This window comes from Enterobacter kobei (assembly GCF_001729765.1).
Lineage (GTDB): Bacteria > Pseudomonadota > Gammaproteobacteria > Enterobacterales > Enterobacteriaceae > Enterobacter > Enterobacter kobei.
Window position 1 is genome coordinate 4,814,777 of record NZ_CP017181.1, and the last position, 57,671, is coordinate 4,872,447.

51 protein-coding genes, 1 tRNA gene and 3 rRNA genes (2 of these 55 running past the window's edge) are annotated in these 57,671 nt (G+C 53.2%); 33 read left to right on the top strand and 22 right to left on the bottom strand.

Going from position 1 to position 57,671, the window contains the following annotated elements; translation table 11 throughout:
- Both hemN and yihI read right to left on the bottom strand, forming a co-directional pair.
- Positions 1 to 246: the 5' portion of an oxygen-independent coproporphyrinogen III oxidase gene (gene hemN / locus BFV64_RS23305; protein ID WP_032635196.1), read on the bottom strand. It extends 1,128 nt beyond the left edge of the window; only the first 246 of its 1,374 coding nucleotides appear in the window; its start codon is at positions 244 to 246; the stop codon falls past the left edge of the window.
- A 188-nt stretch (positions 247 to 434) separates the two neighbouring features.
- Positions 435 to 950 (bottom strand): Der GTPase-activating protein YihI, encoded by a 516-nt coding sequence (gene yihI, locus BFV64_RS23310; protein ID WP_014885763.1) that lies wholly within the window; start codon positions 948 to 950, stop codon positions 435 to 437.
- Between the two features lie 577 nt (positions 951 to 1,527).
- Between yihI and yihA the strand changes: the two genes are divergently transcribed.
- On the top strand, positions 1,528 to 2,157 hold the full coding sequence (yihA, locus tag BFV64_RS23315; protein WP_014885764.1) for a ribosome biogenesis GTP-binding protein YihA/YsxC: 630 nt from the start codon (positions 1,528 to 1,530) through the stop codon (positions 2,155 to 2,157).
- Between the two features lie 98 nt (positions 2,158 to 2,255).
- Here yihA and spfP read toward each other — a convergent pair whose 3' ends face one another.
- Positions 2,256 to 2,303 (bottom strand): small protein SpfP, encoded by a 48-nt coding sequence (gene spfP / locus BFV64_RS26195; protein ID WP_071892919.1) that lies wholly within the window; start codon positions 2,301 to 2,303, stop codon positions 2,256 to 2,258.
- A gap of 166 nt (positions 2,304 to 2,469) precedes the next feature.
- Positions 2,470 to 5,262 carry a DNA polymerase I gene (gene polA, locus BFV64_RS23320; protein ID WP_014885765.1) on the bottom strand — a complete coding sequence of 931 codons (2,793 nt, stop codon included), beginning with the start codon at positions 5,260 to 5,262 and terminating at the stop codon, positions 2,470 to 2,472.
- A 440-nt stretch (positions 5,263 to 5,702) separates the two neighbouring features.
- On the opposite strand from polA, the gene BFV64_RS23325 reads away from it, so the two are divergent.
- A complete protein-coding gene (locus BFV64_RS23325; RefSeq protein ID WP_045134854.1) occupies positions 5,703 to 6,611 on the top strand; it encodes a 1-acylglycerol-3-phosphate O-acyltransferase, YihG family in 909 nt (302 codons plus the stop codon).
- A 23-nt stretch (positions 6,612 to 6,634) separates the two neighbouring features.
- On the opposite strand, the gene dsbA is transcribed toward BFV64_RS23325, so the two are convergent.
- From dsbA to BFV64_RS23340, 3 genes are all read right to left on the bottom strand, one after another.
- Complete coding sequence (dsbA, locus tag BFV64_RS23330; protein WP_069602455.1) at positions 6,635 to 7,258, bottom strand: thiol:disulfide interchange protein DsbA; 624 nt, start codon at positions 7,256 to 7,258, stop codon at positions 6,635 to 6,637.
- 27 nt (positions 7,259 to 7,285) lie between these two features.
- Positions 7,286 to 8,272, bottom strand: a complete 987-nt coding sequence (locus tag BFV64_RS23335; RefSeq protein ID WP_014885769.1) for a serine/threonine protein kinase — start codon at positions 8,270 to 8,272, stop codon at positions 7,286 to 7,288.
- 75 nt (positions 8,273 to 8,347) lie between these two features.
- Positions 8,348 to 8,617: a YihD family protein gene (locus tag BFV64_RS23340; RefSeq protein WP_003861904.1), complete on the bottom strand. Its 270-nt coding sequence runs from the start codon at positions 8,615 to 8,617 to the stop codon at positions 8,348 to 8,350.
- A gap of 68 nt (positions 8,618 to 8,685) precedes the next feature.
- Here BFV64_RS23340 and mobA point away from each other — a divergent pair, with 68 nt between their 5' ends.
- Both mobA and mobB read left to right on the top strand, forming a co-directional pair.
- On the top strand, positions 8,686 to 9,270 hold the full coding sequence (gene mobA, locus BFV64_RS23345) for a molybdenum cofactor guanylyltransferase MobA (protein ID WP_023331643.1): 585 nt from the start codon (positions 8,686 to 8,688) through the stop codon (positions 9,268 to 9,270).
- Positions 9,267 to 9,770, top strand: a complete 504-nt coding sequence (gene mobB, locus BFV64_RS23350; protein WP_069602456.1) for a molybdopterin-guanine dinucleotide biosynthesis protein MobB — start codon at positions 9,267 to 9,269, stop codon at positions 9,768 to 9,770. Before mobA ends, mobB begins: the two co-directional genes overlap by 4 nt.
- A 76-nt stretch (positions 9,771 to 9,846) precedes the next feature.
- Here the strand turns inward: mobB and rrf are convergent.
- The 4 genes from rrf to BFV64_RS23370 all read right to left on the bottom strand — a co-directional run bounded on the left by rrf (position 9,847) and on the right by BFV64_RS23370 (position 14,825).
- Positions 9,847 to 9,962, bottom strand: a 5S ribosomal RNA gene (rrf, locus tag BFV64_RS23355).
- Positions 9,963 to 10,026: 64 nt separating this feature from the next.
- A 23S ribosomal RNA gene (locus BFV64_RS23360) occupies positions 10,027 to 12,932 on the bottom strand.
- Between the two features lie 192 nt (positions 12,933 to 13,124).
- Positions 13,125 to 13,200 (bottom strand) — tRNA-Glu (locus BFV64_RS23365).
- 85 nt (positions 13,201 to 13,285) lie between these two features.
- Positions 13,286 to 14,825: ribosomal RNA gene (locus BFV64_RS23370) — 16S ribosomal RNA — on the bottom strand.
- The 16S, 23S and 5S rRNA genes sit together here with 1 tRNA gene alongside, the layout of an rRNA operon.
- A 452-nt stretch (positions 14,826 to 15,277) precedes the next feature.
- Between BFV64_RS23370 and BFV64_RS23380 the strand changes: the two genes are divergently transcribed.
- Both BFV64_RS23380 and mdtD read left to right on the top strand, forming a co-directional pair.
- Positions 15,278 to 15,985, top strand: coding sequence for a FadR/GntR family transcriptional regulator (locus tag BFV64_RS23380; RefSeq protein WP_014881867.1), 708 nt, complete (start codon positions 15,278 to 15,280; stop codon positions 15,983 to 15,985).
- Entirely contained in the window at positions 15,982 to 17,415 is a 1,434-nt protein-coding gene (mdtD, locus tag BFV64_RS23385; RefSeq protein WP_069602457.1) for a multidrug transporter subunit MdtD, read from the top strand. The genes BFV64_RS23380 and mdtD overlap by 4 nt, the downstream gene beginning before the upstream one ends.
- On the opposite strand, the gene rbsR is transcribed toward mdtD, so the two are convergent.
- The 7 genes from rbsR to kup all read right to left on the bottom strand — a co-directional run bounded on the left by rbsR (position 17,381) and on the right by kup (position 25,328).
- A complete protein-coding gene (gene rbsR, locus BFV64_RS23390) occupies positions 17,381 to 18,373 on the bottom strand; it encodes a ribose operon transcriptional repressor RbsR (protein WP_014881869.1) in 993 nt (330 codons plus the stop codon). The genes mdtD and rbsR overlap by 35 nt on opposite strands.
- A gap of 3 nt (positions 18,374 to 18,376) precedes the next feature.
- Positions 18,377 to 19,306, bottom strand: coding sequence for a ribokinase (gene rbsK, locus BFV64_RS23395; protein WP_045134511.1), 930 nt, complete (start codon positions 19,304 to 19,306; stop codon positions 18,377 to 18,379).
- Positions 19,307 to 19,412: 106 nt separating this feature from the next.
- On the bottom strand, positions 19,413 to 20,303 hold the full coding sequence (gene rbsB / locus BFV64_RS23400) for a ribose ABC transporter substrate-binding protein RbsB (RefSeq protein WP_014881871.1): 891 nt from the start codon (positions 20,301 to 20,303) through the stop codon (positions 19,413 to 19,415).
- A 27-nt stretch (positions 20,304 to 20,330) separates the two neighbouring features.
- Positions 20,331 to 21,296, bottom strand: coding sequence for a ribose ABC transporter permease (gene rbsC / locus BFV64_RS23405; RefSeq protein ID WP_014881872.1), 966 nt, complete (start codon positions 21,294 to 21,296; stop codon positions 20,331 to 20,333).
- Between the two features lie 4 nt (positions 21,297 to 21,300).
- The gene (gene rbsA, locus BFV64_RS23410; RefSeq protein WP_023336493.1) at positions 21,301 to 22,806 is read right to left on the bottom strand and encodes a ribose ABC transporter ATP-binding protein RbsA; all 1,506 of its coding nucleotides are present in this window, start codon (positions 22,804 to 22,806) and stop codon (positions 21,301 to 21,303) included.
- A 7-nt stretch (positions 22,807 to 22,813) separates the two neighbouring features.
- Positions 22,814 to 23,233, bottom strand: coding sequence for a D-ribose pyranase (rbsD, locus tag BFV64_RS23415; protein WP_014881874.1), 420 nt, complete (start codon positions 23,231 to 23,233; stop codon positions 22,814 to 22,816).
- Positions 23,234 to 23,459: 226 nt separating this feature from the next.
- Positions 23,460 to 25,328 carry a low affinity potassium transporter Kup gene (gene kup / locus BFV64_RS23420; RefSeq protein ID WP_014881875.1) on the bottom strand — a complete coding sequence of 623 codons (1,869 nt, stop codon included), beginning with the start codon at positions 25,326 to 25,328 and terminating at the stop codon, positions 23,460 to 23,462.
- A 222-nt stretch (positions 25,329 to 25,550) separates the two neighbouring features.
- Here kup and ravA point away from each other — a divergent pair, with 222 nt between their 5' ends.
- Both ravA and viaA read left to right on the top strand, forming a co-directional pair.
- Positions 25,551 to 27,047 (top strand): ATPase RavA, encoded by a 1,497-nt coding sequence (ravA, locus tag BFV64_RS23425; protein WP_023331650.1) that lies wholly within the window; start codon positions 25,551 to 25,553, stop codon positions 27,045 to 27,047.
- Positions 27,041 to 28,492, top strand: coding sequence for an ATPase RavA stimulator ViaA (viaA, locus tag BFV64_RS23430; protein WP_023331651.1), 1,452 nt, complete (start codon positions 27,041 to 27,043; stop codon positions 28,490 to 28,492). The genes ravA and viaA overlap by 7 nt, the downstream gene beginning before the upstream one ends.
- On the opposite strand, the gene asnA is transcribed toward viaA, so the two are convergent.
- A complete protein-coding gene (gene asnA, locus BFV64_RS23435; RefSeq protein ID WP_023331652.1) occupies positions 28,493 to 29,485 on the bottom strand; it encodes an aspartate--ammonia ligase in 993 nt (330 codons plus the stop codon).
- A gap of 151 nt (positions 29,486 to 29,636) precedes the next feature.
- Between asnA and asnC the strand changes: the two genes are divergently transcribed.
- From asnC to phoU, 24 genes are all read left to right on the top strand, one after another.
- Entirely contained in the window at positions 29,637 to 30,095 is a 459-nt protein-coding gene (gene asnC / locus BFV64_RS23440; protein WP_014881879.1) for a transcriptional regulator AsnC, read from the top strand.
- A 90-nt stretch (positions 30,096 to 30,185) separates the two neighbouring features.
- Complete coding sequence (gene mioC, locus BFV64_RS23445; RefSeq protein WP_069602458.1) at positions 30,186 to 30,635, top strand: FMN-binding protein MioC; 450 nt, start codon at positions 30,186 to 30,188, stop codon at positions 30,633 to 30,635.
- Between the two features lie 374 nt (positions 30,636 to 31,009).
- Positions 31,010 to 32,899, top strand: a complete 1,890-nt coding sequence (gene mnmG / locus BFV64_RS23450) for a tRNA uridine-5-carboxymethylaminomethyl(34) synthesis enzyme MnmG (RefSeq protein ID WP_008500196.1) — start codon at positions 31,010 to 31,012, stop codon at positions 32,897 to 32,899.
- A 107-nt stretch (positions 32,900 to 33,006) separates the two neighbouring features.
- Entirely contained in the window at positions 33,007 to 33,633 is a 627-nt protein-coding gene (rsmG, locus tag BFV64_RS23455) for a 16S rRNA (guanine(527)-N(7))-methyltransferase RsmG (protein ID WP_069602459.1), read from the top strand.
- Positions 33,634 to 34,249: 616 nt separating this feature from the next.
- Entirely contained in the window at positions 34,250 to 34,630 is a 381-nt protein-coding gene (gene atpI / locus BFV64_RS23460) for a F0F1 ATP synthase subunit I (protein WP_008500194.1), read from the top strand.
- Between the two features lie 8 nt (positions 34,631 to 34,638).
- Entirely contained in the window at positions 34,639 to 35,454 is an 816-nt protein-coding gene (atpB, locus tag BFV64_RS23465; protein WP_014881883.1) for a F0F1 ATP synthase subunit A, read from the top strand.
- Between the two features lie 49 nt (positions 35,455 to 35,503).
- Positions 35,504 to 35,743 (top strand): F0F1 ATP synthase subunit C, encoded by a 240-nt coding sequence (atpE, locus tag BFV64_RS23470; RefSeq protein ID WP_000429386.1) that lies wholly within the window; start codon positions 35,504 to 35,506, stop codon positions 35,741 to 35,743.
- Positions 35,744 to 35,791: 48 nt separating this feature from the next.
- Complete coding sequence (gene atpF / locus BFV64_RS23475) at positions 35,792 to 36,262, top strand: F0F1 ATP synthase subunit B (protein ID WP_003862370.1); 471 nt, start codon at positions 35,792 to 35,794, stop codon at positions 36,260 to 36,262.
- Positions 36,263 to 36,276: 14 nt separating this feature from the next.
- The gene (gene atpH, locus BFV64_RS23480) at positions 36,277 to 36,810 is read left to right on the top strand and encodes a F0F1 ATP synthase subunit delta (RefSeq protein WP_008500192.1); all 534 of its coding nucleotides are present in this window, start codon (positions 36,277 to 36,279) and stop codon (positions 36,808 to 36,810) included.
- 12 nt (positions 36,811 to 36,822) lie between these two features.
- Positions 36,823 to 38,364 (top strand): F0F1 ATP synthase subunit alpha, encoded by a 1,542-nt coding sequence (atpA, locus tag BFV64_RS23485; RefSeq protein WP_003862367.1) that lies wholly within the window; start codon positions 36,823 to 36,825, stop codon positions 38,362 to 38,364.
- A 51-nt stretch (positions 38,365 to 38,415) separates the two neighbouring features.
- The gene (gene atpG / locus BFV64_RS23490) at positions 38,416 to 39,279 is read left to right on the top strand and encodes a F0F1 ATP synthase subunit gamma (RefSeq protein WP_014881884.1); all 864 of its coding nucleotides are present in this window, start codon (positions 38,416 to 38,418) and stop codon (positions 39,277 to 39,279) included.
- A gap of 31 nt (positions 39,280 to 39,310) precedes the next feature.
- A complete protein-coding gene (gene atpD, locus BFV64_RS23495; RefSeq protein WP_003862362.1) occupies positions 39,311 to 40,693 on the top strand; it encodes a F0F1 ATP synthase subunit beta in 1,383 nt (460 codons plus the stop codon).
- A 20-nt stretch (positions 40,694 to 40,713) separates the two neighbouring features.
- The gene (locus BFV64_RS23500; protein ID WP_006177560.1) at positions 40,714 to 41,133 is read left to right on the top strand and encodes a F0F1 ATP synthase subunit epsilon; all 420 of its coding nucleotides are present in this window, start codon (positions 40,714 to 40,716) and stop codon (positions 41,131 to 41,133) included.
- Positions 41,134 to 41,271: 138 nt separating this feature from the next.
- Positions 41,272 to 42,642, top strand: coding sequence for a bifunctional UDP-N-acetylglucosamine diphosphorylase/glucosamine-1-phosphate N-acetyltransferase GlmU (glmU, locus tag BFV64_RS23505; RefSeq protein ID WP_045134506.1), 1,371 nt, complete (start codon positions 41,272 to 41,274; stop codon positions 42,640 to 42,642).
- Between the two features lie 224 nt (positions 42,643 to 42,866).
- Positions 42,867 to 44,696, top strand: a complete 1,830-nt coding sequence (gene glmS, locus BFV64_RS23510; protein ID WP_045134505.1) for a glutamine--fructose-6-phosphate transaminase (isomerizing) — start codon at positions 42,867 to 42,869, stop codon at positions 44,694 to 44,696.
- A 330-nt stretch (positions 44,697 to 45,026) separates the two neighbouring features.
- Positions 45,027 to 45,548, top strand: coding sequence for a fimbrial protein (locus tag BFV64_RS23515; RefSeq protein WP_063667051.1), 522 nt, complete (start codon positions 45,027 to 45,029; stop codon positions 45,546 to 45,548).
- Positions 45,549 to 45,649: 101 nt separating this feature from the next.
- Positions 45,650 to 46,330: a fimbria/pilus periplasmic chaperone gene (locus BFV64_RS23520; protein ID WP_023336494.1), complete on the top strand. Its 681-nt coding sequence runs from the start codon at positions 45,650 to 45,652 to the stop codon at positions 46,328 to 46,330.
- A gap of 41 nt (positions 46,331 to 46,371) precedes the next feature.
- On the top strand, positions 46,372 to 48,849 hold the full coding sequence (locus BFV64_RS23525) for a fimbria/pilus outer membrane usher protein (protein ID WP_392389256.1): 2,478 nt from the start codon (positions 46,372 to 46,374) through the stop codon (positions 48,847 to 48,849).
- Between the two features lie 9 nt (positions 48,850 to 48,858).
- On the top strand, positions 48,859 to 49,914 hold the full coding sequence (locus tag BFV64_RS23530) for a fimbrial protein (protein ID WP_047027503.1): 1,056 nt from the start codon (positions 48,859 to 48,861) through the stop codon (positions 49,912 to 49,914).
- Between the two features lie 246 nt (positions 49,915 to 50,160).
- Positions 50,161 to 51,201, top strand: coding sequence for a phosphate ABC transporter substrate-binding protein PstS (gene pstS, locus BFV64_RS23535; protein ID WP_069602460.1), 1,041 nt, complete (start codon positions 50,161 to 50,163; stop codon positions 51,199 to 51,201).
- An 81-nt stretch (positions 51,202 to 51,282) separates the two neighbouring features.
- Positions 51,283 to 52,242, top strand: a complete 960-nt coding sequence (gene pstC / locus BFV64_RS23540) for a phosphate ABC transporter permease PstC (protein WP_014881892.1) — start codon at positions 51,283 to 51,285, stop codon at positions 52,240 to 52,242.
- Positions 52,242 to 53,132, top strand: a complete 891-nt coding sequence (gene pstA, locus BFV64_RS23545) for a phosphate ABC transporter permease PstA (protein ID WP_014881893.1) — start codon at positions 52,242 to 52,244, stop codon at positions 53,130 to 53,132. Before pstC ends, pstA begins: the two co-directional genes overlap by 1 nt.
- 47 nt (positions 53,133 to 53,179) lie before the next feature.
- Positions 53,180 to 53,953 (top strand): phosphate ABC transporter ATP-binding protein PstB, encoded by a 774-nt coding sequence (gene pstB / locus BFV64_RS23550; protein ID WP_010426574.1) that lies wholly within the window; start codon positions 53,180 to 53,182, stop codon positions 53,951 to 53,953.
- A gap of 13 nt (positions 53,954 to 53,966) precedes the next feature.
- Positions 53,967 to 54,692, top strand: coding sequence for a phosphate signaling complex protein PhoU (phoU, locus tag BFV64_RS23555; RefSeq protein ID WP_008500182.1), 726 nt, complete (start codon positions 53,967 to 53,969; stop codon positions 54,690 to 54,692).
- A gap of 82 nt (positions 54,693 to 54,774) precedes the next feature.
- Here the strand turns inward: phoU and yieH are convergent, their stop codons facing one another.
- A complete protein-coding gene (gene yieH / locus BFV64_RS23560) occupies positions 54,775 to 55,440 on the bottom strand; it encodes a 6-phosphogluconate phosphatase (protein ID WP_045134502.1) in 666 nt (221 codons plus the stop codon).
- A 165-nt stretch (positions 55,441 to 55,605) separates the two neighbouring features.
- Here yieH and adeP point away from each other — a divergent pair, with 165 nt between their 5' ends.
- Positions 55,606 to 56,943 (top strand): adenine permease AdeP, encoded by a 1,338-nt coding sequence (gene adeP, locus BFV64_RS23565; protein ID WP_137675653.1) that lies wholly within the window; start codon positions 55,606 to 55,608, stop codon positions 56,941 to 56,943.
- A gap of 91 nt (positions 56,944 to 57,034) precedes the next feature.
- Here adeP and BFV64_RS23570 read toward each other — a convergent pair whose 3' ends face one another.
- Both BFV64_RS23570 and BFV64_RS23575 read right to left on the bottom strand, forming a co-directional pair.
- Positions 57,035 to 57,601 (bottom strand): NADPH-dependent FMN reductase, encoded by a 567-nt coding sequence (locus BFV64_RS23570; protein ID WP_014881896.1) that lies wholly within the window; start codon positions 57,599 to 57,601, stop codon positions 57,035 to 57,037.
- Positions 57,602 to 57,637: 36 nt separating this feature from the next.
- Positions 57,638 to 57,671 carry the 3' end of a 4'-phosphopantetheinyl transferase family protein gene (locus BFV64_RS23575; RefSeq protein ID WP_045134500.1) on the bottom strand. It continues 713 nt past the right edge of the window, so 34 of the gene's 747 nt are visible here — the last part of the coding sequence; its start codon lies beyond the right edge, outside the window; its stop codon occupies positions 57,638 to 57,640.

Consider the following 57,671-nt stretch of genomic DNA (forward strand, 5'->3'; position numbering starts at 1 on the left):
GGCTTTATGCTGCTGACGGGTAACGATTTTATTGCAGCCGCAGAAGTAGCAGAGCTTGTGGCAGAACGGAATATGGACGTAGAGCGACAGCGGGCGCTCAGGATAGCGCGCAACAGCCTGCTGAAAATCCGCCTCGCCGAAGGCATCGGAGAACTCCAGCGCAGTGGGGTATGACGTATAACGCGGCCCGGAATAGTTATATTTCTGGATTAGGGCCAAATCCCAGTCGATAGTTGGTGCTGACATGCTCACTCCTTCCGTTGGTGTCGCGTTCGTATACGGCGGCCCGTTCTGGCCCCGTTGCGGGCCATCATTCGGGTGCGCAGCCACTTCTGTCGCCGCGACAACCGCCGTAGTTTAACGAATAACCACACCAGATAACATATAACCGGAAGGGTTATAAGCAGGACTATCGTACCTGCCGGGTGCAAATGTTAGTTTCCACCCTTCAGAAGACGCATCATATCTTCCTGCTTTTCATCTTCTTCTTCGTCGTCTTCGTCGTCATAAGACAGACCCAGCTTCTGCATCAGCTCATCAATGCGGTCCAGTTTGGCATCCACCCATGATTGCTCTTCAGCGGTCAGGGTTTCACCCTCTTCAAGACGTTCCAGCAGCGCGTCCAGGCGCTCATCGTTCTCCAGCAAATCCAGCTCAGCCTGCGGTGAAAGCATAGGTTTCTCGCTCTTTGGTTTGTGCTGCTTAGTGACCGGGGTGTCTGTCACGCCCAGTGGAATGGGAGTTTTACTGCCGATACGAGGATCTTTCTGCTGTTTGCCTTTTGCAGAAGCGCCCGCTGCACCACCGCCGTTCGCACGGCTTCCCGCAGCATGGCCACGATGTTTTTTATCGCGTTTGCGATCGCGCGCTTCCTGGTTCAGTTCTTCGCGCGTTTTGCGGCGTGCTTTCGCAGGGCGTTTAGCACCCGCTGCGGAGGTTGGTTTTTTCATGATGTTTTGTCTTTAAGTCGTTTTCTTCAGTATAGAATTGCGGCGAAATCTAGCAGAAAGCAAGCAAAGAAAAAAGGCGACAGAGCAATCTGTCGCCTTTTTTCCTGACTCACAACCCTTAGCGGGTCAGACATTCCATGTTTACCAACAACAAACCCTGTTTATCCCTTGGCTGATACCGTCCGTGTACGGTTCCCTTTCCTTTTAAAACGCCTCCAAGCGCCGGTCGTCCTGACTGTCCTGCGTCTTCGCCTCCTGGCGCTCCTGACCCTAATCCTTAAGTCGAATTCCTGTTGGCTTCCTCGCCCTGACGCATACTTTACCTTGTTCGCTTAAACTAACAAGCAACGAAACGGTGCAAAAAGAGATTTTCAGACAATTACCCGGAAATAAGCTTATGATTTAAAACAGTTTGACTTTTTTGACACCTGCGAATTCTCTTAAATCTCCCATAGCATGATGAGCCGATCTCTCACACAAGTGCGGGCTTTCCCCTGCAAGCTCTGTGTAATGAGAAAAGCCTTTTGTTGGCATTCGGGTATAATCCCCCCCAGATTACGATTTTGGAGACGACCACGTGACTACCTGGAACTACCAACAGACGCATTTTGTCACCAGTGCGCCCGATATTCGCCACCTGCCATCTGATACCGGTATTGAAGTGGCTTTTGCTGGCCGCTCCAATGCGGGGAAATCCAGCGCCCTGAATACGCTGACCAATCAGAAGAACCTGGCGCGCACCTCAAAAACGCCTGGCCGTACCCAGCTGATCAACCTCTTTGAAGTGGCTGAAGGCAAACGCCTGGTCGACTTGCCGGGATATGGTTATGCGCAGGTGCCTGAAGAGATGAAGATAAAATGGCAACGTGCGCTGGGCGAATACCTGGAAAAACGCATGTGCCTGAAAGGTCTGGTGGTGCTGATGGACATTCGCCATCCGCTGAAAGATCTCGATCAGCAGATGATCGACTGGGCCGTCGCAAGCGATATTGCCGTGCTGGTGCTGCTGACAAAAGCCGATAAGCTGGCAAGCGGTGCGCGTAAAGCGCAGGTGAATATGGTTCGCGAAGCGGTACTGGCCTTCAATGGCGATGTACAGGTGGAGCCTTTCTCTTCGCTGAAAAAACAGGGTGTAGACAAGCTGCGCCAGAAGCTTGATAGCTGGTTTAACGAGCTGGAACCCGCGACAGAAGCGGAAGAAGAGTAATACTGAGCGCGGCAATGCCCGCGCTTTTTTTTACCTGAACTTTTCTTTGCCACAATAAAAAACGCCCCAGTCATTACTGACTGGGGCGGCTAAAATATTCAGCCAAATCCGATTACGTGAAGTAAAAGGTCTGAAAGATAGAACATCTTACCTCTGTACCCTACGTCGATAACTCTACCCCTTTTTTTGCTGCAGAAAAAGCACTTTTTGTAGTTTTTTTTCATTCTTTACATAGGGAATTCTAATGATCGTCACAAAACGCACGTGGTTATGTTGCTAACTTACATAAAAAGCGCGTTATTCACAGAACCGTTAGTGAGCCTGATCCCAGTTTTCACCACTCCCCACTTCCACCAGCAACGGCACGTCAAGCGTCATGCTGCTTTCCATCAGTTCGTGGATCTTTTTCGACACGGTGTCGAGATCGTCTTTATGCACTTCAAACACCAGTTCATCGTGTACCTGCATGATCATTTTCACGCGCGGCTTCTCTTTCTCCAGCCAGGCATCCACGGCAATCATTGCACGCTTGATGATGTCTGCTGCAGTTCCCTGCATCGGGGCGTTGATCGCGGCACGTTCTGCGCCAGCGCGGCGCGCCGCGTTGCTGGATTTGATGTCCGGAAGATAAAGACGGCGGCCATCCAGGGTTTCAACGTAACCTTTCTCTTTCGCCTGAGCGCGAGTGCGTTCCATGTACTCCAGCACGCCCGGGTAACGTTCGAAGTAGAGATCCATGTACTTCTGCGACTCTTTACGCGGGATGTTGAGCTGGCGTGAAAGGCCGAAAGCGCTCATACCGTAGATCAGACCGAAGTTGATCGCTTTTGCGCTGCGGCGCTGCTCGTTTGTCACGCTGTCCAGCGGCAAACCGAACACTTCCGCTGCGGTCGCCCGGTGAATATCTTTCCCTTCCGCAAATGCCGTCAGCAGGCCTTTGTCACGGGACAGGTGCGCCATAATGCGCAACTCAATTTGCGAGTAGTCAGCCGAGACAATCAGGTAGTCATCAGGTGCAATAAAGGCCTGGCGAATGCGACGCCCCTCTTCATTACGCACCGGGATGTTCTGCAGGTTTGGATCGGTTGACGAGAGTCGACCGGTTGCCGCAACGGCCTGATGATATGACGTATGCACCCGGCCCGTTTTCGGGTTGATCATCAGCGGGAGCTTGTCGGTATAAGTAGACTTCAGCTTCGCGAGACCACGGTACTGCAGGATCACTTTTGGCAGCGGGTAATCCAGTGCCAGTTCTTCCAGCACCTCTTCAGAGGTGGATGGCGCACCGCCAGGGGTTTTCTTCAGCGGCTTGATGCCCTGTTTTTCAAACAGGATGGTTTGCAACTGTTTAGGTGAAGAGAGGTTAAACGGCTCGCCTGCAAGCTCATGGGCTTTCTGCTCAAGCTCGGTCAGACGCTGTGCCAACTCTCCGGAGTGGTTATGCAGCACCGTAGGGTCGATTTTTACGCCGTTGCGTTCAATACGCGACAACACGGGAACCAGCGGCATTTCGATATGCTGGAACACGTTGAGCGGACCTTCATGCTTCTGCAGTTTCGGCCACATTTTCAGATGCAGCTGCAGCGTAACGTCGGCATCTTCCGCCGCGTAGCGCCCTGCTTCTTCGAGAGCTATCTGGTTAAAGGTGAGCTGATTTTTTCCTTTACCGGCAATCTCTTCAAAGGTGATGGTTTTGTGCTTGAGCCAGCGGTCAGATAAGGAATCCATATCATGACGACCCGCGACGCTGTCCAGAATATAGGATTCGAGCATGGTGTCGAAGGCAATCCCGCGCAGTTCAATGCCGTAGTTTTGCAGAATACCGCGGTCATACTTGAGGTTTTGCCCGACCTTCAGCGCCTTTTCGTCTTCCAGAATCGGCTTCAGCAGCTCAAGCACGCGTTCGCGAGAGATCTGCTCTGGTGCATCCAGATAATCGTGCGCCACAGGCACATAGGCTGCCATACCCGGCTCTGTTGCAAAGGACAGACCCACCATGTTGGCAGAGATATTATCGAGGCTGTCAGTTTCGGTATCAAAGGCAAACACCGGTGCCTTTTTCAGTTTCTCGATCCAGGCGATCAGCTGCGACTCTTCAAGAATGGTTTCGTAGTTATCGAAGGAGAGGACTGTGGCTTCTTCTTCTGCCTGCTCTTCGGCATCAACGACAATCGTCTCTTTTGGCTTTGCAGCAGGTTTGGCCCCTTTCGCCTGCAGCCATTTACCCGCTTCCACGTCAGTGGTCCAGCGCTTGAATTCGTATTTCTTAAACAGGTTCAGCAATTCGTCAGCAGAAGGCTGTTGGACTTCCAGCTGCTCACAGCCCAGTTCCAGTTCGACATCGGTTTTAATTGTTGCCAGCTTATAAGAGAGATAAGCCACCTCTTTGTTCTCTTCCAGTTTGCCGGCCATGGTTTTTGCGCCACGGAAGGAGAGGCCTGCAATTTTGTCTGATTCGGCGTAAAGCGTATCCAACCCACCCAGACCCTGAAGCAACGCCTGCGCGGTTTTTTCACCGACGCCGGGCACACCAGGAATGTTATCCGAGGAGTCGCCCATCAAGGCAAGGAAGTCGATAATCAGTTCCGGCGGCACACCATACTTAGTGACCACCTCTTCTGGCCCCAGAATGGTATTGGTCATAGTGTTAATCAGGGTGATGCCTGGCGTCACCAACTGTGCCATATCTTTATCACCGGTGCTGATCAGTACCGGACGACCCATTTTTTCTGCTTCTCGCGCCAGCGTACCGATGACGTCGTCGGCTTCTACGCCAGAGACAGCCAGCAGCGGCAGGCCCATCGCTTTCACCATGGCGTGCAGCGGCTCAATTTGCGCACGTAGATCGTCAGGCATAGGCGGACGGTGGGATTTGTAATGCTCGAACAACTCATCGCGGAAGGTTTTGCCTTTCGCATCAAAAACGACTGCCGCATGGGTTGGCTGATACTGAAGGATCAGGCTGCGCAGCATATTCAGCACGCCGTACATTGCGCCGGTAGGTTCCCCTGCGCTATTGGTCAGAGGAGGAAACGCATGGTATGCCCGATACAGGTAAGATGAGCCATCGACGAGAATAAGTGGGTTTTCTGGGATCTGAACCATAATGTCCGTGCCTTTAATCAATTTATGCGTAAAGGATGCCACATAAGGATGAAAACATCAGTTATTCAGTCCCGATACAGAAAAAGATTTTGCGATCGTGAGGATCGCTCGCAAAAATCAAACTGTGGATAAGTTTGTGAATATTTTCACTTCAAATGAAAAGTAGACAGCCATTGCAGATCAATACTGATAATAAATCATTAAATATCATACTGTTAATTAAGCGCATCACATAAAAACAGCTTACTGATGGCAATTTAGTCTATGTGGATATAAGTCCTGATTAGTGCGCAATATTAGAGAAATCTTCTGCATCAGGGTAAAAGCGGTCAAATGACGGCGTGAAAGCGCCAATACTTTGTCGTTTTTCTGGTAAAATCAGCGCCCAGCGCCGACGTGTCGGCCGCGCTCTTACCGCTAACCACCTGAAAAAACTCATCATGTCGAGATTGCTCGCTGCAATAACCTTACTGTTAAGCATCATTTTAACTATTCTGGTGACGATCGCCTGTTCCGTGCCGATCATCATCGCCGGGATCATTAAACTGCTGCTGCCTGTGCCCTCGGTGTGGCGAGCCGTGTCAGCGTTTTGTAACTTCATGATGTACTGTTGGTGTGAAGGGCTGGCGATCCTGTTGTGTCTGAACCCGCATCTGAAGTGGGATGTCGAAGGACTGGATAACCTCAATAAAAAGAACTGGTATCTGCTGATTTGTAATCATCACAGCTGGGCCGACATCGTGGTGTTATGCGTGCTTTTCCGCAAACACATCCCGATGAATAAATACTTCCTCAAGCAACAACTTGCCTGGGTACCTTTTATTGGGCTGGCCTGCTGGGCGCTCGATATGCCGTTTATGAAACGCTATTCGCGCAGCTATTTGCTTCGTCATCCGGAGCATCGTGGTAAGGATGTAGAGACCACCCGCCGTTCCTGCGAAAAGTTTCGCGCGCATCCAACAACCATTGTGAACTTTGTGGAAGGCTCCCGGTTTACGGAAGAGAAACGTCAGCAAACACGCTCCCCGTATCAAAACCTGCTGCCGCCAAAGGCGGCGGGCATTGCGATGGCGCTTAATGTACTGGGTGCTCAGTTCGATAAGTTACTCAACGTCACGCTCTGCTACCCGAAGAACGATAACACCCCGTTCTTCGATATGCTCAGCGGCAAGCTGACACACATTGTTGTGCGGGTGAATTTAGTTCCCGTCGATGCCGAACTGCATGGCGACTACGTTAACGATAAAAATTTCAAACGTCGTTTCCAGCAGTGGCTTAATACACTCTGGAAAGAAAAAGACGAGCAGATAGACAGCATTAAATCTTCATACAAAAACGCCGGTCAGTGACCGGCGTTTTCATCTCTAAGAACTTACTTTTTCTCAACCAGGTATTTCACGGTGTCAGCATACTGCTGAACGAAAATATCCATGCTGCTGGTGTCCATGCCCTGCATGTTCAGCTGATATTTACCGTTAACGAACATCGCCGGAACGCCCTGAAGCTGCAGGTCAGACGCCGCTTTTTCCTGCTGAGCAACCAGAGATTTCACCACAAAGCTATTCCACGCGGCGTCATACTCTTCCCCTTTCACACCAGCATCAACGAACACTTTACGGATATCCGCTGTGGTCTGAACGCTCTGGGTTTTCTGCACGGCTTCAAACATTGGGGCGGTGATCTTATCTTCCACGCCCAGTGCCATCGCAACCGCCCACGCCTGAGTCAGGTCTTTACCCAATGGGCCCAGGAACTCAACGTGGTACTTGGTCATTTTGGTGCCTTCCGGCAGTTTTTTCTTCACGTTGTCAGAAACATGCAGCACTTCTTCGAACTGGTAGCAGTGCGGGCAGTAGAACGAGAAGAACTCGAGAACCTGTGGCTCGCCAGCAACCGGCTTCTCCAGCGTAGTGTACTGTTTGCCGTCGGTAAATTGTGCAGCAGAAGCGCTAAATGCCAGAATCATACCTGCCAGCGCCAGCCAAATTTTTTTCATGATTAACTCTCTCCTGGGTGTGTCCTATTAATACATCGGCGTTAATTGCAGCGGGGGTTCCTGAAGAACCTTAACCTGCTCAGTGAATGTAGATATCTGGCTGCGCCAGTAATCTTCCCCGGTAAGCCACGGGAAATTACGGGGAAATGCGGGATCGTCCCAACGCCTGATTAACCACGCGAGATAATATACAAAACGCATCGCACGTAAAGGTTCAATCAGGGCAATTTCGTCTGAATTAAACGGGCTAAATTCTTCATAGGCTTCAATAATGGTTTCAAGCTGCATGCGTTGCTCGGCTTTGTCGCCATTCATCAGCATCCACAGGTCCTGAACCGCGGGCCCCATGCGCGCATCATCAAGATCGACAAACAGCGGGCCATCGCGCCAGAGTATATTTCCGGCGTGACAATCGCCGTGCAGGCGCAGGACGGAAATATCATCGCGCCAGCAGGTTTTTACCGCAGCAATAAGTTTATCGGTGGCGCTGAGGAAATCAGCCTTTAGCCCAGTGGGGATCAGTGCAGAGGTTTCGAATACCTGGCGCGGCTCGATAAGATATTCCTGAATACCGATCGTCGGTCGGGCTGTGAATGCCGTTTTTCTTCCCGTCTGGTGAATGCGACCCAGATAGCGGGCAACCCACTCCATTTGATCGATATTATCCGCTTCAAACTGGCGGCCACCCAGGCTTGGGAATACAGCGTAATAAAAGCCTTCATGCGTCAGCAGCGTTTGGTTGTTGAATTTTATCGGTGCGGCAACCGGGACATCGTCATCCAGCAGATCGTGAGCAAACTGATGCTCTTCCTGAATTTGTTCTGCGGTCCAACGTTCAGGCCGGTAGAACTTCACGACAAAGCGCTGACGATCCTCATCCTGAAATTGATAGACACGGTTTTCGTAGCTATTTAAAGGCGTTAACCCCGAATCCACACGAATGCCCTGTTCAAACAGGGCATCCATAATGGTATCCGGGTGTAATGTCTGGAAAGTAAAAGCCTGGTCGTTCATCCGTTCATCCGGAAATTATACGAATGATTCAGGATATCATCTTGTGGCGATTTCGGTGGCTCCGCTTACAAGCTTTTACTCTTTAATTACGCCACGGGCGCGCAGCAGCGCCGTTTTAAAATCTTCCTCATAATCCTTCTGAATACCAGGAATAACAGCATCTTTGGCAGAATCGCGCATTTTGAGGTGGTAGATCAGGATGTCATCAGAAAGGTCTGCCAGTTCGCCGTCAAAACCTGACTCTTTTGCCAGTTTCTGCAAGAATTGCATCAGATTAAGCTCTGGCTCTTTTTGCCAGGCTGGCTGGAGGAGTTCAATAACTTCATTCAGACGTTTACATTTCATGGTGGTGCTCCTTTCATTTAGAGTGACACGTTAGCAGGGTCAATCCCACAATAAAAGAGGCGATATTCGTGAATCTTAGCCAGGAAATCATTGGGGTCGTTCTGGCAGGTGGCAGAGCAACGCGGATGGGAGGGAAAGATAAGGGGCTCCAGCTCCTGAATGGCAAACCCTTATGGCAATGTGTCGCTGATACGCTCGCCGGCCAGGTGACAACCCTGGCCATCAGCGCGAACAGGCATATCGACACGTATCAGCACAGCGGGTATGCCGTGTATCAGGATAATATTGAGGATTACCCGGGGCCGCTGGCCGGTATGCTCTCAGTGATGCAGCAGTCGAACAGTGAGTGGTTTCTGTTCTGTCCCTGCGATACCCCGTTTATTCCATCCTGTCTCGTTGAGCGTCTGGTTCAGCTTCGTGGCACAGCATCCGTGGTTTGGGTACATGACGGCGAGCGCGACCATCCTGCTATTGCCTTAATGCACCGCTCGCTAGTGTCTTCTCTGGAGGCGTATCTGGCGGCGGGAGAACGCAGAGTGATGGTGTTTATGCGCCAGTCTGGCGGCCATCCTGTTGATTTTAGCGATTTCAAATCGGCTTTTGTGAACGTGAATACGAGTGAAGATTTGCAGAGGATGCAGGAGAAGAGATGATCCCCGTTTTAGCTATTTCCGCTTGGAGCGGCACAGGGAAAACCACGCTGCTGAAGAAACTAATACCCGCACTGTGTGCGAAAGGTATTCGCCCCGGATTGATTAAGCATACGCACCATAACATGGATGTCGATAAACCGGGAAAAGACAGCTATGAGCTGCGTAAAGCGGGTGCCGCGCAGACAATCGTGGCAAGCAATCAGCGCTGGGCATTAATGATAGAAACGCCAGATGAGGCACCGCTGGATCTGGCTTATCTGGTCAGCCGGATGGATCATTCCAGCCTGGATCTGGTGCTGGTCGAGGGGTTTAAGCATGAGGCTGTACCTAAGATCCTGCTGTTCCGAAGCGATGCCGGGCACGATGTTAGCGAGTTAACGCTTGATGAGCATGTGATTGCGGTGGCCGGTGATGTTGTATTGCCGCTTGAGGTTCCGCAGTTGGATTTAAATGATGTGGATGGGATAGCGGAGTTTATTGTGACGTGGAGTGCGGTTTGATGCCCTCTTCCTGCGGGAGAGGAAAACCAAAAGCAAAAAACCCCGCACCTTACGGTACGGGGTTCTTCTATTTGATGCCTGGCAGTTCCCTACTCTCACATGGGGAGACCCCACACTACCATCGGCGCTACGGCGTTTCACTTCTGAGTTCGGCATGGGGTCAGGTGGGACCACCGCGCTAAAGCCGCCAGGCAAATTCTGTTATCTGTATCAGGCTGAAAATCGTCTCTCACCGCCAAAACAGCTTCGGCGTTGTAAGGTTAAGCCTCACGGTTCATTAGTATCGGTTAGCTCAACGCATCGCTGCGCTTACACACCCGACCTATCAACGTCGTCGTCTTCAACGTTCCTTCAGGAGACTTATAGTCTCAGGGAGAACTCATCTCGGGGCAAGTTTCGTGCTTAGATGCTTTCAGCACTTATCTCTTCCGCATTTAGCTACCGGGCAGTGCCATTGGCATGACAACCCGAACACCAGTGATGCGTCCACTCCGGTCCTCTCGTACTAGGAGCAGCCCCCCTCAATTCTCCAGCGCCCACGGCAGATAGGGACCGAACTGTCTCACGACGTTCTAAACCCAGCTCGCGTACCACTTTAAATGGCGAACAGCCATACCCTTGGGACCTACTTCAGCCCCAGGATGTGATGAGCCGACATCGAGGTGCCAAACACCGCCGTCGATATGAACTCTTGGGCGGTATCAGCCTGTTATCCCCGGAGTACCTTTTATCCGTTGAGCGATGGCCCTTCCATTCAGAACCACCGGATCACTATGACCTGCTTTCGCACCTGCTCGAGCCGTCACTCTCGCAGTCAAGCTAGCTTATGCCATTGCACTAACCTCCTGATGTCCGACCAGGATTAGCTAACCTTCGTGCTCCTCCGTTACTCTTTGGGAGGAGACCGCCCCAGTCAAACTACCCACCAGACACTGTCCGCAACCCGGATTACGGGTCTACGTTAGAACACCAGCCATTAAAGGGTGGTATTTCAAGGTCGGCTCCACGCAGACTGGCGTCCACGCTTCAAAGCCTCCCACCTATCCTACACATCAAGGACCAGTGTTCAGTGTCAAGCTATAGTAAAGGTTCACGGGGTCTTTCCGTCTTGCCGCGGGTACACTGCATCTTCACAGCGAGTTCAATTTCACTGAGTCTCGGGTGGAGACAGCCTGGCCATCATTACGCCATTCGTGCAGGTCGGAACTTACCCGACAAGGAATTTCGCTACCTTAGGACCGTTATAGTTACGGCCGCCGTTTACCGGGGCTTCGATCAAGAGCTTCGCGTTACCGCTAACCCCATCAATTAACCTTCCGGCACCGGGCAGGCGTCACACCGTATACGTCCACTTTCGTGTTTGCACAGTGCTGTGTTTTTAATAAACAGTTGCAGCCAGCTGGTATCTTCGACTGATTTCAGCTCCACCCGCAGGGGCTTCACCTACATATCAGCGTGCCTTCTCCCGAAGTTACGGCACCATTTTGCCTAGTTCCTTCACCCGAGTTCTCTCAAGCGCCTTGGTATTCTCTACCTGACCACCTGTGTCGGTTTGGGGTACGATTTCGTGTTACCTGATGCTTAGAGGCTTTTCCTGGAAGCAGGGCATTTGTTACTTCAGCACCGTAGTGCCTCGTCATCACACCTCAGCGTTAAAAAGGTACCGGATTTACCTGGAACCTCCGCCTACATGCTTAAACCGGGACAACCGTCGCCCGGCTAACATAGCCTTCTCCGTCCCCCCTTCGCAGTAACACCAAGTACAGGAATATTAACCTGTTTCCCATCGACTACGCCTTTCGGCCTCGCCTTAGGGGTCGACTCACCCTGCCCCGATTAACGTTGGACAGGAACCCTTGGTCTTCCGGCGAGCGGGCTTTTCACCCGCTTTATCGTTACTTATGTCAGCATTCGCACTTCTGATACCTCCAGCAACCCTCACAGGCCACCTTCAACGGCTTACAGAACGCTCCCCTACCCAACAACGCATAAGCGTCGCTGCCGCAGCTTCGGTGCATGGTTTAGCCCCGTTACATCTTCCGCGCAGGCCGACTCGACCAGTGAGCTATTACGCTTTCTTTAAATGATGGCTGCTTCTAAGCCAACATCCTGGCTGTCTGTGCCTTCCCACATCGTTTCCCACTTAACCATGACTTTGGGACCTTAGCTGGCGGTCTGGGTTGTTTCCCTCTTCACGACGGACGTTAGCACCCGCCGTGTGTCTCCCGTGATAACATTCTTCGGTATTCGTAGTTTGCATCGGGTTGGTAAGCCGGGATGGCCCCCTAGCCGAAACAGTGCTCTACCCCCGAAGATGAGTTCACGAGGCGCTACCTAAATAGCTTTCGGGGAGAACCAGCTATCTCCCGGTTTGATTGGCCTTTCACCCCCAGCCACAGGTCATCCGCTAATTTTTCAACATTAGTCGGTTCGGTCCTCCAGTTAGTGTTACCCAACCTTCAACCTGCCCATGGCTAGATCACCGGGTTTCGGGTCTATACCCTGCAACTTAACGCCCAGTTAAGACTCGGTTTCCCTTCGGCTCCCCTATTCGGTTAACCTTGCTACAGAATATAAGTCGCTGACCCATTATACAAAAGGTACGCAGTCACCTAACAAGTAGGCTCCCACTGCTTGTACGTACACGGTTTCAGGTTCTTTTTCACTCCCCTCGCCGGGGTTCTTTTCGCCTTTCCCTCACGGTACTGGTTCACTATCGGTCAGTCAGGAGTATTTAGCCTTGGAGGATGGTCCCCCCATATTCAGACAGGATACCACGTGTCCCGCCCTACTCTTCGAGTTCACAACCTGTGCATTTTCGTGTACGGGACTATCACCCTGTACCGTCGGACTTTCCAGACCGTTCCACTAACACACAAGCTGATTCAGACTCCGGGCTGCTCCCCGTTCGCTCGCCGCTACTGGGGGAATCTCGGTTGATTTCTTTTCCTCGGGGTACTTAGATGTTTCAGTTCCCCCGGTTCGCCTCGTTAACCTATGTATTCAGTTAACGATAGTGTGACGAATCACACTGGGTTTCCCCATTCGGACATCGCCGGGTCAAAGGTTCATATCACCTCGCCGGCGCTTTTCGCAGATTAGCACGTCCTTCATCGCCTCTGACTGCCAGGGCATCCACCGTGTACGCTTAGTCGCTTAACCTCACAACCCGAAGATGTTTCTTTCGATTCATCATCGGTTTGCGAAAATTTGAGAGACTCGAACACACATAACATGTGTGTCGTTTCAATTTTCAGCTTGATCCAGATTTTTAAAGAGCAAATATCTCAAACATGACTCGCAAGTCAGTTTTGAGATACGGGGGTCGGCGACTTTCACTCACGAACCAGCAAGTGGCGTCCCCTAGGGGATTCGAACCCCTGTTACCGCCGTGAAAGGGCGGTGTCCTGGGCCTCTAGACGAAGGGGACACTGAAGTCTCAATCGCAAGACGCCTTGCTATTTACTTTTCATCAGACAATCTGTGTGAGCACTACAAAGGCAGGTTCTTTAAGGTAAGGAGGTGATCCAACCGCAGGTTCCCCTACGGTTACCTTGTTACGACTTCACCCCAGTCATGAATCACAAAGTGGTAAGCGCCCTCCCGAAGGTTAAGCTACCTACTTCTTTTGCAACCCACTCCCATGGTGTGACGGGCGGTGTGTACAAGGCCCGGGAACGTATTCACCGTAGCATTCTGATCTACGATTACTAGCGATTCCGACTTCATGGAGTCGAGTTGCAGACTCCAATCCGGACTACGACGCACTTTATGAGGTCCGCTTGCTCTCGCGAGGTCGCTTCTCTTTGTATGCGCCATTGTAGCACGTGTGTAGCCCTACTCGTAAGGGCCATGATGACTTGACGTCATCCCCACCTTCCTCCAGTTTATCACTGGCAGTCTCCTTTGAGTTCCCGGCCTAACCGCTGGCAACAAAGGATAAGGGTTGCGCTCGTTGCGGGACTTAACCCAACATTTCACAACACGAGCTGACGACAGCCATGCAGCACCTGTCTCAGAGTTCCCGAAGGCACCAAAGCATCTCTGCTAAGTTCTCTGGATGTCAAGAGTAGGTAAGGTTCTTCGCGTTGCATCGAATTAAACCACATGCTCCACCGCTTGTGCGGGCCCCCGTCAATTCATTTGAGTTTTAACCTTGCGGCCGTACTCCCCAGGCGGTCGACTTAACGCGTTAGCTCCGGAAGCCACGCCTCAAGGGCACAACCTCCAAGTCGACATCGTTTACGGCGTGGACTACCAGGGTATCTAATCCTGTTTGCTCCCCACGCTTTCGCACCTGAGCGTCAGTCTTTGTCCAGGGGGCCGCCTTCGCCACCGGTATTCCTCCAGATCTCTACGCATTTCACCGCTACACCTGGAATTCTACCCCCCTCTACAAGACTCTAGCCTGCCAGTTTCGAATGCAGTTCCCAGGTTGAGCCCGGGGATTTCACATCCGACTTGACAGACCGCCTGCGTGCGCTTTACGCCCAGTAATTCCGATTAACGCTTGCACCCTCCGTATTACCGCGGCTGCTGGCACGGAGTTAGCCGGTGCTTCTTCTGCGGGTAACGTCAATTGCTGCGGTTATTAACCACAACACCTTCCTCCCCGCTGAAAGTACTTTACAACCCGAAGGCCTTCTTCATACACGCGGCATGGCTGCATCAGGCTTGCGCCCATTGTGCAATATTCCCCACTGCTGCCTCCCGTAGGAGTCTGGACCGTGTCTCAGTTCCAGTGTGGCTGGTCATCCTCTCAGACCAGCTAGGGATCGTCGCCTAGGTGAGCCGTTACCCCACCTACTAGCTAATCCCATCTGGGCACATCTGATGGCAAGAGGCCCGAAGGTCCCCCTCTTTGGTCTTGCGACGTTATGCGGTATTAGCTACCGTTTCCAGTAGTTATCCCCCTCCATCAGGCAGTTTCCCAGACATTACTCACCCGTCCGCCACTCGTCACCCGAGAGCAAGCTCTCTGTGCTACCGTTCGACTTGCATGTGTTAGGCCTGCCGCCAGCGTTCAATCTGAGCCATGATCAAACTCTTCAATTTAAGTTTGATGCTCGTGAATTAAACTTCGTAATGAATTACGTATGTTCACTCAGAGACTTGGTATTCATTTTTCGTCTTGCGACGTTAAGAATCCATGTCACTTTGAGTGCCCACACAGATTGTCTGATAAATTGTTAAAGAGCAGTGCCGCTTCGTTTTCGCTGCGGCGCGGGGTGTGCATATTACGCTTTCCCGCTTCAGAGTCAAGCGTTTATTTTGCTTTTCTCTGCTGACCCGGCGGCGTGTGTGCCGTTGTTCCGTGTCAGTGGAGGCGCATTATAGGGAGTTATTTCACAGTGACAAGAGGAAATTTAAAAAAAGTTTCCGTCCGTGTTTTTTTTCACCAATAGCGGTGAAATCAAGCTACAAATTGTTCTATTTGATGTATCTACAACCACAATCACATTCGAGGTGGCATAATTATCAGCATGAAACATTAAGGAATAAACGCGATGCCATTAAGCGCACAACAGCTGGCCGCCCAAAAAAACCTCTCCTATGTGCTGGCAGAAAAGCTGGCGCAGCGGATTTTAGCGGGAAAATATGCCCCGGGCAGCATCCTGCCGGGTGAAATGGAGTTGGGCGAGCAGTTTGGGGTGAGCCGTACCGCCGTTCGTGAAGCGGTGAAAACCCTGACGGCAAAAGGGATGGTTCTCCCGCGCCCGCGCATTGGTACGCGCGTGATGCCGCAGAGTAACTGGAATTTTCTCGATCAGGAGCTGCTCTCCTGGTGGATGACCGAAGATAACTTTCATCAGGTGGTCGATCACTTCCTCGTGATGCGTAGCAGCCTTGAACCCCAGGCCTGCCTGCTTGCCGCCACGCTCGGAACAGCAGAGCAGAAAGCGCAACTTAACGCGTTGATGGAAGAAATGGTATTCCTGAAAAAACACTTCAACCGGGAACGCTGGGTTGAGGTCGATATGGCCTGGCATGAACATATCTATATGATGAGCGCCAATCCCTTCCTGACCTCCTTTGCCTCGTTATTCCATTCGGTGTACCACACCTACTTTTCCTCTATTACACAAGACGAAGTGGTAAAGCTGGATTTGCATCAGGCGATAGTGGATGCCATTCAGGAGAGCGACGGGCAGCGAGCCCTGAGTGCGTGCCAGGCATTGCTGGCCGCGCCAACCCACCAGCAGGTAGATAAATGACAAAGAAAAAAGCGCGCAGCATGGCCGGATTGCCGTGGATTGCAGCCATGGCGTTCTTTATGCAGGCACTGGATGCCACCATCCTCCACACAGCGCTTCCCGCCATTGCACAAAGCCTCAACCGCTCCCCGCTGGCAATGCAATCCGCCATCATCAGCTATACCCTGACGGTGGCGATGCTGATCCCGGTAAGCGGCTGGCTGGCTGACCGCTTCGGTACCCGCAGAGTTTTCATGCTGGCCGTAACGCTCTTTACCCTGGGTTCGCTGGCCTGCGCGCTCTCCACATCCTTAACAGAGCTGGTTATCTTCCGCGTGTTACAGGGCATTGGCGGCGCGATGATGATGCCCGTGGCGCGCCTGGCATTGCTGCGTGCCTACCCACGCAGCGAGCTGCTTCCCGTGCTCAACTTCGTCACCATGCCGGGCCTCGTCGGCCCGATACTGGGCCCGGTACTCGGCGGCGTGTTTGTGACCTGGGCAAGCTGGCACTGGATCTTCCTGATTAATATCCCGATTGGTGTGGCAGGGCTGTTCTACGCTCGCAAATATATGCCCAACTTCACCACGCCAAGACGCAGCTTCGATATGGGCGGATTTTTCCTGTTTGGTCTGAGCCTGGTGCTGTTCTCCAGCGGGATGGAGCTGTTTGGTGAGAAAATCGTTGAAACGTGGCTGGCACTGGCCGTCATCCTCAGCGGTATTCTGCTTTTCCTTCTTTATATACGTCATGCGCGTCGCCACCCGACACCGCTTATCTCTTTATCGCTGTTTAACACCCGGACCTTCTCCGTCGGGATTGCAGGAAACATAGCTTCACGCCTGGGGACAGGATGCGTACCGTTCCTGATGCCATTGATGTTGCAGGTAGGTTTTGGCTATCCGGCCCTGATTGCCGGCTGCATGATGGCGCCCACGGCAATGGGTTCAATTCTGGCAAAATCAACCGTTACGCAGGTACTGCGCTGGTTTGGCTATCGTAAGACGCTGGTTGGCGTGACGATCTTTATCGGCCTGATGATTGCGCAATTCTCTCTGCAATCCGCCTCTCTTCCCGTCTGGATGCTGATCCTGCCGTTGTTTGTGCTGGGCATGGCAATGTCGACGCAATTTACGTCGATGAACACCATTACCCTTGCCGATCTGACTGACGACAATGCCAGTAGCGGCAACAGCGTGCTGGCGGTAACGCAGCAGCTGTCGATCAGTTTAGGGGTGGCGGTAAGTGCAGCAGTGCTGCGCTTTTATGAGGGTTTTGACAGCGCGAATACCGTTGAGCAGTTCCACTATACCTTTATTACGATGGGCGCACTCACGGTGGTATCGGCGCTGGTCTTTATGCTGTTAAAACCGAAAGACGGCCGAAACCTGATCAAAGAGCGCCACAAAGCAAAGGCTAAACCGAACCCCGTTCCATCAGAACAGGAGTAAGCTGCAGACGTTGCTGTTGCAGCGTGGGCTGCGCCATTCGGTGGATCAACACATCAATGGCCAGCTCACCCAATTCATCTTTCGGCTGATGAATGGTGGTCAGCGGCGGCGTCATGTAGCGCGCCAGTTCGATATCATCGTAGCCAATGATCGCCATATCGTCCGGAACGCGTAACCCCGCCTGATACAACGCCTGATAAGCACCAAATGCCATCGCATCGTTACCGATAAATACCGCCTGCGGACGCGGCTCTTGCATCAGCAATGTCTGCATCGCCTCAAAGCCGCCGTTAAATTCGAAATCACCGGTGATCCGGTAGCCGTCAGGGATGGCAAGACCCGCGCGTTCCATCGCCGAGAGATAACCTTCCAGACGCAAGCGCGCCGGGGTTTTATCCAGCGGGCCGGTAATGCAGGCGATGCGGGTATGACCTTTATCGATCAGATGCTGAGTTGCCATGTCGCCGCCCAGCAGGGAATTATCCTGAATCAGATCGCTGGTCCCATCGAACGGCGCCCAGTCCATCATCACCGTAGGAATTGAAGGGTAGCGCTGGATAATCTCTTTCGACGGTTGATGGGTTTCGGTACAGAGCAGCAATAACCCGTCGACGCGTTTTTGCATCAGCGTTTCCAGGTTACGGTTCATGCGCTGTTCGTCACCCTCGGTATTGCACAGCACCAGACTGTAGCCACGCTCGAAGCAGCTGCGCTCTACGCCGCGAACAAGTTCAGAATAAAAAGGGTTGGTACTGGCGGTGATCAGCATACCGATGGTGCGCGTCTGGTTAAGCTTAAGGCTGCGCGCCAGCGCCGACGGCGCATAGTTGAGATCTTTTACTGCGGCTTCGACTTTCTCCCGAATCGCCTCGCTAACGAAACGATCGTTATTAATAACGTGAGAGACAGTCGAAGTAGAAACGCCCGCCATGCGGGCGACATCTTTCATCGTAGCCAAGCGTTACCCCTGCTGACTTAAGAATTCATCGATCTCTTTGCGCCACGGTACGGAAGGCTGTGCCCCTTTACGCGTCACCGCAATTGCGGCGGCGGCATGCGCAAAGCGGATCGCATCATCCATCACTTTGCCTTCCAGCAGCGCCGTCACCAGCGCACCGTTGAAGGTATCGCCTGCGGCAATCGTATCAATGGCTTTAACCCTGAAGCCCGGCACGCGACGCCCTTCGCCGTTTACGCTTGCCCACACCCCACGGCTGCCAAGAGTAATGATAACGGTCCCGATGCCCTTTTCATGCAACACTTTCGCCGCACGCGCGGCATTATCATCATTTTCAACACGAATGCCCGTCAGCTTTTCCGCTTCGGTTTCGTTTGGCGTAATGATGTCCACCAGCGCCAACAACTCGTCTGATAATACACGGGCTGGAGCAGGGTTAAGTACGACAGTGGTATGGTTTTCATGCGCAATTTTGGCGGCGGCCAGCACGCTTTCAACCGGTGACTCCAGCTGCATCAGCAGGGCTTCGGCTCCACCGATGAGTGCTCGTTGCGCTTCTACGCGCGCCGTCGTCAGCGCAGCGTTAGCACCCGCATGAATACCGATGACATTCTCACCTTCAGCGTTGACGAAAATCAGCGCCACGCCGGTAGACTCCCCCGCAACAACGCTGACCGGCGCGATATCAATATTATCGCTGGCCAGCTGTTTACGTACGCGCTCACCGGTATCGTCATCACCCGTGCAGGCGATAAACGCAATATTCGCCCCACTGCGTCCGGCGGCGACGGCCTGGTTTGCGCCCTTACCGCCAAATGCTACCTGGTACTGATTACCCGTGACGGTTTCGCCCGGTGCAGGGAATAATTCAAGGTTAAGAATGTGATCGGCATTGATACTGCCAAGGACGACGAGGTTACCTGCGGTTTTCATGGTTGGATTGTCCATCTGAGAGCGCCACCGGTGTTAACCGGTGGCGTATGCCACACTTTTCTTTATTGGTGTCCCTCAGGCAGCCAGCGACTGCCTGATTCGCCTTTTACTGCTTGATGACCAGCTTCAGGTCAACAGGGTATTTGGCCTGAACTTTTTCGCCCTTCAGCACTTTGTCGGCAGTTTGTACGCCAGTCGCGCCAATCTGCTCAGGCAGCTGAGCGATGGTCGCAGCCAGTTTGCCATCATTTACCGCTTTTTCACCATCCGGCGTACCGTCAAATCCGACAACCATCACATCAGATTTACCTGCAGTCTGCAGGGCACGCAGCGCACCCAGCGCCATCTCATCGTTCTGTGCAAACACAGCCTGCACGTCAGGATGTGCGGTCAGCAGGTTCTGCATAACGTTCAGACCTTTAGTACGGTCGAAGTCTGCTGGCTGGCTCGCCAGGACGTTGAATTTGTGTGCAGCAACAGCTTGCTGGAAGCCTTCGCCACGCTCACGCGCTGCGGACGTCCCGGCAATCCCCTGCAGTTCGATGACTTTGGCGCCTTCACCGGCTTTCTTCGCAATGTAATCACCGGCGATTTTACCGCCCAGCACGTTATCAGACGCGATGTGGCTGACTACATCGCCTTTGTTCGCCTGACGGTCCAGCGTGATCACCGGAATTTTCGCCTGGTTTGCCATTTTAACGGCGTTACCTACGGCGTCAGAATCGGTTGGGTTGATCAGCAGGATTTTGGTGCCACGAACGGTTAAGTCCTGAACGTTCGCCAGCTCTTTCGCCGGGTTGTTCTGAGAATCCAGCACGACCAGGTTGTAACCCAGCTTGTCAGCTTCTTTCTGCGCACCATCCTTCAGGGAGACGAAGAACGGGTTGTTAAGGGTAGAGACAACCAGCGCGATGGTGTCTTTCGCCATGGCGTTAGCACTTACGGTTGCGCTCAGCGCGACAGCGGAAACCAGAGTAGCCAGTTTTTTCATGTTCATATCTAAGATGTCCTGTAGTGTCGTCAGTTACTGTTTTTTGTTGTCTACCAGTACCGCCAGCAAAATCACCACTGCCTTAACGATCATCTGGTAATAGGAGGAAACACCTAACAAATTCAAACCATTATTCAGGAAACCGAGGATCAGTGCGCCGATCAATGTCCCAACAATGCGACCTTTACCGCCCGCCAGACTCGTACCGCCCAGAACCACCGCCGCGATGGCATCCAGTTCATAGCCCGTACCCGCCGTTGGCTGCGCAGAAGAAAGACGCGCCACTTCGATGATGCCCGCCAGAGAGGCCAGCAGGCCGCACAGGGAGTAAACGATAATTTTGACTTTATTGACGCTAATACCGGACAGACGCGTTGCCGCTTCGTTACCGCCCAGCGCATAAATGTAACGACCCAGACGAGTGTGATGCAGCATGTACCACGCCGCCAGGAAGACGATAGCCATGATCCAGACCGGCGTCGGGACGCCCAGCGGACGGCCAATACCGAACCAGCCAAACAGATCGGCATTATCCGTAAACCCGGTATTGACCGGGCTACCGTTGGTGTAGACCATGGTCACACCGCGCAGCAGCAGCATCATTACCAGCGTGGCGATAAACGCCTGAACACGCCCTTTTGCCACGATTACGCCGGTTACAGCGCCAATCGCCGCGCCTGCTGCCAGTGCAGCGGCAACCGCCACCAGCGCGTTGACTTCAATCCCGACAAGCGAAGCGGCGATCGCACCGGTGAGCGCCAGCAGGGAACCGACGGACAGATCGATACCCGAGGTCAAAATCACCAGCGTCATCCCGACCGCCATAATGGCGTTCACAGACGTCTGCTGCAGAATGTTGAAGAGGTTATTAACGGTGAAGAAATTCGGGCTCATGGTCGATACAATCGCGATCAGCACCAGCAGGGCAATCAGCGATTTTTGTTCCATCAGCCATGCCTTTGTGAAATAGCGGCGACCAGAAACAGCCTGGGTAGTCATCTTCTTACTCCTGATTCACGCGATTAAGCTTGCCCACAGCGGCAGCCATCAGAACTTCCTGGGTGGCCTGCTCGCGAGTGAATTCACCGCCGAGATGCCCTTCATGCATGACGATAATGCGATCGCTCATGCCTAATACTTCTGGCATCTCGGAAGAGACCAGAATGATGCTCAGCCCGTCGGCCTTGAACTGGTTAATCAGCTGATAGATCTCTTTCTTTGCGCCCACGTCTACGCCGCGGGTTGGCTCGTCGAGGATCAAGACTTTCGGGCGCGTCATCAGCCCGCGGGCAATCGCCACTTTCTGCTGATTACCACCGGACAACAGGCCAATCGCCTGCTCCATTGACGGCGTTTTGACGTTAAAAAGACGGATAAAATCACTGACCGCCTGCTGCTCGTCTTTATGCTTAAGGCTGCCGCCGCTGCGGCTGAAATAGCGCAGCGCGGTAAGCGACATGTTCTCTTTTACCGACATGCCCAGCACTAAACCGTCGCGCTTGCGGTCTTCAGAGATATAGACGATACCGTTCGCCAGTCCATCCTGCGGAGAGCGCGTCACCACTTCATGACCGTCGAGGGTGACATAACCGCTGGTGCGCGGCAGTGCGCCGTAGAGCACTTTCATCAGTTCGGTACGTCCCGCGCCCATCAGACCCGCGACACCGAGGATCTCACCCTGGCGCAGGGTAAAGGTCACATCGTGAACGCCCGGACCGCAGAGGTTATCCACCTTCAGGCGGATCTCACCCGGTGCTTTATCCAGACGCGGATACTGATCTTCCAGCTTACGTCCCACCATCATTTCGATGAGCGTATCTTCGGTCAGCGTCGCCACTTCGCGCTCGGCAATAAACTGCCCGTCGCGGAAGACGGTGACGTCATCGCAAATCTCGAAGATCTCTTTCATGCGGTGAGAAATATAGACAATCCCACGTCCCTGCGATTTCAGCTCGCGGATCACGCGGAACAGGGATTCGGTTTCGGTATCAGTCAGAGCGTCGGTCGGCTCATCCATGATGATGACTTTGGATTCAAAGCTCAGCACCTTCGCGATTTCCACCATCTGCTGATCGCCGATGGAGAGCTCGCCTACCAGACGGTCGCTCTTAAAGCGCAGGTTCAGCTTCGCGAGCAGCTTGTCCGCTTCGGCGTACATGGTTTTCCAGTCGATTTTGCCAAACCGGTTCACAAACTCACGGCCGAGGAAGATGTTCTCCGCAATGGTGAGCTGCGGGATCAGGTTTAGCTCCTGGTGGATGATACCGATACCCGCTTCCTGAGAAGATTTCGGGCCGTTAAAGGTGGTCTCTTTACCCAGCCAGAGCAGCGAACCGGCATCACGCTGGTAGATCCCGGTCAGCACTTTCATCATGGTGGATTTGCCCGCACCGTTTTCGCCCACCAGCGCCATCACGCGACCGGAGTAGACATTCAGCGCCGCACCGGAGAGGGCTTTTACGCCCGGGAACGATTTATCGATCCCCTTGAGTTGCAGTAATGCGTCCATGATGGCCTCAGAAGGTGACGCCAGCACAGAGAATGATATTCGCATACGGGGAACACTCCCCGCTGCGAATCACCGCCTGACTGTCTGCGGTTTGTTGTTTGAACTGCTCGTGCGTTGTGTAACGAATTTCTATGGTGTTTCCCTGGTGTTGCTGCAGTTGCTCAATAAACTTAAGCAACGTTTCGTGGAGTTGCGGATTATGTTGTTTGATTTCCGCCGCGAGAATGGCCGCCTCAACCTGCATCTCCGACGTCACCACATCCAGTACCTGCATAAACGAAGGAACTCCCTGCGTTAACGCCATATCAATACGGGTTGTGCTGCGCGGAACCGGTAAGCCTGCATCGCAAACCACCAGCGTATCGGTATGACCAAGACGGGAAATGACCGATGAGATTTCTGAGTTGAGAACTGTGCCTTTCTTCATTTTCTGCTCCACTAGCGAAACGTTTCGCTAAAAAGAGTGTAGCCGCAAGAGTGTTCAGAAAACCATCATGGCGTAACAGATTTGTGATCAACGTCGAAACGTTTCGCTAAGTGAAATAGAGGGGGAGGTAAATGCAAAACGGTAACCGTCAGGTTACCGTTTTTTATGTTTGCGCCCTCTCCCTGTGGGAGAGGGGCGGGGTGAGGGCATCAGCCCGCAGAAGGACTTAAATCTCGACCTGCGTTCCCAGCTCAATCACGCGGTTAGGCGGGATCTCAAACTGGTCAGGCGCACGCAGGGCGTTACGCTGCAGGATAAGATAAAGCTTACCGCGCAGGCGCAAATACCAGGGACGCTTGCCGATAATCAGCGACTCGTGCGACATAAAGAACGACGTCTCCATCATCCGGCAACTTAACCCTTCAAGACCGCAGCGGTGGAACACCTCTTCGACATTTGGCGTTTCGCGCCAGCCGTAACTCGCCACCACGCGCCAGAATGTCGGGGACAGCTGCTCGATTTGCACGCGACGCACGTTGTGAACGTACGGCGCATCTTCGGTACGCAACGTCAGCAGGATCACGCGCTCGTGCAGAACCTTGTTGTGCTTGAGGTTATGCATCAGCGCGAACGGGATGACGTTCAGGGCACGAGACATATACACCGCCGTTCCCGGCACGCGCACCGGCGGGGATTTCTCCAGGGAAGCGATCATCGCCTCCAGAGAGTTACCGTGCTCATGCATACGACGCAGCAGACGGAAGCGCTCGCTCTTCCACGTGGTCATCACGATGAACATCACCAGACCCAGCGTCAGCGGCAGCCAGCCGCCGGAGACAATCTTGTCGAGGTTCGCAGAGAACAACGGTACGTCGATGCACAGGAAGCCCACCAGAATCATTGCCACAAGGAATTTATTCCAGTGCCAGTTTCGGTACGCCACGGTGGTGGAAAGAAGCGATGTCAGCACCATCGTACCGGTTACCGCAATACCGTACGCCGCCGCCAGGTTACTGGAGTGCTCAAAGCTCACGATAACAATCACAACCGCGAAATAGAGCAGCCAGTTAACGAACGGAATGTAGATCTGACCCGACTCCATCTCAGAAGTATGGATGATGCGCATTGGCGAGAGATACCCCAGACGCACGGCCTGGCGCGTCAGAGAGAACACCCCCGAAATCACCGCCTGAGAAGCAATGACGGTCGCCAGCGTCGCCAGAATCAGCATCGGTACCAGCGCCCAGTCAGGCGCCAGCAGGAAGAACGGGTTCTTAATCGCTTCCGGGTTCTTGAGCAGCAGCGCGCCCTGACCGAAGTAGTTCAGCACCAGCGACGGCAGCACCACAATAAACCATGCCACGCGGATAGGCAGTTTCCCGAAGTGCCCCATATCGGCATACAACGCCTCAACGCCAGTGATGGAGAGCACGACCGCGCCAAGCGCCACGAAGGAAACAACTTTATATTCGAGGAAGAAATGCACGGCCCAGTAAGGATTCAGGGCATGCAGCACTTCAGGGTTAGCAATAATGCTGCGCAAACCGAGGGCCGCGAGGATCAGGAACCAGGCCAGCATAATCGGCGCAAACAGTTTACCCACCAGCCCGGTACCGTGCTTCTGGATCGCAAACAGCAGCGTTAATACGATTATCGCCAGCGGAACCACCCACGTATCGAGCTGTGGCGCAATAATCTCCAGGCCCTCTATCGCCGAGAGGACCGAAATGGCGGGTGTGATAACCACCTCTCCGTAGAAGAAACTGCCGCCGATCAGGCCGATAATCACCAGCACGGACGTCATTCTGGCGGAGGTGTTGCGCCCGGCAAGGGACATCAGGGTCAGGATCCCGCCTTCGCCAGCGTTATCTGCACGCATAACGAAGGAGAGATATTTAACAGAAACAACCAGGATCAGCAGCCAGAAGATGAGTGACAAGAAGCCAAACACGGCATCACGCTCAACACCAAAGCCAAACTGGCCGGACAGACATTCACGAAGCGTATAAAGCGGGCTGGTACCGATATCACCGTAGACAACCCCGATCGCAGCAAGCGTTATTGCGGGTAATGATTGCTTATTATCAGTGCTCATAGACTAGTCTTTTCGTTTAAATAACAAATGTGTTCCCGGTCCCTTGGCCCACAAAAAGCGCACAGTATGCACGATTCGTTGCAAAATCGAACCCCTAAATGCAACCGCATTAATGTAGCGCAAAGAAAATTGCGCCGCACTTCAGCCTATTACCAGCTCTGACTGAAACGTCTATACTCGCTTCAATTGGCCGCCACGACGGCGAAAGGATGCAAAACTATTATGGCTCACTCACATTTATTAGCAGAAAGAATTTCCCGCCTCAGCAGTGCGCTAGAGAAAGGCCTTTTCGAGCGTAGCCACGCCATTCGCCTTTGCTTACTGGCAGCGTTGAGCGGTGAAAGCGTGTTTCTGCTGGGTCCGCCGGGCATTGCCAAAAGCCTGATCGCACGCCGCCTGAAGTTCGCTTTTCAGAATGCTCGCGCCTTTGAATATCTCATGACGCGCTTCTCCACCCCCGAAGAGGTTTTCGGTCCGCTCTCTATTCAGGCCCTCAAAGACGAGGGGCGTTATGAGCGTCTGACGGCGGGTTATCTTCCGGAAGCAGAAATTGTCTTTCTCGATGAGATCTGGAAAGCCGGCCCGGCAATCCTGAACACCCTGCTCACGGCGATTAACGAACGCCGGTTTCGCAACGGGGCCAGCGAAGAGAAAATCCCCATGCGTCTGCTGGTGGCCGCGTCAAACGAACTGCCCGAAGCCGACAGCAGCCTGGAAGCGCTGTATGACCGTATGCTGATCCGCCTGTGGCTCGATAAAGTCCAGGACAAGTCAAACTTCCGCTCTATGCTGGTCAGCCAGCAGGATGAGAACGAAAACCCGGTGGCGGCTTCTTTGCAGGTGACGGACGAGGAGTATTACCAGTGGCAGGAAGAGATCGGCAAAATCAAACTGCCCGATGCCGTTTTTGAACTGATCTTCATGCTGCGCCAGCAGCTTGATTTACTTCCTTCCGCACCGTATGTCTCGGACCGTCGCTGGAAAAAGGCGATTCGTCTGCTCCAGGCAAGCGCCCTGTTCAGCGGTCGTGATGCCGTAGCGCCCATCGATCTGATCCTGCTGAAAGACTGCCTCTGGCACGACGCAGAAGGCATGAACCTGATGCAGCAGCAGCTGGACGTATTGATGACCGGACACGCATGGGGGCAGCAGGCGATGCTCAACCAGCTGGGGGCGATTACTCAACGCCGCATCCAGCTCCAACAGCAGCAAAGTGATAAAACGGCGCTGAAAGTCAATCGTCTGGGCGGTATGTTCGCCCGCAAACCGCATTACGAACTCCCCGCCGATCTGACCGGTACGACGCTAACGCTGCTGCTCCAGCAGCCGCTCAAACTGCATGATATGCAGGTGGTACACATTACGGTTGAGCGCGAGGCGCTGTCTCAGTGGCTCGACAAAGGCGGTGAGATCCGCGGAAAACTCAACGGCATCGGTTTCGCGCAGCCGCTCACGATGGAAGTAGACAGCAGCCAGCACCTGGTAATCCGCGACGTCAGCCTGCAGGGCTCGCGTCTTGCGCTTCCTGGCACCGCTTCTGACAGCGTGCCGGAAGAGATCAAACAGCAGTTGGACGCCCTGGATACCGAATGGCACCAGCAGCACACCCGCTTTAGCGAGCAGCAAAAATGCCTCTTTATTCATAGCGACTGGTTAGGTCGCATCGAAGCCAGCCTGCAGGATGTCAGCGCGCAGATCAAACAGGCGCGTCAATGCTAACGCTGGACACGCTCAACGTGATGCTGGCGGTCAGCGAGGAAGGGTTGATCGAGGAGGTGGTGATTACCCTTCTGGCGTCGCCACAGCTGGCGGCGTTTTTTGAAAAATTCCCGAAGCTCAAAAAGGCGATGACCGACGATCTTCCGCGCTGGCGAGATAATCTGCGACAGCGATTCAAAGAGACTGAAGTTCCGCCGGAACTGACGGAGGAAGTCGCGGCCTATCAACAGTGTCAACGGCTCTCCACGACGCAGTTTATCGTCCAGCTCCCACAAACCCTGGCAGTACTCGATAACGTCCACTCTCCGTTTGCCAGCCAGGCCCGGGCGCTGGTCACGGATAACGCCACCTTTACCCCCGCACTGCATACTCTCTTTTTACAACGCTGGCGCCTCAGTCTGGTGGTTCAGGCCACAACGTTAAACCAGCAGTTGCTGGATGAAGAACGTGAACAGCTGCTCAGTGAAGTTCAGGAACGCATGACCTTAAGCGGTCAGCTTGAGCAGGTGCTGGTGGAAAATGAAAACGCCGCAGGACGTCTCTGGGACATGAGTGCCGGTCAGCTCAAACGCGGAGATTACCAGTTGATCGTCAAATACGGCGATTTTCTGGCGCAGCAGCCGGAATTGATGAAGCTTGCTGAACAGCTGGGGCGCTCAAGGGAGGCAAAATCAGTTCCAAAGAAGGATGCCCCGATGGAAACCTTCCGCACCCTGGTGCGTGAACCGGCAACCGTGCCAGAACAGGTCGACGGGCTCCAGCAGAGCGATGACATTCTGCGCCTGCTGCCCACCGAACTGAGCACGCTGGGAATGACCGAGCTGGAGTATGAGTTCTACCGTCGGCTGGTGGAAAAACAGCTTCTTACCTACCGGCTGCACGGCGAAGCGTGGCGCGAGAAACTTAGCCAGCGTCCGGTCGTCCATCAGGATTTTGATGAACAGCCGCGCGGGCCGTTTATTGTTTGTGTGGATACGTCCGGTTCGATGGGCGGATTTAACGAACAGTGTGCAAAAGCGTTTTGCCTGGCACTGATGCGCGTGGCGCTCGCCGACCGCCGTCGCTGCTTCATCATGCTCTTCTCCAGCGAAGTCGTGGGTTATGAGCTGACGAACCAGCAGGGAATAGAGCAGGCAATCCGTTTTTTAAGCCAGCGTTTTCGCGGGGGCACTGACCTGGCCAGCTGCTTTCGCAGCATCGTTGAGCGGATGCAGGGGGGTGACTGGTACGACGCCGATGCGGTCGTCATTTCCGATTTTATCGCCCAGCGACTGCCGGATGATGTGGTTAATAAAGTGAAGGAGTTACAGCGGGTACATCAGCACCGTTTTCACGCCGTCGCGATGTCCGCTCATGGAAAACCCGGCATCATGCGCATCTTCGATCATATCTGGCGCTTTGATACCGGGTTGCGTAGCCGTCTGCTCAGACGCTGGCAGCGTTAATTAAAGAAGAGATCCCACGCTGTCACGCACCTGCTGCGGCCAGACGCCACACTGTACCTGACCAATATGCGGCAGTTGCAGCAGCAGCATGGTCAGACGGGACTGGCCGATCCCTCCCCCGATGGTCTGCGGCATTTCGCCGCGCAGCAACGCCTGGTGCCACTCTAATTTGAGACGATCTTCGTCACCGGTCACCGCCAGCTGGCGTTTCAGCGCGTCGGCATCCACGCGGATCCCCATAGAGGAGAGCTCAAATGCATCTTCCAGTACCGGGTTCCAGACCAGGATATCGCCGTTCAGCCCGGCATAGTCGTGCTCGCCCGCGGTGCTCCAGTCATCATAATCCGGCGCACGGACGTCGTGGCGTTTGCCATCAGAGAGTTTGCCGCCAATGCCGATCAGGAATACTGCACCCAACTCTTTCGCGATCGCACGTTCACGGCCTTTGGCATCAAGATCCGGGAAACGGCTCAACAGTGCCTGGCTATGAACAAAGTGGATCGTGTCTGGCAGGAACGGTGCCAGACCAAACTCTTTGCTCACGGCCGCTTCAGTCGCTTTGATCCCGGCGTAGATCGCCTCAACGGTGGATTTCAGCGTGCCGAGGTGACGCTCGCCATCACCCATCACGCGCTCCCAGTCCCACTGGTCAACGTAAACAGAGTGAATAGGTGAGAGGCGGTCTTCATCGGGGCGAAGGGCTTTCATGTGCGTGTAAAGCCCTTCGCCCGCGCTGAAGTCGTGTTGTCCCAGGGTTTGACGCTTCCACTTCGCCAGGGAATGAACCACTTCGAACTGGGCATCTGGCAGTGTTTTCACTTTCACCTGTACCGCTTTTTCGCATCCAGACAAGTTATCCTGCGTCCCGTCGCCCACCCGGCTCAGAATTGGTGCCTGAACCTCAATCAGCCCAAGCTTCTCTTCCAGCTGGCGGGAAAAATGGGATTTAACGAAACTGATCTGGCGTTGTTTTGCGATGTAAGCGGTTTTCATTATTTATACTCCTGCGTCCTGTTGGTAATGATTAAGCAACAGAACCGGCACTTAATTCAATAACTCAACAACAAAAAGCCGACTTCACTTTTGAATCGATAAAATATGACGCTAGAATAGAAAGAATCATCAATCTTCATAAGAAAAAGCTATGGAAAATTATCAGATCGACAATCTCGACCGCGGCATCCTCGAGGCGTTAATGGCCAATGCCCGTACCGCCTACGCCGAACTGGCGAAACAGTTTGGTGTCAGCCCGGGAACCATTCACGTTCGCGTAGAGAAAATGAAGCAGGCGGGGATCATTACCGGCGCGCGCATTGACGTCAGCCCGAAGCAGCTGGGTTACGACGTCTGCTGCTTTATCGGCATCATTCTTAAAAGCGCAAAAGACTATCCTTCCGCCCTGGCCAGGCTCAATGCGCTGGATGAGGTCACCGAGGCGTACTACACCACGGGGCACTACAGCATCTTTATAAAAGTGATGTGCCGATCCATCGATGCCCTCCAGCAGGTACTTATCAACAAGATCCAAACAATTGATGAAATTCAGTCCACCGAGACACTGATCTCCCTGCAAAACCCGATCATGCGTACCATCCGCCCATGATCGGGCAAATTCATTCCCACATTTTCCACAGGTAGATCCCAGCTCGTTCACAGCGTACAATATCTCCCTCTTTATCTGAGCGAGCGATCAATGGCGGACATTACCCTTATCAGCGGCAGCACCCTCGGTGGTGCGGAATATGTAGCGGAACATTTGGCTGAGAAGCTGGAAGATGCGGGCTTTTCAACACAAACCCTGCACGGACCGCTGCTTGAAGATCTCCCGACTGACGGGGTCTGGCTGCTGATCACCTCCACGCATGGCGCGGGCGATCTGCCGGATAACCTGCAACCTTTATATGACGAACTGCAGGAACAGCAGCCTGACCTCTCAAAGGTCCGTTTTGGCGCTGTGGGGATCGGCAGTCGTGAATATGACACCTTTTGCGGGGCAATAGAGAAAGTCGAAGCTGTTATCACCTCTTGCGGAGCAAAACAGCTGGGTGAAACACTCAAGATCAACATCCTCGATCATGATATTCCGGAGGATCCGGCCGAGATCTGGTTGGGTGAATGGAAAAATTCACTCAAAAACGATTAAAGATCGCGCGATCAGATGTGGATAACTCTGGTTAAAAGCTCGTATTAACCCGTAGTTATCCAAAGAACAACTGTTGTATCGTTTTTAGCCTGTGTATAAAGTCGCGATCTGATCCCAGCTTATACGGTCCAGGATCACCGATCATTCACAGCAAACGATCCTTCCTAACTGCATGATCTTATTTGCCGGATCGGACTTATCCACACAAGTACGCGATCCTAATAAGAGATCACAATAGAACAGATCTCTAAATAAAAAGATCTTCTTTTTAATAGCCCAGGATCCCAATGCTTTCTCGAAAGACTAAAGTTGAGTAGAATCCACGGCCCGGGCTTCAATCCATTTTCATACCGCTTTACGCGAGGCAGACCACCATGTTTTATCAGGATCCTTTTGACGTCATCATCATTGGCGGGGGTCACGCAGGCACTGAGGCCGCAATGGCCGCAGCGCGTATGGGTCAACAGACCCTGCTTTTGACACACAATATCGACACGCTGGGACAAATGTCCTGTAATCCGGCGATTGGCGGCATTGGGAAAGGACACCTGGTAAAAGAAGTGGATGCGCTTGGCGGCCTGATGGCGAAAGCGATCGATCATGCAGGCATCCAGTTTAGGATACTAAACGCGAGTAAAGGGCCGGCAGTGCGTGCCACTCGTGCACAGGCAGACCGCGTGCTTTATCGTCAGGCCGTACGTACCGCGCTGGAGAATCAGCCAAACCTGATGATCTTCCAGCAGGCGGTAGAAGATCTTATCGTTGAGAACGATCGCGTCGTGGGTGCTGTGACCCAGATGGGCCTTAAATTCCGCGCCAAAGCGGTGGTACTGACCGTCGGCACCTTCCTGGACGGGAAAATTCATATTGGTCTGGATAACTACAGCGGTGGCCGTGCAGGCGATCCGCCATCCATTCCGCTCTCTCGTCGTCTGCGTGAACTGCCACTGCGCGTAAGCCGCCTGAAGACTGGCACACCGCCGCGTATTGACGCGCGCACCATTGATTTCAGCGTGCTTGCGCAACAGCACGGTGATAACCCGATGCCGGTCTTCTCGTTCATGGGCAATGCGGCGCAACATCCGCAGCAGGTACCGTGCTACATCACGCATACCAACGAAAAAACCCATGACGTGATCCGCAATAACCTCGATCGCAGCCCAATGTACGCCGGTGTGATCGAAGGGATCGGTCCGCGTTACTGCCCGTCGATCGAAGACAAAGTGATGCGCTTTGCCGATCGTAACCAGCACCAGATCTTCCTGGAGCCGGAAGGGCTAACCTCAAACGAAATTTATCCGAACGGTATCTCCACCAGCCTGCCGTTCGATGTGCAGATGCAGATTGTTCGCTCAATGCAGGGCATGGAGAATGCGAAAATCGTTCGCCCTGGCTACGCTATTGAGTACGATTTCTTCGACCCGCGTGACCTGAAGCCAACCCTGGAGAGCAAATTCATCCACGGTCTGTTCTTCGCGGGCCAGATTAACGGCACCACCGGTTACGAAGAAGCGGCTGCACAGGGTCTGCTGGCCGGTCTGAACGCTGCCCGTTTCTCTGCCGAAAAAGAGGGCTGGGCCCCGGCGCGTTCTCAGGCCTATCTGGGCGTACTGGTTGACGATCTCTGCACCCTGGGCACTAAAGAACCGTACCGTATGTTTACCTCTCGTGCGGAATATCGCCTGATGCTGCGCGAAGATAACGCCGACCTGCGTCTGACTGAAATGGGCCGCGAGCTGGGTCTGGTCGATGACGAACGCTGGGCACGCTTTAACGAGAAGCTGGAGCGCATTGAACAGGAACGTCAGCGTCTGAAAACCACGTGGGTTAATCCACAGGCGGAAACCGCTGCCGAAGTGAACGCTCACTTAACTGCGCCGCTCTCACGTGAAGCCAGCGGTGAAGATCTGCTGCGTCGTCCGGAAGTGACCTATGAGAATCTGGTGAAACTCACCGCGTTCGCCCCGGGTCTTGAAGATGCCGAAGCCGCTGAACAGGTCGAAATTCAGGTGAAGTACGAAGGCTATATCGCGCGCCAACAGGATGAGATTGAAAAACAGCAGCGTAACGAAAACACGTTGCTGCCGGAAATGCTGGACTACCGTCAGGTGACGGGGCTTTCCAACGAAGTGATCGCTAAGCTGAACGATCATAAACCGGTATCCATCGGCCAGGCATCACGTATCTCTGGCGTTACGCCCGCCGCGATTTCGATTCTGCTGGTGTGGTTGAAGAAACAGGGTATGCTGCGCCGCAGCGCGTAATGCCCAGAACATTGCCCGGTGGCGATGCGCTTACCGGGCCTACTGAACCCGTAGGGCGGGTAAACGAAGCGCCACCCGCCACCTAAGTTTTCCAACAGGTATTCACCGTGCTCAACAAACTCTCTCGTCTGCTGGATCAGGCAGGTATTTCGCTCACCGATCACCAGAAAAACCAGCTGGTGGCCTATGTCGATATGCTGAACAAATGGAACAAAGCGTACAACCTGACGTCGGTACGCGACCCCAACGAGATGCTGGTACGCCATATTCTCGATAGCATCGTTGTTGCACCGTATCTGAAGGGTGAGCGTTTTATCGACGTTGGCACGGGGCCCGGTCTGCCAGGGGTTCCGCTGTCGATTGTCCGGCCGGAAAGTCATTTCACGCTGCTGGACAGCCTCGGTAAGCGCGTGCGCTTTTTACGACAGGTTCAGCATGAGCTGAAGCTTGAGAACATCACGCCCGTTCAAAGCAGGGTAGAGGCGTTTCCGGCAGAACCGCCGTTTGACGGTGTTATCAGCCGCGCCTTTGCTTCACTCAATGACATGGTGAGCTGGTGTAAACATTTGCCCGCAGAAGAGAAAGGGCGTTTCTATGCGCTGAAAGGGCAACTGCCGGGTGATGAAATTGAACAGCTTCCGGACGGTTTTGCCGTTGAATCCATCGAGAAATTAAACATTTCTCAGCTCGACGGTGAACGTCATCTGGTGATAATTAAGCCAAACAATTTTTAAAAAATTAATAAAAAATGTGGAATTTGTGCTGTTCTGGTGATGTTAAAAAACAGCACAACTCACATGGATTTACCCGTTAGCATTTAACCTCTTTTTTACCATGGTTTTTCTTATGGTTAACGTTGCGCCTATTATTCACCGTGAAGATAGTCAACTATGAAAATATCAGTCTGCTAAAAGTGGATGACTGTAATCAGAGTGTGATGTTAATTATTTATTAAGAATGTCAATAAAAGGTTTTTATTGTGTACGGGGCTGTTTTGAAAATAGTTGCGATATTTTATCTTTGATTTCAGAAAGATACTCCTGTGCGATTTACGGCTTTGATAAATACAACCTTATCGCAAATGTGTGTTTTGTGATCTCGTGCACGCTTTGTAGTCAACGTTTTCGCGCTGTTTGCAGTTTTGCTCGAAGGTCGATGCTTTCAGCGAAAGTTGAAAAATAGCGGTGGGGAAAAATATTTAAACATTTATTCACCTTTTCGCTACTTAATGTTTGAAATCACGGGTACGCACCGTATAATTTGTCCGCTTTTTGATGCTTGACTCTGAGCCTTAAAGGACGTTTTATACGACACGCGGCATACCTCGAAGGGAGCAGGAGTAAAAACGTGATGTCTGTGTCGCTCTTGAGTAGAAACGTTGCTCGTAAGCTTCTGTTCATTCAGTTTCTGGCTGTGATAGCAAGTGGACTGCTGTTTAGCCTCAAAGACCCCTTCTGGGGCATCTCCGCCGTGTGCGGGGGTTTGGCAGTTGTGCTGCCAAACGTGTTATTTATGATTTTTGCCTGGCGTCATCAGGCGCATACACCCGCCAAAGGCCGCGTGGCCTGGTCCTTCGCTCTTGGCGAAGTGTGTAAGGTGTTGCTGACCTTTGCTCTACTGGTGATGGCGCTGGCGGTTTTGAAAGTGGTCTTCATGCCGCTGATAGCAACGTGGGTTTTGGTGCTGGTGGTACAAGTTCTGGCTCCAGCTGTAATCAATAACAAAGGGTAAAAGGCATCATGGCTTCAGAAAATATGACGCCGCAGGATTACATAGGTCACCATCTGAATAACCTTCAGCTGGACCTGCGTACATTCTCGCTGGTGGATCCGCATAACCCCCCGGCCACCTTCTGGACGATCAACATCGACTCCATGTTCTTCTCGGTGGTATTGGGTCTTCTGTTCCTGGCCATGTTCCGCAGCGTTGCTAAAAAGGCGACCAGCGGTGTTCCAGGGAAATTCCAGACATTCGTTGAAATGATCATCGGCTTCGTCCATGGCAGCGTGAAAGACATGTACCATGGTAAGAGCAAGCTGATTGCTCCGCTGGCCTTGACCGTGTTCGTTTGGGTCTTCCTGATGAACCTGATGGACCTGCTGCCAATTGACCTGCTGCCGTTCATCGGCGAGCACATCTTCGGCCTGCCTGCGCTGCGTGTTGTACCGTCTGCGGACGTGAACATCACTCTGTCGATGGCGCTGGGCGTGTTTATCCTGATTCTTTTCTACAGCATCAAAATGAAAGGCGTAAGCGGCTTTGTGAAAGAGCTTACCTTGCAGCCGTTCAACCACTGGGCGTTTATTCCGGTCAACCTGATCCTGGAAGGCGTTAGCCTGCTGTCCAAACCTGTTTCACTGGGTCTGCGACTGTTCGGCAACATGTATGCGGGTGAGCTGATTTTCATTCTGATCGCGGGTCTTCTGCCGTGGTGGTCACAGTGGATTCTGAATGTGCCATGGGCCATTTTCCACATCCTGATCATTACGCTGCAAGCCTTTATCTTCATGGTTCTGACGATCGTCTATCTGTCGATGGCGTCTGAAGAGCACTGATTTTTTACCAACACTACTACGTTTTAATTGAAACAAACTGGAGACTGTCATGGAAAACCTGAATATGGATCTGCTGTACATGGCTGCCGCTGTGATGATGGGTCTGGCGGCTATCGGTGCTGCGATCGGTATCGGCATCCTCGGGGGCAAATTCCTGGAAGGCGCAGCGCGTCAACCTGATCTGATTCCTCTGCTGCGTACTCAGTTCTTTATCGTTATGGGTCTGGTGGATGCTATCCCAATGATCGCTGTAGGTCTGGGTCTGTACGTGATGTTTGCTGTCGCGTAGTAGTTGTTTTAAAACCCCAAGCCACAGAAATTTAAGAGGTATTGTGCTGTGAACATGAACGCAACAATCCTCGGCCAGGCCATCGCGTTTATTCTCTTTGTCTGGTTCTGCATGAAGTATGTATGGCCGCCTTTAATGGCTGCCATCGAAAAACGTCAGAAAGAAATTGCTGACGGTCTGGCTTCTGCAGAACGCGCTAAGAAAGATTTGGACCTTGCACAGGCCAACGCGACAGACCAGCTGAAAAAAGCGAAAGCGGAAGCTCAGGTCATCATCGAACAGGCTAACAAACGCCGTTCGCAGATCCTGGACGAAGCCAAAGCTGAAGCAGAACAGGAACGTACTAAGATCGTGACACAGGCTCAGGCTGAAATTGAAGCTGAGCGTAAACGTGCTCGTGAAGAACTGCGTAAGCAGGTTGCGATTCTGGCTGTTGCTGGCGCCGAGAAGATCATCGAACGTTCCGTGGATGAAGCTGCTAACAGCGACATCGTGGACAAACTTGTCGCTGAACTGTAAGGAGGGAGGGGCTGATGTCTGAATTTGTTACGGTAGCTCGCCCCTACGCCAAAGCAGCTTTTGACTTTGCTATCGAACACCAAAATGTCGATCGCTGGCAGAATATGCTGGCGTTTGCCGCTGAGGTGACGAAAAACGAACAAATGGCCGAGTTGCTTTCCGGTGCGTTAGCGCCTGAAACTCTCGCCGCGTCGTTTATCGCCGTGTGCGGAGAGCAACTGGATGCCAACGGCCAGAACCTGATTAAGGTGATGGCAGAAAATGGTCGTCTCCGTGTGCTCCCGGATGTTCTCGAGCAGTTTGAGCACTTACGTGCCCTTAGTGAAGCAACAGCTGAAGTCGAAGTGACTTCAGCGACTGAACTGAGTGATGAACAGCTTGCGAAAATCACCGCCGCGATGGAAAAACGTCTGTCACGCAAAGTTAAGCTGAATTGCAAAATCGATAAGTCTGTAATGGCAGGCGTAATCATCCGCTCGGGTGATATGGTCATTGATGGCAGCGTACGCGGCCGTCTTGAACGCCTTGCAGACGTCTTGCAGTCTTAAGGGGACTGGAGCATGCAACTGAATTCCACCGAAATCAGCGAACTGATCAAGCAGCGCATTGCTCAGTTCAATGTTGTGAGCGAAGCTCACAATGAAGGTACTATTGTTTCTGTAAGTGACGGTGTTATCCGCATCCACGGCCTGGCCGATTGTATGCAGGGTGAGATGATTTCCCTGCCGGGTAACCGTTACGCTATCGCACTGAACCTGGAGCGCGACTCCGTAGGTGCGGTTGTGATGGGTCCATACGCTGACCTCGCCGAAGGCATGAAGGTTAAGTGTACTGGCCGTATTCTGGAAGTGCCGGTTGGCCGTGGCCTGCTGGGCCGCGTTGTTAACACCCTGGGTGCGCCAATCGACGGTAAAGGTCCGGTTGAGCACGATGGCTTCTCTCCAATCGAAGTTATCGCACCAGGCGTTATCGATCGTCAGTCCGTCGATCAGCCTGTTCAGACAGGCTATAAGTCTGTTGACGCCATGATCCCAATCGGTCGTGGTCAGCGTGAACTGATCATCGGTGACCGTCAGACCGGTAAAACCGCGATGGCAATCGACGCCATCATCAACCAGCGTGACTCCGGCATCAAATGTGTGTACGTGGCTATCGGCCAGAAAGCGTCCACCATTTCTAACGTGGTTCGTAAACTGGAAGAGCACGGCGCGCTGTCTAACACCATCGTGGTTGTGGCTACCGCTTCTGAATCTGCTGCACTGCAATACCTGGCGCCATACGCGGGTTGCGCAATGGGCGAATACTTCCGTGACCGCGGTGAAGATGCACTGATCGTATACGATGACCTGTCTAAACAGGCTGTTGCTTATCGTCAGGTTTCCCTGCTGCTCCGTCGTCCACCAGGACGTGAAGCATTCCCGGGCGACGTATTCTACCTCCACTCTCGTCTGCTGGAGCGTGCTTCCCGCGTTAACGCGGAATACGTCGAGAACTTCACCAAAGGTGAAGTGAAGGGTAAAACGGGCTCTCTGACCGCACTGCCGATCATTGAAACCCAGGCGGGTGACGTTTCTGCGTTCGTTCCGACCAACGTAATCTCCATTACCGATGGTCAGATCTTCCTGGAAACCAACCTGTTTAACTCCGGTATTCGTCCGGCGGTTAACCCGGGTATCTCCGTATCCCGTGTTGGTGGTGCTGCTCAGACCAAGATCATCAAGAAACTGTCCGGTGGTATCCGTACCGCGCTGGCACAGTATCGTGAACTGGCTGCGTTCTCTCAGTTCGCATCCGATCTGGACGAAGCAACCCGTAAACAGCTGAGCCACGGTCAGAAAGTGACCGAGCTGCTGAAGCAGAAACAGTACGCACCAATGTCTGTTGCTCAGCAGGGCCTGGTACTGTTCGCGGCTGAACGCGGTTACCTCGAAGATGTGGAACTGGCGAAAATCGGTAGCTTCGAAGCCGCTCTGCTGGCTTACGTCGACCGTGATCACGCTCCGCTGATGCAAGAGATCAACCAGACCGGTGGCTATAACGACGAAATCGAAGGCAAGCTGAAAGCTATCCTCGATTCCTTCAAAGCAACCCAATCCTGGTAATCGTCCGGCGGCTTGTCTCAGGACAAGCCGCCTGGCATTGAGGAGAAGCTCATGGCCGGCGCAAAAGAGATACGTAGTAAGATCGCAAGCGTCCAGAACACGCAAAAGATCACTAAAGCGATGGAGATGGTCGCCGCTTCCAAAATGCGTAAATCGCAGGATCGCATGGCGGCCAGCCGTCCTTATGCAGAGACCATGCGCAAAGTGATTGGTCACCTTGCAAACGGTAATCTGGAATACAAGCACCCTTACCTGGAAGAACGCGACGTTAAGCGCGTGGGCTACCTGGTGGTGTCGACTGACCGTGGTCTGTGTGGCGGCTTGAACATTAACCTGTTCAAAAAACTGCTGGCGGATATGAAAGGCTGGTCCGATAAAGGCGTTCAGTGCGATCTGGCACTGATTGGCTCTAAAGGCGTCTCTTTCTTTAACTCCGTTGGTGGCAACATTGTCGCTCAGGTGACCGGTATGGGTGATAACCCGTCCCTGTCCGAACTTATCGGCCCGGTTAAAGTGATGTTGCAGGCCTATGATGAAGGCCGTCTGGACAGACTGTACGTTGTCAGCAACAAATTTATTAACACCATGTCTCAGGTGCCTACGATCACTCAGATGCTGCCTTTACCGGCATCAGAAGATGACGAGTTGAAGCAGAAAGCCTGGGATTACCTGTATGAACCCGATCCGAAACCGCTGCTGGATACCCTGCTGCGTCGTTACGTTGAATCTCAGGTTTATCAGGGCGTTGTAGAAAACCTGGCCAGCGAGCAGGCCGCACGAATGGTGGCGATGAAAGCCGCGACCGATAATGGCGGCAGCCTGATTAAAGAGCTGCAGTTGGTTTACAACAAAGCTCGTCAGGCCAGCATTACTCAGGAACTCACCGAGATTGTCTCGGGGGCCGCCGCGGTTTAACCAGGTTTACGAATTACGTAGAGGATTCAAGATGGCTACTGGAAAGATTGTCCAGGTAATCGGCGCCGTGGTGGACGTCGAGTTCCCTCAGGACGCCGTACCACGCGTGTACGACGCGCTTGAGGTACAGAATGGTAACGAGAGCCTGGTGCTGGAAGTTCAGCAGCAGCTCGGCGGCGGTATCGTGCGTACCATCGCGATGGGTTCTTCCGACGGTCTGCGTCGTGGTCTGGAAGTGAAAGACCTTGAGCACCCGATCGAAGTGCCTGTAGGTAAAGCAACACTGGGTCGTATCATGAACGTATTGGGTCAGCCAATCGACATGAAAGGCGACATCGGTGAAGAAGAGCGTTGGGCTATCCACCGCGCGGCACCTTCCTACGAAGAGCTGTCAAGCTCTCAGGAACTGCTGGAAACCGGCATCAAAGTTATCGACCTGATGTGTCCGTTTGCGAAGGGCGGTAAAGTTGGTCTGTTCGGTGGTGCGGGTGTAGGTAAAACCGTAAACATGATGGAGCTGATCCGTAACATCGCGATCGAGCACTCCGGTTACTCTGTGTTTGCGGGCGTAGGTGAACGTACTCGTGAGGGTAACGACTTCTACCACGAAATGACCGACTCTAACGTTCTGGACAAAGTATCCCTGGTTTACGGCCAGATGAACGAGCCACCAGGAAACCGTCTGCGCGTTGCGCTGACTGGTCTGACGATGGCTGAGAAGTTCCGTGACGAAGGCCGTGACGTTCTGCTGTTCGTTGATAACATCTATCGTTACACCCTGGCCGGTACTGAAGTATCTGCACTGCTGGGTCGTATGCCTTCAGCGGTAGGTTATCAGCCTACGCTGGCGGAAGAGATGGGTGTTCTTCAGGAACGTATCACCTCTACCAAAACCGGTTCTATCACCTCCGTTCAGGCGGTATACGTACCTGCGGATGACTTGACTGACCCATCACCAGCCACCACCTTTGCGCACTTAGATGCAACCGTGGTACTGAGCCGTCAGATCGCGTCTCTGGGTATCTACCCGGCCGTTGACCCGCTGGACTCCACCAGCCGTCAGCTGGATCCACTGGTTGTGGGTCAGGAACACTACGACACCGCGCGTGGCGTACAGTCCCTGCTGCAGCGTTACCAGGAACTGAAAGACATCATCGCCATCCTGGGTATGGATGAGCTGTCTGAAGAAGACAAACTGGTGGTAGCACGTGCGCGTAAGATCCAGCGCTTCCTGTCCCAGCCGTTCTTCGTTGCGGAAGTATTCACCGGTTCTCCGGGTAAATACGTTTCCCTGAAAGACACCATCCGTGGCTTTAAAGGCATCATGGAAGGCGAATACGATCACCTGCCAGAGCAGGCGTTCTACATGGTTGGTTCCATCGAAGAAGCAGTGGAAAAAGCCAAAAAACTTTAACGCCTTAATCGGAGGGTGATATGGCAATGACTTACCACCTGGATGTCGTCAGCGCAGAGCAACAAATGTTCTCTGGTCTGGTCGAGAAAATCCAGGTAACGGGTAGTGAAGGTGAACTGGGTATTTTCCCGGGTCACGCACCGCTGCTCACCGCCATTAAGCCTGGTATGATCCGCATCGTTAAACAGTTCGGTCATGAAGAGTTTATCTATCTGTCCGGCGGCATTCTTGAAGTGCAGCCAGGCAGTGTGACCGTTCTGGCCGATACCGCTATTCGTGGCCAGGATCTCGACGAAGCACGAGCCCTGGAATCGAAGCGTAAGGCTGAAGAGCACATTAGCAGCTCTCATGGTGACGTGGATTACGCTCAGGCGTCTGCGGAGCTGGCCAAAGCGATCGCGAAACTGCGCGTTATCGAGTTGACCAAAAAAGCGATGTAACACCGGCTTGAAAAGCTCAAAAGCCAGTCTGTATACCAGGCTGGCTTTTTTTTTGTGCCTTAATTCATGATGAAAAAGATGTAGAATTTTAAGCATCAAACGTTTTTACTTCTCACTTAAATTACCGTCAGGATGCGTATGTCAAACAGTGCGATGAGCGTGGTGATCCTTGCCGCTGGCAAAGGTACCCGCATGTATTCCGATCTGCCTAAAGTGCTTCACCGTCTGGCAGGAAAGCCAATGGTGCAGCATGTCATTGATGCAGCGAATGAACTGGGGGCCCGCCAGGTCCATCTGGTTTATGGACACGGTGGCGATCTGCTTAAAAAGGCGCTGAGCGATGACGCGCTCAACTGGGTGCTCCAGGCTGAACAACTGGGTACTGGCCATGCAATGCAGCAGGCCGCCCCTTTCTTTGCCGATGACGAAGACATCCTGATGCTCTACGGAGACGTCCCGCTGATCTCCGTCGAGACGCTGACTCGCCTGCGTGCAGCCAAGCCGCAGGGCGGCATCGGTTTATTAACCGTCGTGCTGGACGACCCAACAGGCTATGGCCGTATCACGCGTGAGAACGGCCACGTAACGGGTATCGTTGAACACAAAGACGCCAGCGATGAACAGCGTCAGATTCAGGAGATCAACACCGGTATCCTGATTGCCAATGGCGCAGATATGAAGCGCTGGCTGTCGAAGCTCAATAACAACAACGCGCAGGGTGAGTACTACATCACCGATATCATTGCGATGGCGTACCACGAAGGGCGTGAAATTGCCGCCGTTCATCCGGCGCGCATCAGTGAAACGGACGGCGTGAATAACCGTCTGCAGCTTTCTCGTCTCGAGCGCATTTATCAGTCTGAGCAGGCCGAAAAGCTGCTGCTGGCCGGCGTAATGCTGCGCGATCCAGCGCGTTTCGATCTGCGCGGGACCTTGTCGCACGGGCGAGATGTTGAGATTGATACTAACGTTATCCTTGAAGGCAACGTTCAGCTTGGCAACCGCGTCAAAATTGGCGCCGGCTGTGTGATCAAAAACAGCGTCATCGGTGACGACTGCGAAATTAGCCCGTACAGCGTGGTTGAAGATGCTCATCTGGACGCGGCGTGTACTATCGGTCCGTTTGCGCGTCTGCGTCCAGGTGCTGAGCTGCTGGAAGGCGCTCACGTAGGCAACTTCGTGGAAATGAAAAAAGCGCGTCTGGGGAAAGGCTCGAAAGCCGGTCATCTGACCTATCTGGGTGACGCAGAAATTGGCGACAACGTGAATATTGGTGCAGGAACCATTACCTGTAACTATGACGGTGCCAACAAGTTCAAAACCATTATCGGCGACGACGTGTTTGTGGGTTCTGACACGCAGCTGGTGGCGCCTGTCACCGTAGGTAACGGCGTGACCATTGCCGCCGGGACGACCGTGACGCGTGACGTGGCGGATAACGAGTTAGTGTTAAGCCGCGTGCCGCAGGTGCACAAGCAGGGCTGGAAACGCCCGGTGAAGAAGAAGTAACAACAAGGCGGGTGGCGCTACGCTTACCCGCCCTACCATTGAGTTTGCCTGATAAGGCGTAGCCGTCATCAGGCAAATCCGGGTGAGGAGATAAATATATATCTCCCCCCACAAGCAGTACCCATAACTATAACCCCACTCTCTACAAGGCTCGGGGTGCCCGGAAAGGGCAAATACAGGTCAGCGACAACGCAGGCATCATGCCTAAATTCGGAATCTAAAATATGTGTGGAATTGTTGGCGCAGTTGCGCAGCGTGATATTGCTGAAATCCTTCTCGAAGGTTTACGTCGTCTGGAATACCGTGGTTATGACTCTGCCGGTCTGGCTGTCGTAGATGCAGAAGGTCATATGACCCGTCTGCGCCGCCTGGGTAAAGTGCAGATGCTGGCCCAGGCTGCGGAAGAACATCCGCTGCACGGCGGGACGGGTATTGCGCACACCCGCTGGGCGACGCACGGTGAACCATCCGAAGGTAACGCCCACCCGCATGTGTCTGAACACATCGTGGTCGTCCATAACGGCATTATCGAAAACCACGAACCCCTGCGAGAAGAACTGAAAGCGCGCGGTTATACCTTTGTCTCAGAAACCGACACCGAAGTGATTGCTCACCTGGTGCACTGGGAGCTGGCACAGGGCGGCACGCTCCGTGAAGCGGTACTGCGCGCTATTCCTCAGCTGCGCGGTGCGTACGGTACGGTAATCATGGATTCCCGCGACTCGTCCACGCTGCTGGCCGCGCGTTCCGGTAGCCCAATGGTTATCGGTCTGGGGATGGGGGAAAACTTCATCGCCTCCGATCAGCTGGCACTTCTGCCAGTGACCCGCCGCTTTATCTTCCTGGAAGAGGGAGATATCGCGGAAGTGACTCGCCGCAGCGTGACCGTCTTCGATACCAAAGGCGAGCAGGTTAAGCGTCAGGAGATCGAATCGAATCTGCAGTACGATGCGGGCGATAAAGGTGCGTACCGTCATTACATGCAGAAAGAGATTTACGAGCAGCCAAACGCGATCAAAAACACCCTAACCGGGCGCATTAGCCACGGCGAGGTGGATCTGAGCGAACTGGGTGCCAATGCCAATGAACTGCTCGGCAAGGTTGAGCATATTCAGATCGTCGCCTGTGGCACCTCCTACAACTCCGGTATGGTCTCTCGCTACTGGTTTGAATCCCTGGCGGGTGTGCCGTGCGACGTGGAAATCGCGTCTGAATTCCGCTATCGCAAATCCGCTGTGCGTCGCAACAGCCTGATGATCACCTTGTCTCAGTCCGGTGAAACGGCAGATACCCTGGCAGCGCTGCGTCTTTCTAAAGAGCTGGGTTACCTGGGCTCTCTGGCCATCTGTAACGTTCCAGGTTCTTCACTGGTGCGCGAGTCCGATCTGGCGTTGATGACCAAAGCGGGCACCGAAATTGGCGTCGCCTCTACTAAAGCGTTTACCACTCAGTTGACGGTTCTGCTGATGCTGGTGGCGAAGCTGGCGCGCCTGAAAGGTGAAGATGCTTCCGTTGAGCACGACATCGTTCACGGGCTGCAGGCGCTGCCGAGCCGTATTGAGCAGATGCTGTCTCAGGACAAACGTATTGAAGCGCTGGCGGAAGATTTCTCTGACAAACATCACGCCCTGTTCCTGGGCCGTGGCGATCAGTATCCGATCGCGCTGGAAGGCGCGCTGAAGCTGAAAGAGATCTCCTACATTCACGCTGAAGCTTATGCGGCAGGCGAGCTGAAACACGGCCCTCTGGCGCTGATTGATGCGGATATGCCGGTCATCGTTGTTGCACCAAACAACGAACTGCTGGAAAAACTGAAATCCAACATCGAAGAAGTGCGCGCTCGCGGCGGTGTCCTGTACGTCTTCGCTGATAAAGATGCCGGTTTTGCCAGCAGCGACAATATGCACATCATCGAAATGCCGCATGTCGAAGAGGTGATTGCACCGATCTTCTACACTGTTCCGCTGCAGCTGTTGGCTTATCACGTGGCGCTGATCAAAGGCACTGACGTTGACCAGCCGCGTAACCTGGCGAAATCGGTCACGGTTGAATAATTTTATATATTGAAGTGAAATAGCCCCATAAATCTATGATTGTGGGGCTATTTTTTGATCGGTAAATATAAATTTACTCTGAAAATATAATTCTGGAATAATAGAGATATATAAATCCTGGTAGAATTAATCCTGTTTTTTTAAATATAATATTATATTAAGACCTCATTTCATCCTGAACTATTCCATATTCGGCAGGCGAGAATAATAGAATAATATTTCTTCTTGTTATTTTTTATTTTAAAGAGTTTAATGCTCTTCGCTTGTATGCCCTGAAGTATTTATCAGGGAAATAGTATTTTGCAATGTATAATTCAGGATGGTGTTGTAATGAAAGGAAATACGTTAAAGAGCATTGTTGTGCTTTCCTCTTTATTTTTCGGTGCCCAGACACATGCGGCCAATGGCAATGGTACTGTCCATTTCACGGGCGAAATTATCGATAGTACCTGTGAGGTGTCTACCGGTACTAAAGACCAGACCGTTGATTTAGGCAAAGTGAATAAATTAACGTTTACCGGCGTGGGGTCAATGGCGTCGGTTCAGGCATTCCAGATTGATCTGCTGAACTGCCCGGATACCTACAAAAAAGCCAGCGCCCGTTTTGACGGCACCGAAGACGGTGACGGGTACCTGAAGCTGTCTTCTGGCGGGGCGAGTGGCGTTGCGATTGCAATTTATAACCGCGCCGATAACAGTCTGCTTAAGCTTTACAATCAGTCTACGCCTGCCACTATTTCATCCGGCAAGGCGTCGTTGCCATTTATGGCTCGCTATATCGCCACGTCTGCAACCGTAACGGCGGGCACTGCCAATGCGGATTCGGAATTTACGATTACATACAGTAATTAATTCCTTCAATCTCTTTCTGTAAAAAAATAATCAGGCCTGGTGAGGTTGGGTTTGTTGCGCCCTTTTATCGGAAATTATCCAGGCCTGTTACAGGATATAATATGCGCAGGCGTTTTATAATTTTATTTGTTGCTCTTCTTTTCTCATTCGCTACCGGGACGTCAAGTGCCGGGATTGTTATTGGTGGCACCCGCGTTATCTTCCCTGGAAATAAAGCAGATACCACCCTCTCTGTCTTAAATAAAGATACGGCACTGCCTTACCTTCTTCAGGCATGGGTTGAGCCTTTTAACAATGCGGATAAGCACCAGCCGCCCTTTACGGTTATTCCTCCCGTCTCCCGGCTGGAACCCGGCCAGGAGCGTGTCCTGCGTATCATTAAAACTCAGGGCGAATTACCGTCTGACAGGGAGTCTGTGTTTTGGCTGAATATTAAAAATATTCCCCCGTCGACAACCGAAGAAAGCAGCAAGCTGGAAATTGCCATCAAAACGCGCATTAAACTCTTCTGGCGTCCGGCGGGTGTTAAGGAAACGCCTGAAACAGCCGCTCTGAAAGTGAAATGGCAACGGCAGGGCAGCATGCTGGTGGTCACCAACCCGACGGCCATTCACGTCAATGTGATCGACGTGGCTATTGATGGCAAGCCGCTCGACCTGGCGATGATAATGCCGTTTGAGACACGTCGGCTGGCGCTGCCTGCTGGCGTGAGCAACATGCTCACCTGGCACAGTATTAATGATTACGGCGCGATTAGCGACGCTATTCAGCAACCTCTTTAACCGCGGCGGGGTTGCTTGTATTGAAACGTTTTCACTCTTTGATTTTATCCCTGCTGTGGCTGGGAGGAAGCTATCCGCTTCTCGTCAGTGCCACACGACCACTCTTTAACGTGCGTCTGCTGGAGCTTGATCGGCCCATTGAGGTCGATATCAGCCAGTTCAATCGCCCGGATAACCTTCCTGAAGGAGAATATCAGGTTGATATCTATGTGAACGATCGATTCATTGCGCGCAGGGCGGTGCGTTTTTTCCGCCACGATCCGGAGAGTGCGTTGGCGCCTTGTTTTGTGGATGTAAAAAACACGCTGGCGATGTTTGGCCTGAAAGTGAACGCGATTAAAACGCTGGATACGGTGAATGCTGAAGGTTGTGAACCGGTGCCGGTGCTGCCTGGCGCGAAATGGACGCTGGACAGCGAAAAGCTCGCGCTGAAGGCGTCGATCCCGCAGGTCTATCTGGACGCCACGGCGCGTGACGCCATTTCGCCCTCGCGCTGGGATCAGGGTATTGACGCTTTGATGCTGAACTACGATTTCTCCACGACCCAGACGCTGAAGTCAGACTATGACAGTGACGATCTTTACTACCTGAATTTACGCAGCGGGCTGAATATTGGCGGATGGCGCCTGCGTAACTATAGCGCCTTAAATGCGGTCAACAGCCGCGGTAACGTTCGTTCGCTGAGCACGTACTTACAGCATGATATTGCCAGCCTGCGCAGCCAGGCCATGGCGGGCGATACGTGGACCGCGAGCGATCTCTTCGACAGTTCACAGGTGCGCGGCGTGCGTCTGTACACCGACAGCGACATGCTCCCCGATAGCCAGAACGGTTTTGCGCCGGTGGTGCGCGGCGTGGCGAAAACCAACGCCGTGGTCACCATCCGCCAGAATGGCTACATGATTTATCAGTCGGCCGTGCCGCAGGGGCCGTTTGCGTTGACCGATCTCAACACCACCTCAAGCGGCGGAGATCTGGACGTCTCCATCAAAGAGGAAGACGGCAGCGAGCAGCATTTTGTTCAGCCTTACGCATCTCTGGCAATTTTGCGTCGGGAGGGGCAAACGGATGTGGACATCAGCATTGGTGAGCGTCGTGATAACGATCGGTTTATGCCAGAGGTGATGCAGGCACAGGTATTGCACGGAATGGCGTGGGGAATGACGCTGTATGGTGGCACGCAGCTGGCAGACGATTACCGCGCGTTTGCCGCCGGCATTGGTAAAGATCTCGGCAATATCGGCGCTATTTCGATGGATATCACCCATGCCCAATCGCACTTTACGGACGATGACGAGCAGGGGCAATCCTGGCGTTTTCTGTACTCAAAAACGTTCGACGTCAGCAATACCAGCCTGCGTATTGTAGGTTATCGCTATTCAACGGAAGGGTTTTACACCCTGGGCGAATGGGCATCGCGCACGGGCGATAGCGAGAACTTCTGGCATACGGGCAACCGCCGCAGCCGGGTAGAAGGCACCTGGACCCAACCGTTTTCCGAGGGGTACGGTAATGTCTATCTTACGCTGAGCCGGGAGCAATTCTGGCGTACGGACGATGTGCAGCGCCTGATACAGATAGGCTACAGCAACAGCTGGAAGCAGGTGGTGTGGAACCTGTCGTGGAACTATACCGATACGGTGTCTGACAGCATGGGAGAGTGGCAACAAGAAGATGAAAGCGAGCATCTCGTTATGCTGTCGCTGTCTCTGCCGCTTTCGGCCTGGTTACCCAACAGCTACGTCAACTACAACTACGCCCACAGTAACCATGGCACACCTTCCCACCAGATTGGGTTGAACGGCAATCTGCTCGACGATAACAATCTGAGCTGGAACATACAGCAGTCCGAGTATGAAAACCGCGGCACCTCGGCGGGAAATGCGGGTCTGGTCTGGGATGCGTCCTACGGCTCGCTAAAGACGAATTATGCCTGGAGCGACGAAAGCCAGAGCCTGAACTACGGCGTCAGCGGCGGCGTGTTGATCCACGACGAAGGCATCACCTTCTCGCAGGAGATGGGCGAAACGGTGGCGCTAATCAAAGCGCCTGGTGCGGCAGGGTTATCGGTAGATAACGCCAGCGGCGTTGCCACCGACTGGCGCGGCTACACCGTGAAGACGCAGCTTTCACCCTACGATGAGAACCGTATTGCGCTTCAGAATAAGGATTTTGTTTCAGGCAACGTTGAGCTGGAACGCAGCGTGCAAAACCTGGTACCTACGCGTGGCGCGGTGGTGAAAGCCGAGTTTGTTACGCACATCGGCTATCGGGTGCTGTTTAACGTTTCACTTGCGAACGGCAAGCCTGCACCGTTTGGTGCGGTGGGTACCGCTGCGCTTGATGTGGGAAGCGCAACGGGAATTGTCGGTGACAAAGGTGAACTCTATCTCGCCGGTATGCCCGAATCGGGGCAATTTTCGCTGACGCTCAGCAGCGGCAAGGCCTGTCTGGCTGATTATCACATCCATCAGAAACCTGATTCCGGGCTGGTGCAACTGCCTGTCATTTGTCGATAAAGGATAAGAATGAAACCCCAATTCTGGCTTTTTACTCTCTTTTTTGCCGCTTTTTTTTTACAGGCGGCGCCTACCGGATACTGCGTACCAGACAATGGCAAATACCATAACTATTTCACTGTCGCGGAACAATTAACGACGCTTGATAACCTGGTTGGCATGCAGCATATGATCGATATGAATAACTCTACGACTTCGTTTAAGGGAACGTGCTACTGCCAGACGGGGAAAAATGAAAGTTACGATCATGCTTACATCACCAGCGTGGTTAATCCAGCCCTGCAGCCCACCACTAGCAGAAACAATATCTCCTATTATTATCTCAATAAGTATCTTGATATCGGTTTGCAAATCTACATTCTTGGCGTTGGCTACACCACCGTTCCCTTCGATCACCTGCCAAATGACATTGGGGGAACGTACCGGTGTCATAATGGCGTCAGTTCGCAAACCACGTTTTACAGCGGCGGGTCGGGCTTTATTTATCTGTATGTCAAAAAACAATTTACCGGCACGATCACCATACCGTCGATGGTCATGGCAAATATCTATGCCACTATCGATCCCCGTACCATCTCGAACGAAATCATCTCGGATGTGATTGTGCAGGGATCGGTCACGGTCCCGCAAACCTGCGAGATAGATGAAGGCCAGGCGATAATGATTGATTTCAAGTCTATTCTGGCATCGGAATTCTCAGCTAACCGGGGCCAGGCGGTGTCTTCACGCAAGATTACCCGGCAGGTCAATATCAAATGTTCAAATATGATGTTTACCGACACGCTGGGTGCAACCTTCCACGCCTCTGCCGCGACAGCCGACAGTACGATGGTGGCTACCGATAATCCTGACGTGGGGATTAAGATTTACGATAAACATAACAGGGAAATTAATGTGAACGGCGGTGAACTTGAGGCGGAAACGACGAAAATGCCCGTGACTCTGGAAGGCGAGACGCTGGGGACACTCACGTTTTCAAGCGCTCCGGCTAGCGCAACCGGGTCCAGACCCGCGCCAGGTCCGTTCAACGGTACGGCTACCCTGACGATTGAAATCGGACACTAATCCTTTAACGGCTGTTTATGACAGCCGTTGTCATATTTCACGGACAAAACGGCGATCTTTAAAATAAAAATGACAAAAAAATGAATGCCTGATGAATTAAGTGCTATATTTTTCATGTGGTTACACCTTCCTTTGTGTTTGTCATAAAACTGTCATATTTCGTACATTTATCTGTCACCTGTTTGTCCTATTTTGCTCATCGTAGCCACTTAAACAATGATTTACGAAATCCTTGCAGGAGACATTATGAAAGTTATGCGTACCACTGTCGCAACTGTTGTCGCCGCGACCTTATCTCTGAGCGCGTTCTCTGTATTTGCAGAAGCAAGCCTGACTGGCGCTGGTGCAACCTTCCCTGCGCCGGTGTATGCCAAATGGGCGGATACCTACCAGAAAGAAACCGGTAATAAGGTTAACTATCAGGGTATCGGCTCCTCCGGTGGCGTAAAACAAATTACCGCTAACACCGTTGATTTCGGTGCATCAGACGCGCCGTTGTCTGACGATAAACTGAATCAGGATGGCCTGTTCCAGTTCCCGACCGTGATCGGTGGTGTGGTTCTGGCTATCAACCTGCCGGGCGTGAAGTCTGGTGAGCTGGTGCTGGATGGCAAAACCCTGGGCGACATCTACCTGGGTAAAATCAAAAAATGGGATGACGAAGCGATCGCTAAGCTCAACCCAGGCCTGAAGCTGCCTGCTCAGAACATCGCCGTGGTTCGCCGCGCGGATGGTTCTGGTACCTCCTTCGTCTTCACCAGCTACCTGGCAAAAGTGAACGAAGAGTGGAAATCGAAAGTTGGTTCCGGCTCTACCGTTAACTGGCCAACCGGTCTGGGCGGTAAAGGTAACGACGGTATCGCTGCGTTCGTACAGCGTCTGCCTGGCTCAATTGGCTACGTAGAATACGCGTACGCGAAGCAGAACAACCTGTCCTACACCAAACTGGTGTCTGCTGATGGCAAACCAGTAAGCCCGACCGAAGAGAACTTTGCTAACGCTGCAAAAGGCGCTGACTGGAGCAAATCCTTCGCGCAGGATCTGACGAACCAGAAAGGCGAAGGTGCGTGGCCAATCACCTCCACCACCTTCATCCTGGTTCACAAAGAGCAGAAGAAACCTGAGCAGGGCGCTGAAGTGCTGAAGTTCTTCGACTGGGCATACAAAAACGGCGCTAAACAGGCTAACGACCTGGACTACGCCAGCCTGCCAGACAGCGTGGTTGAGCAGATTCGTGCTGCATGGAAAACCAATGTGAAAGACAGCAGCGGTAAGGCATTGTATTAATTTAGCATTCTGACGAAAATGGCGGGTGGCGCTTGCGCTTACCCGCCGATTTCGTAAACGCGTTTAACAGAAGAGTGATTTATGGCTGCAACCAAGCCTGCATTTAACCCTCCGGGTAAAAAAGGTGACATGATTTTCAGCGCGCTGGTCAAACTGGCTGCGCTGATTGTGCTATTGCTGCTGGGCGGCATTATCGTGTCTCTGATTTTCTCCTCCTGGCCGAGCATTCAGAAATTCGGTTTCTCCTTCCTGTGGACCAAAGAGTGGGATGCGCCGAACGACGTTTACGGTGCGCTGGTGCCCATTTACGGCACGCTGGTGACCTCGTTCATCGCTCTGCTGATTGCGGTTCCGGTAAGCTTCGGTATTGCCCTGTTCCTGACGGAACTGGCGCCAGGCTGGCTGCGTCGTCCGCTGGGCATCGCCATTGAACTGCTGGCGGCCATTCCAAGTATTGTGTACGGCATGTGGGGCCTGTTTATCTTTGCGCCGCTGTTTGCCACATACTTCCAGGAGCCGGTGGGAAATGTTCTTTCTGCCATTCCGTTTGTGGGCGCCCTCTTCTCTGGCCCGGCATTCGGTATTGGTATTCTTGCGGCAGGGGTGATCCTCGCCATCATGATTATTCCGTACATTGCGGCGGTTATGCGCGATGTCTTTGAACAAACGCCGGTGATGATGAAAGAGTCGGCCTACGGCATCGGCTGCACTACCTGGGAAGTCATCTGGCGCATTGTCCTTCCGTTCACCAAAAATGGGGTGATCGGCGGCGTCATGCTGGGATTAGGCCGTGCGTTGGGTGAAACCATGGCGGTCACCTTTATCATCGGTAACACCTACCAGCTCGACAGTGTCTCTCTGTATATGCCGGGTAACAGTATTACCTCTGCACTGGCGAACGAGTTTGCCGAAGCGGAATCCGGGCTGCACGTCGCGGCGCTGATGGAACTGGGTCTGATTCTGTTCGTTATCACCTTCATTGTTCTGGCGATTTCCAAGCTGATGATCCTGCGTCTCGCGAAAAATGAGGGGGCACGCTGATGGCGACTCTCGAAATGCAAAGCACCGCTCAGCTGGCGGAATCCCGCCGCAAAATGCAGGCAAAGCGTCGTTTTAAAAACCGCATTGCGCTGACGCTTTCCATGGCGACGATGGCGTTCGGCCTGTTCTGGCTGATCTGGATCCTGATGTCCACCATCACCCGTGGTATTGATGGCATGTCGCTGGCGCTATTCACCGAAATGACGCCGCCGCCAAACACGGCGGGTGGTGGTCTGGCGAACGCCCTGGCGGGGAGTGGATTACTGATCCTGTGGGCGACCGTGTTCGGTACGCCGCTGGGCATTATGGCGGGTATCTACCTGGCAGAGTACGGGCGTAAATCCTGGCTGGCTGAGGTGATTCGCTTCATTAACGACATCCTGCTTTCTGCTCCGTCGATTGTCGTGGGTCTGTTTGTTTACACCATCGTGGTTGCGCAAATGGAACACTTCTCCGGCTGGGCGGGTGTGATTGCGCTGGCGCTGCTGCAGGTGCCTATTGTGATTCGTACCACCGAGAACATGCTGAAACTGGTGCCGGACAGCCTGCGTGAAGCGGCTTATGCGCTGGGTACGCCGAAGTGGAAAATGATCTCTGCGATTACGCTGAAAGCGTCGGTCTCCGGGATCATGACCGGGATTCTGCTGGCTATCGCCCGTATTGCCGGTGAAACGGCTCCGCTGCTGTTTACTGCCCTCTCCAACCAGTTCTGGAGCACGGACATGATGCAGCCGATCGCCAACCTGCCGGTGACGATCTTTAAATTTGCGATGAGCCCATTCGCGGAATGGCAGCAGCTGGCCTGGGCCGGGGTGCTGATCATCACCCTTTGCGTACTGTTGCTGAACATTCTGGCGCGCGTCATTTTCGCGAAGAAGAAACACGGTTAATTTTTTACGGCGCGGCAGCTCGCGGCGCCGAATGAGGAAAAGAGTCAATGAGTATGGTTGATACTGCCCCGGGTAAGATTCAGGTTCGTGATTTGAACTTCTACTACGGCAAATTCCATGCCCTGAAGAACATCAACCTGGATATCGCGAAGAACCAGGTCACGGCATTTATCGGTCCGTCTGGCTGTGGTAAATCCACGCTGCTGCGTACCTTTAACAAAATGTATTCGCTCTATCCGGAGCAGCGTGCTGAAGGTGAAATCATCCTGGACGGTGAAAACATTCTGACCCAGGCGCAGGATATCGCCCTGCTGCGCGCCAAAGTGGGGATGGTGTTCCAGAAACCGACGCCGTTCCCGATGTCCATTTATGACAACATCGCCTTTGGCGTTCGTCTGTTTGAAAAGCTTTCCCGTGCCGATATGGACGAGCGCGTGCAGTGGGCGTTGACCAAGGCCGCATTATGGAACGAAACCAAAGATAAACTTCACCAGAGCGGGTACTCTCTGTCCGGTGGTCAGCAGCAGCGTCTGTGCATTGCGCGCGGTATTGCTATTCGCCCGGAAGTGTTGCTGCTTGATGAGCCGTGTTCAGCGCTGGACCCGATCTCAACTGGCCGTATTGAAGAGCTGATCACCGAGCTGAAGCAGGATTACACCGTGGTTATCGTGACCCACAACATGCAGCAGGCTGCGCGTTGCTCCGATCACACCGCGTTTATGTACCTGGGCGAGCTGATCGAGTTCAGCGATACGGACGCGCTGTTCACCAGACCGGCGAAGAAACAAACCGAAGATTACATTACTGGCCGCTACGGTTGATTTGGAGTGAATCATGGACAACCTCAATCTTAACAAACACATTTCCGGCCAGTTCAACGCAGAGCTGGAGAGTATTCGCACGCAGGTGATGACCATGGGTGGCATGGTTGAACAGCAGCTTTCCGATGCGATTACGGCGATGCACAACCAGGACAGCGAGCTGGCGAAGCGCGTCATTGAAGGCGACAAGAACGTCAACATGATGGAAGTCGCCATCGACGAAGCGTGCGTGCGCATTATCGCGAAACGTCAGCCGACGGCGAGCGATCTGCGTCTGGTGATGGCCATCATCAAAACCATCGCCGAGCTGGAGCGTATTGGTGACGTGGCCGACAAAATCTGCCGCACCGCGCTGGAGAAATTCTCTCAGCAGCACCAGCCGCTGCTGGTGAGCCTGGAGTCACTGGGTCGGCACACCGTGCAGATGCTGCACGACGTGCTGGATGCTTTTGCGCGTATGGATCTGGACGAAGCGGTGCGTATCTACCGGGAAGACAAGAAGGTCGACCAGGAGTATGAAGGCATTGTGCGTCAGCTGATGACCTACATGATGGAAGACTCCCGTACCATCCCAAGCGTGCTGACCGCCCTGTTCTGCGCGCGCTCCATCGAGCGTATCGGCGACCGCTGCCAGAACATTTGCGAATACATTTTCTACTTCGTGAAGGGTCAGGACTTCCGTCACGTCGGCGGCGACGAGCTGGACAAGCTGCTGGCGGGTAAAGACCCGAAAGAGTGATTTTTGTGGCGGATGGCGCTAGCGCTTACCCGCCCTAAGCTCTAACTGGTTTTCTCCCTCTCCCTTTGGGAGAGGGGAAACACTACCGAGTAATATCCCACCCGCGCGCTTTCCACAGCTCCGGCAACTGCGCCAGATCGGTAAAGGTCGTCACGTTTGGATGAACGATCGGCTTGTTGTGCGGATCGGCACAGAAGTAAAACACCTCCATCCCTGCATCAATGCCGGACTGCGCACCCGCAGACGAGTCATCCACCAGAATGCAGTTCTCGACGTTGACGTTCATCGCTTTCGCCGCATGGAACATCAGCGCCGGGTCGGGCTTCCAGCGCTGGATATCGTAGCCGCTGAACAGTTTTTCCGGGAAATGGTGCAACATTTCAAGCTTGCCGAGCGAGTGCTGCATTTTGCTGACCGGACCGTTAGAGACCACGCAGATCGGCACCGTCATCGCATCCAGCAGCGTGTTTGCGCCTGCTATGACTTCCAGCTCTGAGTCGAACAGGCGTGCAACCTCGGCGCGATACACCGGCTCCAGATCCGCTTTTGCCAGAAAGACACCGTGTTCTTCGTTAATGATGTCGATAATCTCGTAGAGCTTCACGCCCTTAAAGCGCTTAAACACCTCTTCGAGCTCCAGCGTAATGCCAAATTCCTGGAACATGGTGACATACGCGCGGGAACAAATGACCTCACTGTCGACCAGCGTACCGTCGCAGTCAAAAAATACCGCTTCAATTCCGGACATGCCTTTCCCTTTTAACAAGTTTAACGTTTTCGTACGGCAGTTCGCCGGGACGCAATCGTTGCCGTATAAGCAAAATCAATGAAAAAAGTATCACGTAACCGCCACTATTGTCGCATTTTGGTATAGGATAGCGACGAATTTTCCCTCCTTGTTCGGAAATTGATGATGAGTCAACAACACACTACCCAGACATCTGGTCAGGGTCTGCTTGAGCGCGTGTTTAAACTGCGCGAGCACGGCACAACGGCACGCACCGAAGTGATCGCCGGTTTCACCACCTTCCTGACGATGGTCTACATCGTTTTTGTGAACCCTCAAATTCTGGGCGTTGCTGGCATGGATACCAGCGCCGTCTTTGTGACTACCTGTCTGATTGCGGCGCTTGGCAGCATCCTGATGGGCGTGTTCGCTAACCTGCCGGTTGCGCTGGCTCCCGCTATGGGTCTGAACGCCTTCTTCGCGTTCGTGGTGGTTCAGGCGATGGGGCTGCCGTGGCAGGTAGGCATGGGCGCAATTTTCTGGGGCGCTATTGGTCTGCTGCTGCTGACCATTTTCCGCGTACGTTACTGGATGATCGCGAACATTCCGGTGAGCCTGCGCGTGGGTATTACCAGCGGTATTGGTCTGTTCATCGGTATGATGGGGCTGAAAAACGCCGGTGTGATCGTTGCGAACCCGGAAACGCTGGTGAGCATTGGTCATCTGACCTCGCATAACGTGCTGCTGGGCGTGCTGGGCTTCTTCATCATTGCGATCCTGGCCTCCCGCAATATTCATGCGGCGGTGCTGGTGTCCATCGTGGTCACGACCTTACTGGGCTGGATGCTGGGCGACGTTCACTATAACGGTATCGTCTCTGCGCCACCGAGCGTTTCAACCGTGATTGGTCACGTTGACCTGGCGGGTTCCCTGAACCTGGGCCTGGCGGGTGTGATTTTCTCCTTCATGCTGGTCAACCTGTTTGACTCCTCCGGTACGCTGATTGGCGTGACGGACAAAGCAGGTCTGGCGGATGAGAAAGGGAAATTCCCACGCATGAAGCAGGCGCTGTTTGTGGATAGCATCTCTTCCGTCGCGGGCTCTTTCATCGGCACCTCGTCTGTTACCGCTTACATTGAATCCTCTTCCGGCGTGTCCGTGGGTGGTCGTACCGGCCTGACGGCAGTGGTGGTGGGTATTCTGTTCCTGCTGGTGATCTTCCTCTCTCCGCTGGCGGGTATGGTTCCTCCGTATGCGGCAGCTGGCGCGCTGATTTACGTGGGGGTGCTGATGACCTCCAGCCTGTCACGCGTGAAGTGGGATGATTTAACCGAAGCGGTGCCGGCGTTTATTACCGCCGTGATGATGCCATTCAGCTTCTCGATCACCGAAGGTATCGCGCTGGGCTTTATCTCGTACTGCGTGATGAAGATCGGTACCGGCCGCTTCCGCGATCTCAGCCCGTGCGTGATTGTTGTTGCGCTGCTGTTTGTGCTGAAGATTGTGTTTATCGATGCGCACTAAGGTGCGGTTTGTGGTGTCAGGTGGCGCTTCGCTTACCTGACCTACTGAAGAGTGTAGGCCCGGTAAGCGCTAGCGCTACCGGGCTTTTTTATCAGGCTTTAACCCGCTTAATATAATCCCCAAACGCCGTCAGCTGACCAGACAGATGGTCACGCGTGCTCTGGTCCACCACGTCACCCGTCTGTGGGTCGACCTTGTTCTGAATCACGCCACCCATAAACTCCGGCTTGTTCATCACCATCGCATCCAGGAATACCAGGATCTGGCGCAGGTGGTACTGGCAGCGTGCGCCACCAATGGCACCCATAGAACTGGTCTGGATGAGTACCGGTTTACCCGCCAGCGGCTGCTCAGGTAAACGGGACAGCCAGTCGATGGCATTCTTCAGGCCACCCGGAACCGAGTAGTTATACTCCGGGGTGACAATGACCACGCCGTCGGCCTGGCGGATCTGATCTGCCAGCGCCTCAACGCTCTGCGGGAACCCTTCTTCCTGCTGGACATCTGCATCATACAGCGGGATGTCACCAATAGACGGCAGGGCGCTAATCTCCATACCTGCCGGTGCCAGCTGTGGCAGCGTGCGGGCAACCATCCCGTTAAATGAACCTTTGCGCAGGCTTCCCAGTAACGTAACAACTTTCAACGTATCAGACATGATTACTCCTGTTTCATCATGATGACCCTGAATGGATCAGTTAAGGATGTATGCTTTTTCTGCCGGTAAG

Coding starts and splice junctions, on each gene's coding strand:
- pstC (WP_014881892.1), top strand. CDS start 51,283: ATGGCTGCAACCAAGCCTGCATTTAACCCTCCGGGTAAAAAAGGTGAC.
- rbsD (WP_014881874.1), bottom strand. CDS start 23,233: ATGAAGAAAGGCACAGTTCTCAACTCAGAAATCTCATCGGTCATTTCC.
- rbsB (WP_014881871.1), bottom strand. CDS start 20,303: ATGAACATGAAAAAACTGGCTACTCTGGTTTCCGCTGTCGCGCTGAGC.
- BFV64_RS23500 (WP_006177560.1), top strand. CDS start 40,714: ATGGCAATGACTTACCACCTGGATGTCGTCAGCGCAGAGCAACAAATG.
- kup (WP_014881875.1), bottom strand. CDS start 25,328: ATGAGCACTGATAATAAGCAATCATTACCCGCAATAACGCTTGCTGCG.
- glmS (WP_045134505.1), top strand. CDS start 42,867: ATGTGTGGAATTGTTGGCGCAGTTGCGCAGCGTGATATTGCTGAAATC.
- pstB (WP_010426574.1), top strand. CDS start 53,180: ATGAGTATGGTTGATACTGCCCCGGGTAAGATTCAGGTTCGTGATTTG.
- mobB (WP_069602456.1), top strand. CDS start 9,267: ATGATCCCCGTTTTAGCTATTTCCGCTTGGAGCGGCACAGGGAAAACC.
- BFV64_RS23520 (WP_023336494.1), top strand. CDS start 45,650: ATGCGCAGGCGTTTTATAATTTTATTTGTTGCTCTTCTTTTCTCATTC.
- rbsA (WP_023336493.1), bottom strand. CDS start 22,806: ATGGACGCATTACTGCAACTCAAGGGGATCGATAAATCGTTCCCGGGC.
- BFV64_RS23515 (WP_063667051.1), top strand. CDS start 45,027: ATGAAAGGAAATACGTTAAAGAGCATTGTTGTGCTTTCCTCTTTATTT.
- yieH (WP_045134502.1), bottom strand. CDS start 55,440: ATGTCCGGAATTGAAGCGGTATTTTTTGACTGCGACGGTACGCTGGTC.
- mnmG (WP_008500196.1), top strand. CDS start 31,010: ATGTTTTATCAGGATCCTTTTGACGTCATCATCATTGGCGGGGGTCAC.
- viaA (WP_023331651.1), top strand. CDS start 27,041: ATGCTAACGCTGGACACGCTCAACGTGATGCTGGCGGTCAGCGAGGAA.
- BFV64_RS23325 (WP_045134854.1), top strand. CDS start 5,703: ATGTCGAGATTGCTCGCTGCAATAACCTTACTGTTAAGCATCATTTTA.
- BFV64_RS23335 (WP_014885769.1), bottom strand. CDS start 8,272: ATGAACGACCAGGCTTTTACTTTCCAGACATTACACCCGGATACCATT.
- yihI (WP_014885763.1), bottom strand. CDS start 950: ATGAAAAAACCAACCTCCGCAGCGGGTGCTAAACGCCCTGCGAAAGCA.
- polA (WP_014885765.1), bottom strand. CDS start 5,262: ATGGTTCAGATCCCAGAAAACCCACTTATTCTCGTCGATGGCTCATCT.
- BFV64_RS23340 (WP_003861904.1), bottom strand. CDS start 8,617: ATGAAATGTAAACGTCTGAATGAAGTTATTGAACTCCTCCAGCCAGCC.
- pstS (WP_069602460.1), top strand. CDS start 50,161: ATGAAAGTTATGCGTACCACTGTCGCAACTGTTGTCGCCGCGACCTTA.
- atpI (WP_008500194.1), top strand. CDS start 34,250: ATGTCTGTGTCGCTCTTGAGTAGAAACGTTGCTCGTAAGCTTCTGTTC.
- atpD (WP_003862362.1), top strand. CDS start 39,311: ATGGCTACTGGAAAGATTGTCCAGGTAATCGGCGCCGTGGTGGACGTC.
- BFV64_RS23380 (WP_014881867.1), top strand. CDS start 15,278: ATGCCATTAAGCGCACAACAGCTGGCCGCCCAAAAAAACCTCTCCTAT.
- rbsC (WP_014881872.1), bottom strand. CDS start 21,296: ATGACTACCCAGGCTGTTTCTGGTCGCCGCTATTTCACAAAGGCATGG.
- rbsK (WP_045134511.1), bottom strand. CDS start 19,306: ATGAAAACCGCAGGTAACCTCGTCGTCCTTGGCAGTATCAATGCCGAT.
- ravA (WP_023331650.1), top strand. CDS start 25,551: ATGGCTCACTCACATTTATTAGCAGAAAGAATTTCCCGCCTCAGCAGT.
- BFV64_RS23570 (WP_014881896.1), bottom strand. CDS start 57,601: ATGTCTGATACGTTGAAAGTTGTTACGTTACTGGGAAGCCTGCGCAAA.
- mdtD (WP_069602457.1), top strand. CDS start 15,982: ATGACAAAGAAAAAAGCGCGCAGCATGGCCGGATTGCCGTGGATTGCA.
- asnC (WP_014881879.1), top strand. CDS start 29,637: ATGGAAAATTATCAGATCGACAATCTCGACCGCGGCATCCTCGAGGCG.
- BFV64_RS23530 (WP_047027503.1), top strand. CDS start 48,859: ATGAAACCCCAATTCTGGCTTTTTACTCTCTTTTTTGCCGCTTTTTTT.
- atpA (WP_003862367.1), top strand. CDS start 36,823: ATGCAACTGAATTCCACCGAAATCAGCGAACTGATCAAGCAGCGCATT.
- glmU (WP_045134506.1), top strand. CDS start 41,272: ATGTCAAACAGTGCGATGAGCGTGGTGATCCTTGCCGCTGGCAAAGGT.
- atpG (WP_014881884.1), top strand. CDS start 38,416: ATGGCCGGCGCAAAAGAGATACGTAGTAAGATCGCAAGCGTCCAGAAC.
- atpH (WP_008500192.1), top strand. CDS start 36,277: ATGTCTGAATTTGTTACGGTAGCTCGCCCCTACGCCAAAGCAGCTTTT.
- mioC (WP_069602458.1), top strand. CDS start 30,186: ATGGCGGACATTACCCTTATCAGCGGCAGCACCCTCGGTGGTGCGGAA.
- asnA (WP_023331652.1), bottom strand. CDS start 29,485: ATGAAAACCGCTTACATCGCAAAACAACGCCAGATCAGTTTCGTTAAA.
- phoU (WP_008500182.1), top strand. CDS start 53,967: ATGGACAACCTCAATCTTAACAAACACATTTCCGGCCAGTTCAACGCA.
- pstA (WP_014881893.1), top strand. CDS start 52,242: ATGGCGACTCTCGAAATGCAAAGCACCGCTCAGCTGGCGGAATCCCGC.
- adeP (WP_137675653.1), top strand. CDS start 55,606: ATGAGTCAACAACACACTACCCAGACATCTGGTCAGGGTCTGCTTGAG.
- atpE (WP_000429386.1), top strand. CDS start 35,504: ATGGAAAACCTGAATATGGATCTGCTGTACATGGCTGCCGCTGTGATG.
- dsbA (WP_069602455.1), bottom strand. CDS start 7,258: ATGAAAAAAATTTGGCTGGCGCTGGCAGGTATGATTCTGGCATTTAGC.
- atpB (WP_014881883.1), top strand. CDS start 34,639: ATGGCTTCAGAAAATATGACGCCGCAGGATTACATAGGTCACCATCTG.